The 57,671-nt window shown below is 53.8% G+C and carries 51 protein-coding genes (2 of these 51 cut by a window edge); 19 read left to right on the plus strand and 32 right to left on the minus strand.

Annotation, left to right across the window (positions count from 1 at the left end; all coding sequences use genetic code 11):
* A protein-coding gene (gene yegD / locus G516_RS0105840; protein WP_028292871.1) for a molecular chaperone crosses the window boundary here: on the plus strand, nt 1–705 show its 3' portion. It extends 687 nt beyond the left edge of the window; 705 of the gene's 1,392 nt are visible here — the last part of the coding sequence; the start codon falls outside the window, past its left edge; it ends in the stop codon at nt 703–705.
* A gap of 281 nt (nt 706–986) precedes the next feature.
* Entirely contained in the window at nt 987–1,613 is a 627-nt protein-coding gene (locus tag G516_RS0105845) for a YbhB/YbcL family Raf kinase inhibitor-like protein (RefSeq protein ID WP_028292872.1), read from the plus strand.
* 69 nt (nt 1,614–1,682) lie between these two features.
* On the opposite strand, the gene G516_RS0105850 is transcribed toward G516_RS0105845, so the two are convergent.
* Nucleotides 1,683–2,342 carry a pyridoxamine 5'-phosphate oxidase family protein gene (locus G516_RS0105850; protein ID WP_028292873.1) on the minus strand — a complete coding sequence of 220 codons (660 nt, stop codon included), beginning with the start codon at nt 2,340–2,342 and terminating at the stop codon, nt 1,683–1,685.
* A 155-nt stretch (nt 2,343–2,497) separates the two neighbouring features.
* On the opposite strand from G516_RS0105850, the gene G516_RS21230 reads away from it, so the two are divergent.
* On the plus strand, nt 2,498–4,234 hold the full coding sequence (locus G516_RS21230) for an aminotransferase-like domain-containing protein (RefSeq protein ID WP_051218989.1): 1,737 nt from the start codon (nt 2,498–2,500) through the stop codon (nt 4,232–4,234).
* Nucleotides 4,235–4,362: 128 nt separating this feature from the next.
* Here the strand turns inward: G516_RS21230 and cysB are convergent, their stop codons facing one another.
* Nucleotides 4,363–5,337 carry an HTH-type transcriptional regulator CysB gene (gene cysB / locus G516_RS0105860; protein WP_028292874.1) on the minus strand — a complete coding sequence of 325 codons (975 nt, stop codon included), beginning with the start codon at nt 5,335–5,337 and terminating at the stop codon, nt 4,363–4,365.
* A 132-nt stretch (nt 5,338–5,469) separates the two neighbouring features.
* Here cysB and G516_RS0105865 point away from each other — a divergent pair, with 132 nt between their 5' ends.
* Nucleotides 5,470–6,240 (plus strand): sulfite exporter TauE/SafE family protein, encoded by a 771-nt coding sequence (locus G516_RS0105865; RefSeq protein ID WP_028292875.1) that lies wholly within the window; start codon nt 5,470–5,472, stop codon nt 6,238–6,240.
* A 111-nt stretch (nt 6,241–6,351) separates the two neighbouring features.
* On the opposite strand, the gene G516_RS21235 is transcribed toward G516_RS0105865, so the two are convergent.
* Nucleotides 6,352–7,221, minus strand: a complete 870-nt coding sequence (locus G516_RS21235; protein WP_051218990.1) for a DUF72 domain-containing protein — start codon at nt 7,219–7,221, stop codon at nt 6,352–6,354.
* A 370-nt stretch (nt 7,222–7,591) separates the two neighbouring features.
* Here G516_RS21235 and G516_RS0105875 point away from each other — a divergent pair, with 370 nt between their 5' ends.
* The 3 genes from G516_RS0105875 (at nt 7,592) to mnmH (ending at nt 11,132) form a co-directional block, all read left to right on the plus strand.
* Nucleotides 7,592–8,665, plus strand: a complete 1,074-nt coding sequence (locus G516_RS0105875; RefSeq protein WP_028292876.1) for a 3-deoxy-7-phosphoheptulonate synthase — start codon at nt 7,592–7,594, stop codon at nt 8,663–8,665.
* A gap of 296 nt (nt 8,666–8,961) precedes the next feature.
* On the plus strand, nt 8,962–10,017 hold the full coding sequence (gene selD / locus G516_RS21240; protein ID WP_036534804.1) for a selenide, water dikinase SelD: 1,056 nt from the start codon (nt 8,962–8,964) through the stop codon (nt 10,015–10,017).
* A complete protein-coding gene (gene mnmH, locus G516_RS0105885) occupies nt 10,017–11,132 on the plus strand; it encodes a tRNA 2-selenouridine(34) synthase MnmH (protein ID WP_036534809.1) in 1,116 nt (371 codons plus the stop codon). The genes selD and mnmH overlap by 1 nt, the downstream gene beginning before the upstream one ends.
* A 58-nt stretch (nt 11,133–11,190) precedes the next feature.
* On the opposite strand, the gene G516_RS0105890 is transcribed toward mnmH, so the two are convergent.
* Both G516_RS0105890 and G516_RS0105895 read right to left on the minus strand, forming a co-directional pair.
* The gene (locus G516_RS0105890) at nt 11,191–11,460 is read right to left on the minus strand and encodes a hypothetical protein (RefSeq protein ID WP_169449498.1); all 270 of its coding nucleotides are present in this window, start codon (nt 11,458–11,460) and stop codon (nt 11,191–11,193) included.
* Nucleotides 11,461–11,520: 60 nt separating this feature from the next.
* Nucleotides 11,521–11,883, minus strand: a complete 363-nt coding sequence (locus G516_RS0105895) for a hypothetical protein (RefSeq protein ID WP_028292879.1) — start codon at nt 11,881–11,883, stop codon at nt 11,521–11,523.
* Nucleotides 11,884–12,116: 233 nt separating this feature from the next.
* On the opposite strand from G516_RS0105895, the gene G516_RS21245 reads away from it, so the two are divergent.
* The 5 genes from G516_RS21245 (at nt 12,117) to G516_RS21255 (ending at nt 16,950) form a co-directional block, all read left to right on the plus strand.
* Complete coding sequence (locus G516_RS21245) at nt 12,117–13,265, plus strand: alginate lyase family protein (RefSeq protein ID WP_051218991.1); 1,149 nt, start codon at nt 12,117–12,119, stop codon at nt 13,263–13,265.
* Nucleotides 13,266–13,767: 502 nt separating this feature from the next.
* A complete protein-coding gene (locus tag G516_RS0105905) occupies nt 13,768–14,637 on the plus strand; it encodes a putative selenate ABC transporter substrate-binding protein (RefSeq protein WP_028292880.1) in 870 nt (289 codons plus the stop codon).
* A gap of 28 nt (nt 14,638–14,665) precedes the next feature.
* On the plus strand, nt 14,666–15,415 hold the full coding sequence (locus tag G516_RS21250; protein WP_084644897.1) for an ATP-binding cassette domain-containing protein: 750 nt from the start codon (nt 14,666–14,668) through the stop codon (nt 15,413–15,415).
* Between the two features lie 3 nt (nt 15,416–15,418).
* Complete coding sequence (locus tag G516_RS24935) at nt 15,419–15,928, plus strand: PhnE/PtxC family ABC transporter permease (RefSeq protein WP_211225067.1); 510 nt, start codon at nt 15,419–15,421, stop codon at nt 15,926–15,928.
* Nucleotides 15,859–16,950 (plus strand): PhnE/PtxC family ABC transporter permease, encoded by a 1,092-nt coding sequence (locus G516_RS21255; RefSeq protein WP_211225068.1) that lies wholly within the window; start codon nt 15,859–15,861, stop codon nt 16,948–16,950. Before G516_RS24935 ends, G516_RS21255 begins: the two co-directional genes overlap by 70 nt.
* 81 nt (nt 16,951–17,031) lie before the next feature.
* Here G516_RS21255 and G516_RS0105920 read toward each other — a convergent pair whose 3' ends face one another.
* On the minus strand, nt 17,032–19,437 hold the full coding sequence (locus G516_RS0105920) for a methyl-accepting chemotaxis protein (RefSeq protein WP_028292881.1): 2,406 nt from the start codon (nt 19,435–19,437) through the stop codon (nt 17,032–17,034).
* Between the two features lie 422 nt (nt 19,438–19,859).
* On the opposite strand from G516_RS0105920, the gene G516_RS23745 reads away from it, so the two are divergent.
* Both G516_RS23745 and G516_RS0105930 read left to right on the plus strand, forming a co-directional pair.
* The gene (locus tag G516_RS23745; protein ID WP_169449499.1) at nt 19,860–22,583 is read left to right on the plus strand and encodes a sensor domain-containing protein; all 2,724 of its coding nucleotides are present in this window, start codon (nt 19,860–19,862) and stop codon (nt 22,581–22,583) included.
* Nucleotides 22,584–22,586: 3 nt separating this feature from the next.
* On the plus strand, nt 22,587–25,631 hold the full coding sequence (locus G516_RS0105930) for a CheR family methyltransferase (RefSeq protein ID WP_028292882.1): 3,045 nt from the start codon (nt 22,587–22,589) through the stop codon (nt 25,629–25,631).
* Here the strand turns inward: G516_RS0105930 and zapE are convergent, their stop codons facing one another.
* From zapE to G516_RS0105985, 11 genes are all read right to left on the minus strand, one after another.
* Nucleotides 25,632–26,741, minus strand: coding sequence for a cell division protein ZapE (gene zapE / locus G516_RS0105935; RefSeq protein ID WP_028292883.1), 1,110 nt, complete (start codon nt 26,739–26,741; stop codon nt 25,632–25,634).
* Between the two features lie 185 nt (nt 26,742–26,926).
* Nucleotides 26,927–27,652, minus strand: a complete 726-nt coding sequence (locus G516_RS21265; protein WP_051218993.1) for a type 1 glutamine amidotransferase — start codon at nt 27,650–27,652, stop codon at nt 26,927–26,929.
* Nucleotides 27,653–27,735: 83 nt separating this feature from the next.
* Nucleotides 27,736–28,590 (minus strand): phytanoyl-CoA dioxygenase family protein, encoded by an 855-nt coding sequence (locus G516_RS0105945; protein WP_028292884.1) that lies wholly within the window; start codon nt 28,588–28,590, stop codon nt 27,736–27,738.
* A 145-nt stretch (nt 28,591–28,735) separates the two neighbouring features.
* Nucleotides 28,736–30,106 (minus strand): type III glutamate--ammonia ligase, encoded by a 1,371-nt coding sequence (glnT, locus tag G516_RS0105950; protein ID WP_051218994.1) that lies wholly within the window; start codon nt 30,104–30,106, stop codon nt 28,736–28,738.
* Between the two features lie 139 nt (nt 30,107–30,245).
* Nucleotides 30,246–31,337 (minus strand): AraC-like transcriptional regulator QhpR, encoded by a 1,092-nt coding sequence (gene qhpR / locus G516_RS0105955; protein WP_084644899.1) that lies wholly within the window; start codon nt 31,335–31,337, stop codon nt 30,246–30,248.
* Nucleotides 31,338–31,422: 85 nt separating this feature from the next.
* Nucleotides 31,423–31,905 (minus strand): FKBP-type peptidyl-prolyl cis-trans isomerase, encoded by a 483-nt coding sequence (locus tag G516_RS0105960; protein ID WP_028292887.1) that lies wholly within the window; start codon nt 31,903–31,905, stop codon nt 31,423–31,425.
* An 11-nt stretch (nt 31,906–31,916) separates the two neighbouring features.
* A complete protein-coding gene (locus G516_RS0105965) occupies nt 31,917–32,672 on the minus strand; it encodes a DUF599 domain-containing protein (RefSeq protein ID WP_211225069.1) in 756 nt (251 codons plus the stop codon).
* Between the two features lie 134 nt (nt 32,673–32,806).
* A complete protein-coding gene (arsH, locus tag G516_RS0105970; protein ID WP_028292889.1) occupies nt 32,807–33,529 on the minus strand; it encodes an arsenical resistance protein ArsH in 723 nt (240 codons plus the stop codon).
* An 11-nt stretch (nt 33,530–33,540) separates the two neighbouring features.
* Nucleotides 33,541–34,560 carry an ACR3 family arsenite efflux transporter gene (gene arsB / locus G516_RS0105975; protein WP_028292890.1) on the minus strand — a complete coding sequence of 340 codons (1,020 nt, stop codon included), beginning with the start codon at nt 34,558–34,560 and terminating at the stop codon, nt 33,541–33,543.
* Between the two features lie 10 nt (nt 34,561–34,570).
* Nucleotides 34,571–35,038, minus strand: a complete 468-nt coding sequence (locus G516_RS0105980) for an arsenate reductase ArsC (protein ID WP_028292891.1) — start codon at nt 35,036–35,038, stop codon at nt 34,571–34,573.
* 46 nt (nt 35,039–35,084) lie between these two features.
* Nucleotides 35,085–35,450 (minus strand): metalloregulator ArsR/SmtB family transcription factor, encoded by a 366-nt coding sequence (locus tag G516_RS0105985; RefSeq protein ID WP_028292892.1) that lies wholly within the window; start codon nt 35,448–35,450, stop codon nt 35,085–35,087.
* A gap of 123 nt (nt 35,451–35,573) precedes the next feature.
* On the opposite strand from G516_RS0105985, the gene G516_RS0105990 reads away from it, so the two are divergent.
* Entirely contained in the window at nt 35,574–36,875 is a 1,302-nt protein-coding gene (locus G516_RS0105990) for a BaiN/RdsA family NAD(P)/FAD-dependent oxidoreductase (protein WP_028292893.1), read from the plus strand.
* 74 nt (nt 36,876–36,949) lie between these two features.
* Here the strand turns inward: G516_RS0105990 and G516_RS0105995 are convergent, their stop codons facing one another.
* The 11 genes from G516_RS0105995 to G516_RS0106045 all read right to left on the minus strand — a co-directional run bounded on the left by G516_RS0105995 (nt 36,950) and on the right by G516_RS0106045 (nt 47,586).
* On the minus strand, nt 36,950–37,345 hold the full coding sequence (locus G516_RS0105995; protein WP_169449500.1) for a hypothetical protein: 396 nt from the start codon (nt 37,343–37,345) through the stop codon (nt 36,950–36,952).
* On the minus strand, nt 37,305–37,679 hold the full coding sequence (locus tag G516_RS0106000; protein ID WP_028292895.1) for a hypothetical protein: 375 nt from the start codon (nt 37,677–37,679) through the stop codon (nt 37,305–37,307). Before G516_RS0106000 ends, G516_RS0105995 begins: the two co-directional genes overlap by 41 nt.
* 31 nt (nt 37,680–37,710) lie before the next feature.
* A complete protein-coding gene (locus tag G516_RS0106005) occupies nt 37,711–38,382 on the minus strand; it encodes an SDR family oxidoreductase (RefSeq protein WP_028292896.1) in 672 nt (223 codons plus the stop codon).
* A 127-nt stretch (nt 38,383–38,509) separates the two neighbouring features.
* Entirely contained in the window at nt 38,510–39,688 is a 1,179-nt protein-coding gene (locus G516_RS0106010) for an acyl-CoA desaturase (RefSeq protein WP_051218995.1), read from the minus strand.
* A gap of 201 nt (nt 39,689–39,889) precedes the next feature.
* Entirely contained in the window at nt 39,890–41,113 is a 1,224-nt protein-coding gene (nqrF, locus tag G516_RS0106015; RefSeq protein WP_028292898.1) for an NADH:ubiquinone reductase (Na(+)-transporting) subunit F, read from the minus strand.
* Between the two features lie 12 nt (nt 41,114–41,125).
* Nucleotides 41,126–41,743 carry an NADH:ubiquinone reductase (Na(+)-transporting) subunit E gene (gene nqrE / locus G516_RS0106020; protein WP_245582623.1) on the minus strand — a complete coding sequence of 206 codons (618 nt, stop codon included), beginning with the start codon at nt 41,741–41,743 and terminating at the stop codon, nt 41,126–41,128.
* The gene (locus G516_RS0106025; RefSeq protein WP_028292900.1) at nt 41,740–42,402 is read right to left on the minus strand and encodes an NADH:ubiquinone reductase (Na(+)-transporting) subunit D; all 663 of its coding nucleotides are present in this window, start codon (nt 42,400–42,402) and stop codon (nt 41,740–41,742) included. The genes nqrE and G516_RS0106025 overlap by 4 nt, the downstream gene beginning before the upstream one ends.
* Nucleotides 42,403–42,404: 2 nt before the next feature.
* Nucleotides 42,405–43,211 carry a Na(+)-translocating NADH-quinone reductase subunit C gene (locus tag G516_RS0106030; RefSeq protein WP_028292901.1) on the minus strand — a complete coding sequence of 269 codons (807 nt, stop codon included), beginning with the start codon at nt 43,209–43,211 and terminating at the stop codon, nt 42,405–42,407.
* Nucleotides 43,201–44,412, minus strand: coding sequence for an NADH:ubiquinone reductase (Na(+)-transporting) subunit B (locus G516_RS0106035; protein ID WP_028292902.1), 1,212 nt, complete (start codon nt 44,410–44,412; stop codon nt 43,201–43,203). Before G516_RS0106035 ends, G516_RS0106030 begins: the two co-directional genes overlap by 11 nt.
* 2 nt (nt 44,413–44,414) lie before the next feature.
* Nucleotides 44,415–45,749, minus strand: a complete 1,335-nt coding sequence (locus G516_RS0106040; protein WP_028292903.1) for a Na(+)-translocating NADH-quinone reductase subunit A — start codon at nt 45,747–45,749, stop codon at nt 44,415–44,417.
* Between the two features lie 388 nt (nt 45,750–46,137).
* Entirely contained in the window at nt 46,138–47,586 is a 1,449-nt protein-coding gene (locus G516_RS0106045) for a glyceraldehyde-3-phosphate dehydrogenase (protein ID WP_028292904.1), read from the minus strand.
* A gap of 810 nt (nt 47,587–48,396) precedes the next feature.
* Between G516_RS0106045 and mfd the strand changes: the two genes are divergently transcribed.
* Nucleotides 48,397–51,852 carry a transcription-repair coupling factor gene (mfd, locus tag G516_RS0106050; RefSeq protein WP_028292905.1) on the plus strand — a complete coding sequence of 1,152 codons (3,456 nt, stop codon included), beginning with the start codon at nt 48,397–48,399 and terminating at the stop codon, nt 51,850–51,852.
* Between the two features lie 3 nt (nt 51,853–51,855).
* Nucleotides 51,856–52,926 carry a CsiV family protein gene (locus G516_RS0106055; RefSeq protein ID WP_028292906.1) on the plus strand — a complete coding sequence of 357 codons (1,071 nt, stop codon included), beginning with the start codon at nt 51,856–51,858 and terminating at the stop codon, nt 52,924–52,926.
* A gap of 94 nt (nt 52,927–53,020) precedes the next feature.
* Here G516_RS0106055 and G516_RS0106060 read toward each other — a convergent pair whose 3' ends face one another.
* The 4 genes from G516_RS0106060 to G516_RS21275 are packed head-to-tail and all read right to left on the minus strand — an operon-like array spanning nt 53,021 to nt 56,051.
* On the minus strand, nt 53,021–53,767 hold the full coding sequence (locus tag G516_RS0106060; RefSeq protein ID WP_028292907.1) for an S-methyl-5'-thioinosine phosphorylase: 747 nt from the start codon (nt 53,765–53,767) through the stop codon (nt 53,021–53,023).
* A 7-nt stretch (nt 53,768–53,774) separates the two neighbouring features.
* Nucleotides 53,775–54,866: a beta-N-acetylhexosaminidase gene (gene nagZ / locus G516_RS21270; RefSeq protein WP_051218996.1), complete on the minus strand. Its 1,092-nt coding sequence runs from the start codon at nt 54,864–54,866 to the stop codon at nt 53,775–53,777.
* Complete coding sequence (locus tag G516_RS0106070) at nt 54,851–55,390, minus strand: L,D-transpeptidase (RefSeq protein ID WP_051218997.1); 540 nt, start codon at nt 55,388–55,390, stop codon at nt 54,851–54,853. Before G516_RS0106070 ends, nagZ begins: the two co-directional genes overlap by 16 nt.
* Before the next feature lie 19 nt (nt 55,391–55,409).
* On the minus strand, nt 55,410–56,051 hold the full coding sequence (locus G516_RS21275) for a TetR/AcrR family transcriptional regulator (protein ID WP_036534828.1): 642 nt from the start codon (nt 56,049–56,051) through the stop codon (nt 55,410–55,412).
* A gap of 649 nt (nt 56,052–56,700) precedes the next feature.
* Between G516_RS21275 and lexA the strand changes: the two genes are divergently transcribed.
* Together lexA and G516_RS0106085 are read left to right on the plus strand one after the other, a co-directional pair.
* Entirely contained in the window at nt 56,701–57,300 is a 600-nt protein-coding gene (lexA, locus tag G516_RS0106080) for a transcriptional repressor LexA (RefSeq protein ID WP_028292909.1), read from the plus strand.
* A gap of 32 nt (nt 57,301–57,332) precedes the next feature.
* Nucleotides 57,333–57,671: the 5' portion of a cell division inhibitor SulA gene (locus tag G516_RS0106085; protein WP_028292910.1), read on the plus strand. It continues 108 nt past the right edge of the window; the window shows 339 of its 447 coding nt (coding positions 1–339); the start codon lies at nt 57,333–57,335; the stop codon falls past the right edge of the window.

Raw genomic sequence — 57,671 nt, forward strand, 5'->3', positions numbered from 1 at the left:
GGCGGTGGTACCAGCGACTGCGCCATGGTACGCATGGGACCTCAACGTCGCGCCAACACCGACCGCAGCGCCGACTTTCTGAGTCATACCGGTGAGCGTATTGGCGGTAATGACCTCGACATCGCGCTGGCGGCCAAACAACTGATGCCTCTGTTTGGCCTCACTGCCGACCTGAAAAGCGGCAAGCCAATGCCAACCAAAACCTTTCTGGATGCCGTCAGCACCAATGACGTTGGTGCCCTGCAGCGATTCAACAGCCTTGAAACCCAACTCTACCTGGAACAATTACAGCGCGACTGTCTGCAACCGGAATTGATTGGCCGCCTGATCAAGCTGCAACAGTACAAGCAGAATCAGCAATTGGTGCGTGGTGCCGAGAACGCCAAGATTCATCTGTCGGAACAAGCCAGCGTCAGCGTGCCGCTGGAGTTTGTTGAAGCCGCCCTATCAGCCGAGATATCCCAGCAGCAACTGCAAGACGCCATCGACCGTCCATTGGAGCGCATCACTGAATTAATGGCAGAAGCCGTCGCCAATGCCGACACCAGGCCCGATCTGGTGTTTGTGACGGGTGGCAGCGCTCGTTCTCCTATTATTCGTGAAGCTGTGGCCAGAACGCTGGGGGATATTCCGTTGTTGGATGGTGACCACTTCGGCAGCGTGGTGTCCGGCCTGACCGAATGGGCACAGCGCATCTATCGATAACAGCCTATTTGAGAGCCTATTTAAGAGCTACGGAGAACCGTTGCTTACTGATAAGCAATTCAGCAACGGTTCAAATATTGATCAAAAGCAATACGGATCACAGTACCGATTGAACCTGCTTGAGTTGTTGCCTGTCCCAGCCGATGCTGCAAGAGCTTGTGGAATCATTCTGCCCCACCTTTCAAGCTTGTAACGAGGCTGTTCAGGGGCTTCGTATCGTTCTATCTGCAAGCCCCTGCACTGAGAATCTACATCAGACACACAACACAGGAGACATCACCATGAAACTGACAAGCCGAAGCCTGACCGATGGCCAGCCGGTGCCAGCACAGTACGCATTCGCCGTACCCGATGCCAAAAACCATGTCGCCCTGTCGTACAACCGCAACCCGGAACTGAGCTGGTCCGACGCTCCCGAAGGTACCCGCTCATTTGTGGTTATCTGCCATGACCCGGACGTGCCCTCCGTCGGTGACGATGTGAATCAGGAAGGAAAAACCGTTCCTGCCGATCTGCCCAGAGTCGATTTTTATCATTGGCTGCTGTGGAATATTCCAGCCTCTGTGTATTCCATTGCCAAAGCCAGCCATAGCAACGGCGTCACCGCCAAAGGCAAACCGGGACCGGACGCCGCCAACCAATGGCAGCACGGCCTGAACGATTACACCGGCTGGTTTGCTGGCGATGCCGACATGGGTGGCGAATACTACGGCTATGACGGCCCTTGCCCACCGTGGAACGACAGCATTGTGCACCGCTACATTTTCACCGTGTACGCGCTGGATGTAGAGTCCCTGCCATTGGGCGCAGGCGTAACGGGTGCCCAACTGCGTGAAGCCATCGCAGAGCATGTGCTGGGTGAGGCGTCTATCACCACTACTTACACACTCAACCCCGAGTTGCTTTGACCGCTTTTGAATGTCGTTTGAATACGGCTAAAGACGCGTAGCCGGGGGTATGTAACCCCGGCTCTATCATCAGAAGGCATCCGGACAGCGAGGCTCCCCAGCCACGGTGCAGTTTTCCGCTGCCACCGGCTCTCCCCACTGACGTTCCAGCGGCATCGTGCCCGCAAAAACCGGCCAGTCCAGATCATCCTTGTCGTCCAGCGGGTCACCGGTGCGCACTTTTGCGGATGCGTTATCAATGCGAATTCGCATCACTGCCGTTGCGTTCACTTCGTTAGCCGTCATCGGCCGCAAGCTATCCCAACGCCCCGGACTGATTTTATCGACCATCAGCTGCAGATGACGGGCTTTTTCTGACATTTCCTCCACCAACTCAGGCACCCCAAATAAAGTCACCGAGCGGTAGTTGATGGAGTGATTAAACGCACAACGGGCCAGTACCAGTCCGTCCAGCGCACAGACGTTGATGCACACCGACTCAGCAGCCGTACCGCTGGCGTTACGTGCCTTGCTGTGGCCGTGCCAGTAGAGGTATTCGCCCTCCCGCCAATGACAGTTGGGCGTGACAAACACCTGCCCTTCCTTTTGCTGGGCAATGTGACACACAAGGGTTGAATCAAGAATATCGTTAACCGTCTGACGGTCGTACAGCGCCCGCTTTGGTCCCCGCTTGACGGTAGATTGCGGGGATTTAAGGCTCTCGAGGGTCCGTTCGCTTTGCGGTTGCATGGTGCAGCTCCATTAATTACTTCTGTATTGTTCAACATACTCATCAATGAAGTTATTCTTTCGACATCTGGACTTTCCATAAATATCCAGTTCTTGAATTTATAACCAGTCCAGTTATTCACCCCCAAAAAAATACCGGTTGCGGAGAATCGTTGATGCCGTACACGCCCAAGCAAGCATCCGAGAAAACACCTGATCAAACACCCAGGCGTCCTCCGTCTTCCGGACAAAACTTTGCTGGCCTGACACTCAGTATTGATTCCGACAGTAGCCTTGCTGGCTACGCGCAACTGGTTGAGCAAATTCAACAGGCCATTCACAGCCAGCAGTTACCAGAAGGCACACGACTGCCGTCCAGTCGGGCGTTGGCACAGCAGTTGGGAGTTTCTCGCAGCATGGCCGTTCAGGCTTACGACGAGCTGATCAGTCAGGGATATTTGGTCAGCAAACCCAAACGCGGAATTGAAGTAGCCATCGACCTGCAGTCTGCGACTTTCAAGCAAACACGATCCTCGACAAGCTCAACCGATCACAGCCAGTCGCCACATAAGCCGACAAATCCGGAACGGCAAGAGTCAGTGCAACCACCCCCTCATATGCTGGATTCCGGTGCTGATAGTCGCGCATTTCCGAATAAACAGTGGGCCGCTGCCATGCGCAAGAGCTGGCTGTCGCCGGATAGCCGCATTCTGGAAGGACGATACCACGCAGGCTTTCCGCCACTGCGCCGTGCCATTGCCGATTATTTGTGCCAGGTGCGTCGACTGGAGGTTAAACCCGAGCAGGTATTTATTACCTCCGGCAACCGGGACAGCCTGAGCTTGTTGCAGCATTGCATCGAGGCTTATTCGAATCAGGCTGCCACGCAACAGCCTGCTCGGGACCACACTGACAATGCACCACACGCACAATCAGAACCTGTTCGCTGGTTTGTAGAGGACCCAACTTTCCCACCCATTCTCTCGGCACTGGCGCAACACCAGCCCGGAATACTTAGAGTCTTTTCTGAGGACGAGATCAATACGCTGGGGCCGGATTATGGAAGCAGTAGCAACGGCGAAGCGGGATTTACGGACTATGGCAATGGCACAGAGATTCCGACGGGTAAGCATTGGGCGGCGGTGGTAACACCCAATCGGCATTACCCATTGGGTATCAGTTGGCGCTCTGAACTTCGACAAAAGTGGCTGCAAGCTGCCGTAGACAACCGCGGCTGGATTCTTGAGGACGACTACGACACGGAGTTTGTATTTCAGGGCAAGCCTGGCCTACCGCTGATGCAAACCGCCATGCTGCGAGCCGATACGGCTGAACGGGTTTGCTTGCTGGGCAGTTTTTCGAAGATTCTGTTTCGCGGGTTGCGCATCGGTTATCTGGTGGTGCCGCAAACCATGACAGAACACATGCTTAATACCCAGCGTGACCTGGGGCTATCGGCCTCACTGGTCGCTCAGCCAGCCGTCGCTGAGTTTATCGAATCCGGCCAGTTGGCACGTCACCTCAACCGCATGCGCCGCCACTACCGTGACAAGCGGGATCAAACCCACCAGCTGTTGCAGCAGCATTTATCTGAGTTCTGCGACTGGCAGCTGCCAAACGCTGGCATGCACTTTCTTCTGCGCTTTAAACAGCAGTTGATTGAAGGCTTTGATGAGAGCGCAGACACTCAACGGGAGCAACGGCTGGACGCAGAACTGGCAGAAACCATGGCACAGGAAGGTTTACGACTGATGTTACTGGCCGACCACTTCGCCCAGCCACAACAGGTGCCCCCGCATCAGCAAGGGTTTCTGGTCGGCTTTACGGCCCAGCCGATTGAAACAACCGCCCATTGGATTGAACGAATAGCCGTAGCGTTGAAGAAGCTGACGGATCAAGAATACGGGGGCTAACCTACTCCCGCCACTGACCTGGATAATCTGAAGCTAGCTATTCCCACCAAAAACGTCCATCAAAAACACCCAACAAAAATGCCCGCATCGGCGGGCACTCAGGTTTCTTCTGCGTTAAATCTTGCAGATCAGTACTCGGGCAACCGGATGGCTTTGAAGATTTCTGCTACCTCGGCACGGTTGGAACAGGCAGATGCCTCTTCGATAACGGCTTTGGTCAAATGTGGCGCAAATTCGGCAATGAAGTCGTACATATAGCCGCGCAGGAAAGTCCCCTTACGGAAGCCAATACGTGTCACGCTCGGCGCAAACAAATGACTACCATCAATAGCCACCAGATCAGAATCGGCTTCTTCATCCACCGCCATGCTGGCGACAATGCCGACCCCAACGCCCAAGCGCACGTAGGTTTTGATGACATCGGCATCCGCTGCGGTAAAGGCAACTCGCGGCGTCAGGCCGCGGCTCTTGAAGGCGTCGTCCAATTTGCTACGGCCGGTAAAACCAAACACGTAGGTAACCAGCGGATAGGCAGCTACCTGCTCCAGTGATGGCCGTTTGAATTGCGCCAGCGGATGATTACGCGGCACCAGAATGCTGCGATTCCAGCGGTAGCACGGCATCATGATCAGGTCGTTGAAAAGCTCCATACCCTCGGTGGCGATGGCAAAGTCCACCGAGCCATTGGCGGCCATTTCAGAAATCTGGGTTGGTGTGCCCTGATTCATGTGCAAGCTGACGTCCGGGTATTTGCTCATAAAGCGCTGAATCACGCTCGGCAAGGCATATCGAGCCTGGGTGTGCGTCGTGGCAATGGTCAGCGAGCCTTTGGCTTCATCGCTGAACTCCTGCGCAACCTGTTTGATGCTGTCCACCTTACGGAGGATTTCACCGGCAATTTTCAGAATGGCCTCACCGGCTGGTGTCACACGAGTCAGGTGTTTGCCGCTGCGGGCAAAAATCTCAACACCAAGCTCGTCTTCCAGCAAGCGAATTTGCTTACTGATACCGGGCTGTGAGGTATAGAGCACCTGCGCGGTGGCAGATACATTCAGATCGTGGTGCGCCACTTCCCAAATGTACTTGAGCTGCTGAAGCTTCATGTTCCCTCCGGCTTAGCATTGAGTCAGTTATGGTTATAAAAATATAAGTAAATATTCTTTTTAAGTATAGATAACACCAACTAGAGTACTGCCGCAATACCCTCCAGCTTTTTGGCAGTTTTTTACCTACTTATGGACATTTTGCTCTATATCCTCGCAGGCGCAGGCGTCGGCTTTGTTGTTGGCCTGACAGGCATTGGCGGCGGCGCTCTGATGACCCCACTGCTGCTGCTGTTTGGTTTTCCTGCTCATACTGCCATCGGTACCGACCTGATGTATGCGGCGCTGACCAAAGCATCTGGCGCCATCACCCACCATCGCCAGGGTCACGTCGACTGGTCCATTCTGCGTCGACTGGCGCTGGGCAGTATAAGTGCCGCTCTGGTCACTGGTCTCGTACTGGATCTCTATTTTGACGACGCTGACCAATATGGCCACATATTAACCAATGTTCTTGGAGCAATGCTGCTAATTACAGCTTGCTCTATCGTGCTGCGCGGACAAATTCAACGTTGGTCGGGCAAATTGCTGGGCGGCCACCCGAACAGCATTGCGGTTTTGACCGTACTATCGGGTGTTCTGCTGGGCGTTCTGGTGACCTTGTCGTCCGTGGGTGCCGGTGCCATTGGTACCGCCATTTTGATGGTGCTGTACCCAGCGTTGCGTTCCACCCATGTGGTGGGAACCGACATCGCCCACGCCGTTCCACTGACGCTGGCAGCCGGTTTGATTCATATCTATCTGGGCAATGTGGACTTTATGCTGCTGGGCGCACTGCTGATTGGCTCTATCCCTGCCATTCAGGTATCCAGCCGTCTGGCCAAGCACATTCCGGACAACGTATTGCGCAGCCTGTTGGCCACCATGTTGTTTGGCCTTGGTCTAAAATACGCGCTGTTCTGATTCGACTCGGGGCTCGATTCCAGAGCCCCCACACCGTAAAGCCTAGCCCCAAACCCTAGCTCCAAACCCTAGCTCCAAACCCTAGCCCTAGCCCCAGCCTTAGCCCCAGCCTTAGCCCTGGCCCCACAGGTCGCCGGTAACGCCGGCGCTGTTTTCTCCCGGCCATTGAACCTCCTGCTGACACCACTGCTGCATGATCCAGCGGTGGAACTCCGGCACATCACGATTGCCGGCGGTGTGCCAGAACACATACGGCGTTTTCCCTTCCTGCAGCCACTGATGCAACTTGCTGAACCACTGATCCAGATACGTGCGATTGCGTTCAAACTGTCTGAAACCGATAAAACGCACAATCGGGTTCGGACCGGATGCCACAGCATGTACGGGCATTCGCGGTTTTTTGCGCTGGGCATCCAGCAGCTCTTCGTCATCACCCTGCTCCGCCATGATGCCACGGGTATCAAAGATCACCCGATCCATCTGACGACTGTGCAGCTCTCGCAACAGCGTGGCTTCGTTCGGCGATTTGTCGAAGAACGATAAATGACGGCACTCCAGCGCCAGCTGCAACGGCACACCATTGGAATACTGCCCGGATGCCAACGCATCCATGGTTGCCAGAATTTCGCCCATAGCACGGGCTTCTACCGAAGCCGGCAGTTGCAGCATCAAGACGCCCAGTTTGTTTGCATCGCGTCCTACCAGTGCATCCAGAAATGCACCGAACTCCCGGCCGGGCTGCCCTTGCAGAGCCACCTGCATGCTGCGGCTATGGCTGATATCGCGCGGCACCTTGAAGCAAAAGCGAAAGTCATCGTTCACCTGATCCAGCCACTGCGCCACACGCTCTTTGCCCGGCAAGGCATAAAACGTGGTGTTGCCTTCAACCGAACCAAATACCTGACTGTATTGCGACAGGGCGCCACTGCTTGTTTGTTCCAATGTCATCAATTTGCCACGCCATTCTGGCAAGAACCACATGGGCAGCCCCATTCGCAGACTATGCTGTAAAGAAGGTGGTAATAACGGCGATTGAGGGAATGAATGTGTTTTTTCAGTTGTATTTGTCATAATCAGCCGGATTATAACTATCCGTAATTCTCGAATGCGTTTTTGGCATGTAAAGTTCGGATGTTTTCTGGCCGCACAATCAATGATTGCCAGCAACATGCCTCAAAGGCCCGAGATTACGTAAAGAAAGGGACTCAGTCATCTGTCCCGCTGCCCAATGACCAACCGTCATGCAGTATGAATTAGCGCCGATGTTCAGAGCGACCTTCAAACAGGGTCGACTCAACACCGCCACAGAGCGGCACGGCAACCTTTAGAGAGTCAACAAATCAGGATCGTTATGTCAGACAATCGCGTCGATGACTTGAATATTGAGTCGATCAACCCACTGATCACCCCAGCAAAACTGAAGTCCGAGATGCCAATCTCCGACACCGCCGTCGCCAGCGTACGCGAAGGCCGTCAGGTGATCCGTGACATTCTGGACCGCAAGGACAAGCGTGTTTTTGTGGTTATTGGCCCATGCTCCATCCACGATGTAGAAGCCGCCAAAGACTACGCCCAGCGTCTGAAGACACTGGCCGAAAAAGTATCTGACACCCTGTATCTGGTGATGCGTGTTTACTTCGAGAAACCACGTACCACCGTGGGCTGGAAAGGCCTGATCAACGACCCATACATGAACGACACCTTCAAGATTGAAGACGGTCTGCACATTGGTCGTAAACTGCTGCTGGATCTGGCCGAAATGGGCCTGCCATTGTCTACCGAGGCACTGGACCCGATTTCCCCACAGTACATGCAGGATCTGATTTCCTGGTCGGCCATTGGCGCACGTACCACCGAATCCCAAACCCACCGCGAAATGGCCTCTGGCCTGTCCTGTGCGGTTGGTTTCAAGAACGGTACCGATGGCAGCCTGACCGTGGCTACCAACGCCTTGCAGTCAGTGGCCAACCCACACCGTTTCCTGGGTATTAACGAAGATGGCGCTGTGTCCATCGTTCGCACCAAGGGCAACCACTACGGTCACGTTGTGCTGCGCGGTGGTGGCGGCAAGCCAAACTACGATTCCGTCAACGTCGGCCTGGCCGAACAGGCGCTGGAAAAGGCCGGTTTGATCAAGAACATCATGATCGACTGCTCCCACGAAAACTCCAGCAAGAACCCGGCCCTGCAGCCAGCGGTACTTGACAACGTGACCTCCCAGATTCTGGAAGGCAACCAGTCCATTGTTGGTCTGATGGTTGAATCCAACCTCAAGCACGGCCGTCAGAACATTCCGGCTAACCTGAATGATCTGGAATACGGTTTGTCGGTGACCGATGGTTGCATCAGCTGGGACGAGACCGAAGAAGCCCTGCTGACCATGCACGAAAAACTGAAAGACGTACTGCCAACCCGCGCAGGCTAACGTCAGCTTCAGCAATAAAAAACGGCTCCGGCAGCAATGCCCGAGCCGTTTTTTGTCTGATCGTTCGCCTGAAAGCATAGTTTGGAAACAGAGCCAGAAAACAGAGCTTGGAAAAACGTCCTGAAACCAGAGCTGGCATCCTGAACCTCACACTCTGCCACCCACAAACCACTTTCTAACCACACTTTAGACGCACTCTAACCACACCTCAGATACACGGCAGGCATGCCGGCACTGACAAGTTCGCCACTTCACCGTATGATTTCGCGCTGAAAAATTCCGCTGGAGCACGTTTGATGTCTGAATCCCCTATCCGTCTGACCGAGTATTCCCACGGTGCCGGTTGTGGCTGCAAAATTTCTCCCAAAGTATTGGATAAGATTCTGGCATCCCAGCTGAACCTGCCGGATTCGCCCAACCTGCTGGTTGGCAATAGCTCCAAGGACGATGCCGCCGCCTACGACATTGGCAACGATCAGGTGGTCCTGAGCACCACAGACTTTTTCATGCCGATCGTTGATGATCCATTTGATTTCGGACGTATCGCTGCCACCAACGCCATCAGTGATATCTACGCCATGGGCGGCAAACCGCTGATGGCGATCGCCATTTTAGGCTGGCCAATCGACAAGCTGGCCCCGGAAGTGGCACAGCAAGTGGTAGACGGTGGCCGTCAGGCCTGTGCCGATGCAGGTATTCCGCTGGCGGGCGGGCATTCGATTGATGCACCGGAACCTATTTTTGGCCTCGCCGTCACCGGTCTGACTACCAAATCCGCGCTGAAACAGAATAATCAGGCCCAGGCAGGCGACCTGCTGTATCTGACCAAGCCACTCGGCATTGGCATTCTGACCACCGCCCAGAAGAAGAAAATTCTCAAGCCCGAGCATACCCATCTGGCCCGCGACATCATGTGCCAAATGAACACCATAGGCGCACAGGCATCCCAGCTGGATGGTGTAAACGCCATCACTGACGTCACCGGTTTTGGCCTGATGGGCCATCTGCTTGAAGTGTGTGAAGGCAGTGGCGTTAACGCCGACGTCACACTGGCCAATGTGCCAGTGATTCCGGAAGCGGCCGAGTACCTTGCTCAGGGTGCGATTCCTGGTGGCACCCTGCGCAATCAGGACAGCTATGGCCACAAACTGGCCGAGATGCCAGAGGGTGTTAAAAACCTGCTGTGTGATCCGCAAACCTCGGGCGGTTTGTTGATTGCCGTAAGCCCTGCTCAGGCGGCTGCGCTGGAAGCTTTGCTGGCAGACGCAGGCGCTCAAAACTCGGTCATCGGCCAACTGGTCGAACGCACGGACAGCAGCGCTCCGTTTGTGTCAGTCACTGGAGATTTCTGATGAGCGACCAGATTGCGCGTCCGGATACCAACGATTTTCTGAATATCTTTCTTAACGATATTCCGATGATCGACACCCGGGCGCCGATTGAATTCAAAAAAGGCGCTTTCCCTACCAGCGTCAGCCTGCCACTAATGACCGATCAGGAGCGCGCCAAGGTTGGCACCTGCTACAAGAAATTTGGTCAGGACGAGGCCATCAAGCTGGGCCACCAGCTGGTCAAAGGCGAGGTAAAGGAAGAGCGCCTAAACAAGTGGCTGCAATTTACCGAAGAAAACCCACAAGGCTATTTGTACTGCTGGCGCGGTGGTTTGCGCAGCCAGACGGTACAGCGCTGGATCAGCGAAGCCGGTGTCGACTACCCACGGATCACCGGCGGCTACAAGGCCATGCGGACCTGGATTCTGGGCGAATTTGAACGTCAATGCCGTGACATGCCCAAGGTCGTGCTGGCCGGCAAAACTGGCTGCAACAAAACCGGCTTGCTGAATTCACTGGCCAACAGCATTGATCTGGAAGGCCTGGCCAACCACTTTGGTTCCGCCTTTGGTAAACGCCCGGACGGCCAGCCCAGTCAGCTGGATTTCGAAAACGCCCTCGCCGTTGCCATGCTGAAAGCAGAACACAGCGATGCCGGCAAACAAGGCCTGCGCACGGTATTTGAAGACGAAAGCATGCTGATTGGCCGCTGCGCCTTGCCGCCGGTATTCCGTGAATCGCTTAACCACAGCCCGGTAGTACTGCTGGAAACATCGCTGGAAGAGCGCATTGAGCACAGCTTCAACAACTACATCCTGTCGAAGCTGCAAGATTGGCAAGCCCAGGTCGGCGAAGACGACGCCTTTACACGCTTCAGCCACGACCTGGTGGATTCTCTGCAACGTGTCAGCAAACGCCTTGGCGGTGTACGCTACAAGCAACTGTCCGAACAACTCGACAGCGCCCTGCAAGCGCATAAAAACGGCGATTCAGAACAGCACAAAAGCTGGATTACTGCCCTGCTGGTCGATTATTACGACCCCATGTACGAATACCAGCTTCAGAAAAAGCTCGACCGGGTGGTGTTCAAAGGCAATCGCGAGGAAGTTTCCGCGTTTCTGGCCGCTATGCGCTGAGCCGAACAACGGATGCTGGACCGCCAACCGGGCAGTCCAGCATCCGGTCTGCCACAGATTACTTCTTCAAGTCTTTCCGCAACTGCTTGGCGAAACCCTCAGCCAGTGGAATCAGAAACACATCAGCGTCCTCAATACGGTCTGTCGCTATACCCAGAACATAGTCAGTGCCAACGGTAAAACTCTTGCTGGAGCTATAGCGCACCGACTGATCCCAAAACAGGCGATCCTCATCCAGGTGTCCGCGAATATCCACCGTCATGGCAGGCTCAACCTTGTAGGTTTCGGAACGGGTGCCCAGGCCAAACCCCGTGGATGTGGTCTCCATGTACGGATAATCGACACTGGCGTGCAAGGTCAGGTAATCCTGATTGTACTCCGGGTACTCTCAGGTGATGTTAATCAGCTCGTTCTGGTCACCATGCTGCATGGTCACACTGATGGCCTCTTCCTTGACTAAAGGAATACCCGCTGCGTTGCGCACCCCATCAAACATGATTTGCTCAAACTGAGTCAGCTGCTCAATCAAACGCGCCGTTTCTTCCTCGTCCATCGCATCTTCGATGGCCTGCACCACGCGTTGAATCTCGCCCAGCTTGGCAAGCAGGCTCTTGTCTTCATCGTTCGCCCCCGTCAGTGGTTGTAAATCCACAACGATGCGCTGCAAGTGCACATCGCCAGAGTAATTGTGCGTCAACTGCTGACTGGCACAGCCCACCAGCAAGAGCGGCAGTAACCAAATGAATTTCATGATCCCGATTCCTGTTATGAAGAGTTATGTGTCATTGTCGGGCGATTCTCCAACGTCAAGCCCTAAAGCGCCAGAGAGATGGCTATTTATTGCAGTAAATGGCCGATTCGTGAATTACCTCACAGATCGTTTGATTGTCCGACCATCCTACGAAAAGGTCTGATCTGGATCACAGTTTCATAGTGACATCGTCCCTATTCTGAACGCTCCTTCATTTTCACAAGGAATAGATAATGAGACTGCCTGCATTGCACCAAGGCATCAGACGCACCCTGGCGATCACCGCCGCGCTGATGATCACGCCACTGGCGAGCGCCGCCACGGATCTGGACGACACCACGGCGTATCCGGGTGCCCCGACCTTTCCAACCGACTATTTGTGGATTGATGCTGACGAGCTGAACAGCCTGCCAACGTCTGGCACAGCGTGGGAAAACATGCTGGAAGCGGCAGAGGAAAAAACCCGCGGTGGCAACCTGGCCGATCAGGATGACCAGACCAACACCAACGTTCTGGCCAAGGCACTGATTTATGCCCGCACTGGCGACGAGGATATTCGCAAGGACGTGATCAAGTCGGTCATGAACATTCGAGGCAGCGAAGACAACGAAGACGGCACCACACTGGCGCTGGGCAAGGAGCTGATTGCCTATGTACTGGCAGCCGATCTGGTGAAACTGCCAGAAAAGAAAGACGCCAAATTCAAAGCCTGGCTGGAAGAAGTGATGGTGAAAGAATACCCATCCGGCAAGACTCTGGTATCGACCCATGAAGTGCGTCCGAACAACTGGGGCACGTTTGCCGGCGCCAGCCGCCTGGCTGCTGCGGCTTACCTGCAAGACGAAGCCGAAGTTGCTCGCGCTGCGAAAATTTTCAAAGCCTGGCTTGGCGACCGCGACCTTTACAGCGACTTCAAATTCAAGGAAGTCGACTGGTGGCAGTACGAACCGGACTACCCGGTAGCCATTAACCCGGTAGGCGCGACCAAGGAAGGCCATAACATCGATGGCGCACTGCCGGATGACATGCGCCGCGGTGGTGAATTCAGCTGGCCACCACCAAAGGAAAACTACGTTTACTCAGCCCTGCAAGGCGCTGTTGCTCAAGCCGTACTGCTGGACCGTCTGGGTTACGACGTATGGAACTGGGAAGACCAGGCATTACTGCGGGCCTTTACCTGGCTGAACGAAGTCGCCGACTACCCGGCCGAAGGTGACGACACCTGGCAGCCATACATCATCAACAAGGTTTACGGCACCGACTTCGAAACCACGTCACCAACCAAACCGGGTAAAAACGTTGGCTGGGCCGACTGGACACACCCGGGCGAAGAAGAGGCTGACGTCGAAATTCCTGCCGAGTGCATGGTCTACTTCGAGTAATCCCAATCACCCCGGGGTGTTCGACTGAACCCCCGGAAGAACTAACGGCCAGCGCCAGCATTTGTTGGCGCTAGCTGTTTTGTTTTATGGCCCTATTTATTTCAAGCAGGGCTCAAACCAACTCCTGGGGACACTCAGAATAACTCGGTGCCCGCTCTGGATGACAGGGCGAAGCTGAGTCACGAAGCTGGTTTGCAGGCCTGACGGGTCAAGTCAAAAATCAGCGACACAGAATCAGCAATGCCCTGTCATCCCCTTCGGGCGCGGCCTGCAGCTCGCCAGAACAGCGTTGGCGAACTTGAAAAGGACTCGTCATTTCGCTGCATTCGCCGCCTTGTTCTGACAACCTGCAGGACTCGCGCAGAGCTGTGCAGAGTTATTCAGAGGGTCCCTAGCATCGAAAGGCAAGCATTTGGTCCGCTAATTTCATATACTCCGCGCTCCATTTTACGCGCCCTATTGAACGGCGTGATCACATCCATCCCTGTGAGGAAGCCCGGAGATGACTCTCTTCAAACGTCTGGTAGCGTCTGCTGCCCTGATGGCCGCCGCGGCGGTTGCCCAAGCTGAAACTTTTGTATTTACCGCCATTCCGGATCAGGACGAAAGCCGCCTGATGGAACGTTTTGGCAAGGTCGCCAACTACCTGTCTGATGAGCTGGGCGTTGAAGTAAAGTACATTCCGGTTAAATCCTACGCTGCCGCTATCACTGCATTCCGCAACAACCAGGTACAACTGGCGTGGTTTGGTGGTTTGTCCGGTGTTCAGGCACGTCGTCTGGTGGACGGTTCTGAAGCTCTGGCCCAGGGCTACGAAGACCAGTTCTTCAAGTCTTACATCATCGCCAACACCGACACTGGCATTGAACAAACTGACGATCTGGCATCACTGCAAAAGCAATTCGAAGGCAAAACCTTCACCTTCGGTTCCAAAGGCTCTACCTCTGGCCGCCTGATGCCGGAATTCTACCTGCGTGAAACCTTCAATGAAGCTCCAGATGAGCTGTTCAGCCGCGTTGGTTTCTCTGGCGACCACTCCCGTACCGTGACTCAGGTTGAATCCGGTGCATACCAGATTGGTGCTGTAAACTTCAGCGTTTGGGACACCATGGTTGCCAGCGGTCGTGTTGACACTGACAAGGTTCGCGTCGTTTGGACCACGCCAACCTACCCGGATTACCAGTGGACCATTCGCGGTGACGTGAACGACCATTTCGGCAAAGGCTTCAAAGCCAAGGTGACGGAAGCACTGCTGAACATGAAAGACGAAGACCTGCTGGGCAGCTTCCCACGCAAGAGCTTTGTACCGGCCAGCAACGCCGACTACCAACCAATTGAAGACACCGCCAAGGCCATTGGCCTGATCGACTGATACGCTGACGGCACAGAGCATCAACACCGTGAGCTTGTATCAACTGCAAGACCTGACGCTGGGATATGCGGGACAACCGGTATTGCAAAACCTGTCGCTGACCATTGAGTCGGGCGAAAAGGTGGCACTGGTTGGCCCGTCCGGCGCGGGCAAGTCGACCTTGTTGAACCATTTGTATGGCATCGACCCGGATCGGGCTGCCCTGTGCCCTCAGTCTGATGGCCTGGTCGATGTTCTAAGCAGTTACCACAACATTTTCATGGGCGGTTTACACCGTCATGGCCGTCTGACTTCGTTGTGGAATCTGATCAAACCGCTGCAGCAAGCCAAAGCCGAAGTATCGATGCTGGCGGAGCGACTTGGCCTCAGCGACCAGCTGTGGAAATCCGTCGATCGTTTATCCGGCGGCCAACGTCAGCGAGTGGCTTTGGGACGGGCCTTGTATCGTCAGCAGCCCATTCTGTTTGGCGACGAGCCGGTCTCTGCCCTCGACCCGCAGCAGGCTCATGATTTGCTGAAGTGGGTTCTGGAGCGCCATCAAACAGCCGTGGTGTGCATGCACAACCCGCAGCTCACTAGCGCCTTGTTTGATCGCGTTGTGGCACTCAAACAGGGCCAGTTGGTTTACGATGGTCCGGCCCAGTCTCTCACCGAGCAGGATTACCAAACCCTGTACAGCGACTCGCCTGATACTCCCGCCCCCGTTTTTAGCACATCAACCAGCCATTCAGGCTCCCTGCCGCTCAGCTGCGTCAGTCCCGGCAAACCGGCGGACTGAGTCATGTCGGAAACACTCCCAACAGACGCCCGTTACTTTCGCTCAGCATCCAGCGCCAGACGTCTGACCGCCATTATTGCGTTATTGGCCATCGCCGCCGCCATGGCGTTGCCTTTTGCCGACATCGAGGTCCACGCCACTTCCCCCTGGCAGGAACTGGGTCGTATTGGCCTGGGAATGATCACACCGCAGGTGGAAGACATCGGTAGTTTGTTGTCTGCCTTGATGCACACCGTCGCCTTTGCCTTGCTGGCCGTTGTGATCGCAGCCCCCTTGGGGTTGCTTACCGCACTGATGTTTCATTGGTGGCCGGTGCGGGCTTTCTGTGCCGTCATTCGCTCGGTTCATGAAATTTTCTGGGCACTGATCTTCATGCAGGTGTGGGGCTTAAGCCCAACCACCGGGCTGCTGGCCATTCGCCCTATACCGGCGTCTTTGCCAAGGTGTTTGCAGAAACCCTGGCGTTGCAGAACGACACGCCGGAACGCAGCCTGCCACAGGCACCTCGCCTGATTCGCTGGGTCTACACCCGCATCCCACAGGCCTGGCCAGCACTAAGCCAGTACACCCGTTATCGCTTTGAATGTGCGTTGCGCTCCAGCGCGATTCTGGGGTTTATCGGGTTGCCCACGCTTGGGTTCCATCTTGAAACTGCCTTCAAACAAGGCCAGTACAGCGAAGCCGCCGCTCTGCTCTGGAGCTTTATGCTGCTGATTGCGACCATTCGCTACTGGCTACGGCCTCGTGCGCTGCCCTTGTATGTCATCGGTGCTTTTTTCGCCTTACCCGACACCGTTGGATTCACTAACAGCGGCTATTTGTGGCAGTTCATCAGCTGGGATATATGGCCTGCGCCACTGCGACAGGGTGACTGGACCGGTACAATTGACTGGTATTGGCAAATGCTGTCGGGCCAGGCATGGCAAGGGCTTTGGCAAACCCTGCTAATTTCGCAATTGGCGCTGTTCCTGACGCTATTACTGGTGTTGCTGGTCTACCCACTGGGCACCGCCAAACTGGCTCCAGCCGCTGCCCGCTGGCCCGGCAAACTGCTGCTTTTGCTGATGCGTTCGACGCCTGAAATGATTCTGGCGTACCTGTTCTTGCTGCTGTTCGGACCTTCCGGGTTACCCGCGGTATTGGCATTGGCCATCCATAATGGCGGTCTGATTGGTTTTCTGGTGGCTGGTAAAAGTCAGGCCGAGCATCTGCGCGCTCAATCAAGCTCGACTCAAACTGCGGCCATCGAATCTCCGCTGCTTCGCTATGCCTATCAGGAAACACCCAACCAATTACCCGCCATGCTTGCGTGGCTGTTTTATCGCTGGGAAGTGATTCTGCGCGAGAGCGCGATTTTGGGGATTCTGGGAATTGCCACTCTGGGCTTTTACATCGATTCCGGCTTTGAAGAGATTCGCTACGACCGGGCGTTCTTTCTGATTATGGTAGCCGCCAGCCTCAATATGCTGGTCGACGCCCTGTCGCGCCGACTGCGCAAACTGGCTGAAGCAGGGCCAGCCGGACGCGAAGCCTGAAATTGGCTTCGTGCCCGATCACTCTCTATCAAAAGCCCATCAAAAGCCCATCAAAAGCCCATCAAAAACCTGAAGACAGGATCACACGTTAAACGCTGTGGTCAGGTGCTTCAGGCCACTGGCCTGCTCCGACATCACCTTACAGGATGCCGCCGATTCCTCGGCCACGGCCGCGGTTGCCTGAATGTTGGTTTCGATGGTTTTCATGGCGCTGGCCACTTCACCAATGCTTCCCGACTGATCGCGGATGACATTGGCAATTCGCTCAACCCCCTGATTAACCTGATTGAACGACTCAACCACCCGGCGCAATACATCGCCAGAGCCTTCAGCGACTTCGGTACCAATGGCCACGCGCTCGATGATCTCGTTGACCAACTCCTTGATCTCCCGCGCTGCATCGGTCGAGCGCCGGGCCAACGTACGCACTTCACCCGCCACTACTGCAAAGCCACGGCCCGATTCTCCAGCCCGTGCGGCCTCTACCGCGGCATTCAATGCCAACAAGTTGGTTTGGAAGGCAATGCCATCGATGGCCTGAATGATGGAGCCAATCTTGTTGCTGGAATCACTGATATCCTGCACCGAGCCCACCACTTTCTGCATGGTCGCCTGGCCTTCCAGTGCCGCGCTTTCGGTGGCTTTTGATACCCGTACAACCTGGCCCACTTCTTCAATGTTTTTCACACCGGCTTCGCGAATATGCTCCAGCGACGCCATGGTTTCCTCAACCGCAGCCGCCTGTTGCTCGGTACGATTACTGATGTCCGAGCTGCCCTGGTCGAGTTGCTGGGAGGCCATCAAGACTTCGCCGGACGAATCCTGAATCTGACCAATCATGCTGGTCAGGTTGGCAACGGTGGCATCGATATCCGAACGCAGCGATGCGAAGTCGCCCGGAAAATCCCCTTCCACCCGCATCGCCAGATTACCTTCCGCCAATTGCGACAGGCTTGCACTGATCAGATGATTGATTCGACGAATCTGATCCAGTGAGCTGTTGATGTTCACCTTCAAGCGATCCAGATCGCCCTTCATGGTGGATTCCACCCGCGATGACAGCTGGCCCTCTGCAACTTTCGACATCACACCGGCAATGTCCTGAATCGCACTATCGAGCTGTGCCATGGCGGCTTCAACGCTTTCGATGATAAGCCCATAACGCCCTGGTAGCTTGCCACCAGCCAGCATTTGGTCGGCATGAGAAAAATCGCCATCCGCCAAGCAGCCCATCATGGCCTCAATGGCTTTGAAGACGTCATTCAGCGCCACCAGCGTCTGGTTAACACCGGTTTTCAACCCTTGCAACTCACCCGGAAAGTTCGCCTCGATGGGCTCGGTGACTTCACCGGCAGCGACTTTTTTCAGCGCCACGTCGGTTGAACGAATCACACCTCGAATCGCCTGCTTGGCACGATTGGCATTGGTCACCGTGGCGCCAAACTCACCTTTCAGGGAGTCTTCTGAGGTTCTTTCCAGCACCTCAAAATTGCCGTCCGCCAACTCATTGGTGATGCAATTAATGTCTTTCATCGCCGCCGACACCGAGTGGCTGGTGCTATTGATCGATACCGCGAGATTTTTCAGATGGCCACGATAGCGCTCGGCCGACATGGTCTGAAATTCACCTTCAGCCAAATGTTCGACCACATTGGTGCAGTCGCGAATGGATTCTTCCACCGACGTCATCAAACGATTGAAGTGCTCGGCCAGTGCGCCAATTTCGTCCTTGGTAGTCACCGGTGCCCGACGAGAAAAGTCAGAGCTTTCGGTAACCCCTTTAATAGCTTCCAGCATGGCAACAATCGGCGCGGTGATGACTGGCGGGAAATGACGCATCACCAGATAACAAACCACCAAACCCAGTGCCAACGTCAACAACTGCTGGCCGCGAGCCAGCCAGGAAATCAGGTCTGACGCCTCTGTGTTCTCATAGGCTTGCTTGATCACAGGGCCGGTAATTTCATCAAGAATCACCCGCACGTTTTCAAAACTCTTCAACCCAGAGCCAAAACTCAATGCCATGGCAGCCTGACGATCGGATTCATAGCCACTGCTGTACAGGGTTTTGATTTGCTCGGCTTCAACCTTCCATTGATCAATCAAGCGCAGAAACTCGTCACCTTGCGCCTTGATTTCAGGAATCTCCATCAAGTCACGGAACTGTACGATTCGGCTTTGCGCCTGATCGATGTTTTCCAGGTAATAGCTGGCCATGTCGTTAAACGCCGCCGTTCCTGGCTCCATGGTCGCCAAACTGCGTTCCGCCATTTGTGCCTGGTACAAGTCACGGTCGGCCTGCAAAACGTAATCGAGGCCCGGTAAATCCTCATAAGCCAATGTATGTGTATTGGACGACAACAAGGACACAAACAGAAAGCTGGCGGCAAAGCTGATAACCAGCACCACCGCAAGCACCATTAGGGGAAGCTGCAATTTTGATTCAAAGCTGCGGCCATCCAGCATTTGTTTGAGAGAGTCTGGCATCCTGTACTCCACGAATCCGACGTATAAATAGAGTGGTAACGGAACGTCACGCGGTTGCGACATTTGGACACCTGACCGCACCAAACACTACACTCGCGCCATTCACACAAAGAGCCTAGTCGGTTTTTGGAGGATTGCTTTACATATCTAATAATAAGTTCGATTACCATCAAATGCGCCAACCCCATAAACCCGGCATTTTGACGAGATTGCTAATAACCACAGGTGATTATTGAACCTTTAGCCAGAATCTTACGTTACATGATCAGATTGTCTTACAAATTGTTGTTGACGGAGTTATACAGACGTATACATTCGTAGGTCACGGAAGACACAAGACCTGGTGCGGCATGCGGAACCTGAAACACACGCAAGATGGGGACACATTACAAAGCTCGGATATTGGCGCACCCAGCGGCTCAATGCCGGCCCTGCAGGACCGTCGTTCGGACCATGGGCTCAGAACTGCCATTTCTGCCGTTGAACGACACCTGATCCGCTTTGAGGGCATTGACCGTTTTCTATCCTGCTGCATTGAACAGCTGATGGTTTTGCTCGATGCAGAAGTCGGTTACGCCTACCTCAGAACCGGCTACAACGCCGACCAGCGCCGGGTTAATAAAGAAGAGCAAGAAGATGGCGATGCACTGGTTTATTGGGATTTTCGCATTTTTCTGCAAACCATCGACGGCAAACCCACCGAGCTACCCAACACCTCCAACAGCACCTACATCCCCGAATCTTTAACCACCCCCATGATTCTCGGCCACTGCCTTAATGAGCACGCGCCGTTTAACCATGAGATCCCAATCCCCAAAGACTGCCCGGAACTGCACAATTACAGTTTGGTACCCGTGTGCGACCAGACCGGTCTGTATGCCGTTCTGATTATCTGCAACGCTCATTCAGATTGCTCAGCCAAGCTGGAAGGCCGCATCAAGCCCTTTATCAAAGCAGCATCGGCCGTGATGCGTTTTATTGACAGTTCCAAACGTAAGGGGCTGCCTGCACAAACCCTTCAAGGCGAACGGGATTTTTTGCTGGATGTCGATGACCTGCTGAACAATACCTTTGACGGTTTGGTCATCATCAATGACGACAACCGGGTGGTATTCTGCAATGCGGCAGCCGCCAGCATGGTTGGCATTGGTCAAGACGTTATCAATGGCAGTAGCATTGAATTCTATCTACCCGCAGGCTCTCCGCCACTGACTCGCGAATTACGGCCAAGAAAATCCACATTGGATACCTGGCACGGCCTGACCCTGCAACACACCAACGGAACCCTCTCAAGTGTGGATGTGCGCTATTTCGACATTTACCGGGGTGCCGTATCGCTGCGAGTGCTGGTGCTTCGGGGAGACGCAGACAACTCCCTCAGCAAAGAAAGCAGCAGCGCCATTCACTACAGTTTCCGGGTGCTCACCAATGTTGCACCGGTTGGCATTATCCAGTTAAACCGCGACTGGGAATGTACTTATGTTAACGACACCTGGTGTGAATATTCCAAGTTATCGCCTTCTGAATCGTTGGGTATTGGCTGGATAAACGCGCTCCATGAACTCGATCGTCAAACTGTTCTGGAGTCGATCCGTTCAACGTTGATCAGTCAGGATAAATACGAAGGTGAATTTCGCCTGCAAACGCCCTATGGCTCCACCCGTTGGGTGAAAGCCAACGCCTGCAATCTGTATACAGATACGGGCAGTGTCAGTGGCTTGATCATGACCTTCAGTGATATCACTGATCACCTTAAAACCGAACAGGCACTGCGCAACCTGGCGGAACGGGACCAGCTTACGGGCCTGACCAATCGTGCGTTTTTCAGCAACCGGATGGAGGAGTCGCTAAAAAATATTCAGCGCCTGGAAGACGTTTCCCTGATGTTCCTGGACCTTGATGACTTCAAACACATTAACGACACCCTGGGACATGATGCTGGAGACGAGCTGCTAAAAGCCGTGGCGACCCGACTGCAAGAAAACCTTCGTAAAGTCGACACCATTGCCCGTCTGGGGGGCGACGAATTTGTGGTACTGGTGTGCTCGCTAACCAATCAGAACCACTTGCACTTGATTGCTGACAAAATCATCGAAATATTCAAACAGCCGTTCAGGATACTCGAGCGTAGCCTCTATATTACCTGTTCCATGGGTATTGCCAGCGCCAGTGGCCTGAGTACCAGCAGCACTCAATTAATGAAACAAGCCGACGTTGCGCTCTACAAAGCCAAAGCCGCCGGCCGTAACCAATACCGGTTTTACACTCGCGAGATGGACAAATACGCCGACCTTCATATTCATCTGCGACAGTCATTAAAAGAAGTAGGCCGCAACGATTTCTCGGTGGTGTATCAACCACAAGTGGACATCCGCACGGGCCGCATTGTTGGCATGGAAGCCCTGACACGCTGGAACTGCGAGGCTGCCCCGCACATCGGCCCGGATATTTTCATGAAAATGATTGAGCAGTCCGGCTTGATTGAATACTTCTCCAGATGGCTACTGGACAACGTGCTGGCCACTGCGGCCCGCCTGCAAAAATACCTGGGTAAAAACCTGCGTTTGTCGATGAACCTGTCTGGCCGGCAGTTTCACAATGAGTTTCTGGCCGATGAACTGATTGGTGAGTGCAAAAACCGTGGTATCGAGCCGTCAGTGATTGAACTGGAAGTCACTGAAACAGCCCTGATCGATGACACCGAGCTGGCCCAGAGAACCCTGGGGCAGCTGCGCAGCGCCGGTTTTCATATCGCACTGGACGACTTCGGTACCGGCTATTCTTCGCTTGCTTACCTTCGAAAAATGCCTATCGACACCCTCAAAATCGACAGCTCGTTTGTACAGGATGTATTGGAAGATCAGGAAGATGCTCAAATCGTCGAGGCCATTCTGGCGTTGGCGAAAACCCTGCGGCTCAACATTATTGCCGAAGGTGTCGAAGATACCCGCACAAGTCACTGGCTAAAGGTAAGAAATTGTTACATCCATCAAGGTTTCTTATATCATCGGCCCATGACAGAAGCCGAGCTGACCCAAAAGCTCAAGCACCAACACTCTTTACCCAATCTGGTATCGGATTCACATCCCGGTACCCAGTTGTCCATTTTGCAGGACGACCATTGGGAACCTGGCCAGGAGGCTTGATTCGTGAACGACGAAAACGGTAACGCACCGTCCCACTACATTGGCATAGGTGCATCTGCCGGCGGCTTGGAGGCGTTGCAGGAGTTCTTCAAGCACGTCCCGTCTGACACCGGCGCGGCATACATCATTGCCCAGCATCTGTCCCCCGACTTCAAAAGCATGATGCCCGAGCTATTGGCCAAACACACTGATATGCCAATCCATCAGGTGTCCGATGGCATCACCGTCGAAGCGAACAGCATTTACCTGATGCCGCCGCGTACCAACATGCTGATGGCCGAAGGCTGCTTGCTGTTGTCCGAACAGATGAAAGACGCCAATGTCCACCACCCTATAGACATTTTCTTACGCTCGTTAGCCAAAGATCAGCATCACAACGCCATTGCGATTGTGCTGTCGGGCACCGGTAGTGACGGCACCAAAGGCATTCAGGCCATGAAAGAGTCGGATGGCATGGTGATCATCCAGGAACCCGGCTCGGCCAAATTCGACGGCATGCCCACCAGCGCCTATCGCACAGGCCTCGCCGACCTCGTTCTGACCCCACAGGAAATGGGTCCGAACCTGGTCAACTACATCAACATGGCACGCAGCACCGATCAGGGTAAATCCATCCGCTTCCATTTGAATGAGGCGGAAGAAACCATGTCGGAAATATTCCGACTGCTGAAAGATCAGTCCTCGATCAACTTCAGCCAGTACAAGGCTTCTACCGTTGCCCGCCGTATTGAGCGCCGCCTGACCATCAATCAGCTGTCATCACTGGATGCGTACCTGCGCTTCCTGTTGGAGTCGCCGAAGGAAATCCAGATCCTTAACAAGGAACTGCTGATTGGTGTTACCCGCTTCTTCCGCGACAAGGAAGCCTACGACCTGATTGAACGGGACGTAGTACCCAAAATTGTTGAACGGGCGGTAAAAGACAAGGACAACGTCCGTTTGTGGATTGCAGGCTGTTCCACTGGCGAAGAAGCCTACTCGTTAGCCATGCTGGTCGACGAACACATTCGTAACAAGGGTTACACTTGTGATGTGAAGGTGTTCGCCACCGACGTCGACGAGCAAGCCATCGTCGAAGCCAGTGCTGGCCGCTACCATCAGGACATCGTTCAGGACATCCCGGAAGAACGCCTGCACTATTATTTTGAACCCAAAGGCGACACCTGGGTGGTCAGCTCGCGCTTGCGCCAGATGGTGATCTTTGCGGCTCACAATATGATTGAGGACCCCCCGTTCTCAAACATCGACCTGATTTCGTGCCGCAATGTGCTGATCTATTTCCAGCATGCGGCACAGAAGAAGGTTCTGGCGTCGTTGTATTTCTCGCTGAAGAAAGACGGCTATCTGTTCCTGGGGTCATCGGAGTCGCTGGGCGAACTCAGCACACACTTTGATACCCTGAACGAACGCGCCAAGATTTTCGCCAAGGTCAGCAACAAGCGCGTGCCTATTGGCAGTGCACCGCCGCGGCGTGCCGATGGCATTGCCTACACTCAGGCCAATCAGGCCATGGCTCCGGTATCGACCATTTTCCGGCCCAATCGCAGCAACGGAAAAAATCAGATGTCAGCCATTCTTGAGCGTATTCTCGAGCAATATGCGCCAAACTGCGTGGTATTGAACGACCTGTTTGAAGCCATTCATTTGTACGGTGATGTATCTCCGTACCTAAAAGGCATTCGTCCGGGCCGAGTGAGCCATAACATCAAGGAAATGGTGAACGACGAGCTGAGTATTGCCATCTCAACCGCACTATATCGCTGCGAAAAAGACGGCGAAGACGTGTTTTACAAAGACGTTGTGATGGGTGCTGACACCGAACACCAGCACAGCATCGATATTTCCGTGCTCAACGTACGCGATCCCGAGCACAGCAACAGCCCTACGTTCTACGTATTGCAGTTCTTGCCTCAAAGCGCCGACATGACCGCCAACACCAATCAGGTGAAGGTGTCGTTTGACGCTACCGAGCAGAGCCGTCAGCGTATTCGTGACCTTGAGCAGGAATTGGTCAAGAAGCAGGAGCACCTGCAAGTCACCATTGAAGAGTTGGAAACCACCAACGAAGAACTGCAATCGGCCAACGAAGAATTGATGTCGGCCAACGAGGAGCTGCAAAGCACCAACGAAGAATTGCAGTCAGTGAACGAAGAACTGTACACGGTTAACAGCGAATATCAGGAAAAGATTTCCGAACTGACCGAGGTGAACAGCGACCTCGACAGCGTCATGAACGCCACTGACATCGGCATTGCCTTCCTCGATGAGCATCTGACCATCCGTAAGTTCACGCCGCCAACCGCTCGTTACATTCACCTGCGCGGTACCGATATTGGTCGTCCGTTCCACCACATTTCCCATGAACTGGATTACCCGGACTTCCTCAACGACATTGCCAAGGTCAGCAAGGGTGAAGGCGCTATTGTCAAAAGCACCAGCGCCCACAACGGCCACGCTGTACTGGTTCGTATCCTGCCGTACTACAAAGGGCACCCTCAGGTTGTTTCCGGCGTATTGGTAACCATCACCAACATTTCCCGTCAGCAGTTCATCGAGTCAGAATTGCGGCGCACTCAGGAAACCCTGCGCAAGGCCATGGGTGACCGCATGATCGCCGCTGGTAAAGAACCGGCATCGCCGATTCGGGTGAAGGTATTGTTGGTGGATGACGACCTGGTCGACCGCAAACTGGTACGTCGTTTACTGAACGAAACGGACAATCGTGAGTTCATTATTGATGACTTCGAAACCGCCGAGGACGCGCTGGACGCCGCCAAGCGCGAAGACTTTGACGTCTTCCTGCTCGACTATCGTTTGGCAGACACCACCGCCGCCGACTTTGCTGCACAGCTGCGCAATCAGGGCATTCGCACACCGATCATTGTGCTGTCTGGCTTATCTGACGTATGGCAGGACTTCGATTTTGGCGTCGGAGGTATTTACGATTTCCTCAGCAAGGATCAGTTATCTGCCCCACTGCTGGTGCGCAGTATCGACTATGTGATTGAGCGTCATCGTATGACCGAAGTGATCGAGGGACTGAGCTAGTCACCACCCCGGTGACTTCATTTCCACCAGCCGACTGATCAGTCGGCTGGTGTCTTCCTCAAGCGCCGGGTTCTCCAGCAGTTCCAGGATCGGCACCTCTGAACTGATAAACAGCCGGCGCCGGTATTCATAAGCCACATCCACCAGCCAGATAAACCGACGCAGTGCATTCGGGTTTTCCAGCTGTTTATGAAAGATGCCCGTCAGCACCAGCGTATCGAAAGCTTCTACAAGCTGCAGGTAATCAAGGTGACTTCTTGGCCCTACGCAGGTTTCTTCAAAATCGAGCCAAACCAGCCCTTCGTTGTTACTGATTTCTTCCGTCTCGTTTGCGCCAGACTCAACCGATTGATATTCATCCGTTCTTGGGCGACACAAGCGAACAGGCATAGTGCGATTACGAAGCGGTATTTCCTGGGATGTTGACTCATCTGGCAACGAGCAGCCCAGTGTATTGGCAATGGCTTGATCGGCCGTCAGGGAGACTGGCGCCAAATGAAATTCCGGCCAATCGTCAATCGCGCATCCCAAATTACGGTAACGGTAATCGCGTTCTCCGTTCAGCGTCATCACTTCAAAGTGGTGGTGAATCATGGCGATGCAATTCAGTGCTCGATGGTGCACATCCGGGTCTGGCAGCAAGTCATCGGGGGTGTAATTTGACGTCAGAACCACAAACACCTGGCGCTCAAGCAATACTTTCAGGAATCGCTCGAACAGAATTACATCGGCAACGTCGTGCAGGTGAAATTCATCCAGGCAAAACACCTCGCAGCTGTCTGCCAGCTCATACGCCATCATGGTCAGATAGTCGGTTTGACCGATGTTGGCGTTCATGCCCTCGTGCAAATCACGCAGAAAATTATGATAGTGAACACGACGTGCCTGCGGACCCGATGTGGCCACCAAGGCATCCATCAGCATGGTTTTTCCGCGCCCGGGGCGCCCCCACACATAGGCGCTTTTCATGCGTTTCGACAGCAGACGTCCGATGCCGCCAGCGCGCTGGCTGGACGCCCGTTTCATCAACATGGACAAGCTGTCGCAGACCTGCTGCTGAGCAGAATCGGGCTGGATATTGTGGCGTTGGAAATATTCGGTGATTGGCATCAGGCAGAAAACAAAATCAGCAACAAACAGATAATAAAAAGCCCCGCAATCAGAAGATGACGGGGAAAACAGGCGGGATTGTAGAACACCAAAAAAACACTGACAGCCAAAGCAGCGGGAAAAAGATTATCCCGCCCACAAATCGAATACGATCGTTTGACTCCAAACCAACACCCAGCCGGATCTCAATCAGACCCAATCAGGTCCAGCCAGCGCCCAACGACGGTTTTGGCGAACTCGGTTTGAGCGCGCTGATACATGCTGAAATCACCGTCCAGCTGTTGAATCAAGCGGGCAATGACCGATTGTGGCTGGTTCGGATTGCCAATTAACTCGCGTCGATTCCAGGCATCGACAATGGCAGGCGTCACTTCAAAATGGCACTGAAAGCCCCACACCTGCTCACCAATCCGAAATGCCTGATTCTGCACCCGACTTCCGGTCATCAAGCTGACTGCTGCTGGCGGCAGATCGAAGGTATCCGAGTGCATTTCAAACAGCATCTGCTGCTGTTCCAAACCTGCCAACAGCGGATCATTCGCTGCGGCCTTGGTCAATTCGAGCGCCGTAAAGCCGTATTCCAGAAACCCCTGCGGCCGCACTTTGCCACCGTAGGCATAAGCAATCGACTGGCATCCAAGACACGAACCCAGCACCGGCTTCTGTGCCTGGTCAAACGCACGTATGCACTCAGCCAACTCGTCGAAATAGGGTTTCAGCATTGGGTCATGCACACTGTGCTCACCGCCAAAGACGATCATGGCGTCGAAATCGCTTACTATCGGTAATCCATGATGACGGCGTCGGTAAAACCAATGCAGTTCACCGCCACGAGATTCAATCACCTCACCATACCGGCCACACTCAACAGGGCCGTCCATACCACCGGCCATAATGGCTGCAATTTTCACAAGCCAGCTCCTTAACGTATAAAAAGGCCTTCCAAGGGGGCAGATTCAGAATGAATCAGGAAGGCCGTAAACCGGATTGGGCCTCAGCCCTTCAGAAATTTGTCCAAACCCGGGCTGCGGTAGCCGGATTTGGTCCAGGTAATCGGGAAATAGGATTCATCCACCTCGTTGGAATCGAGCTTTTTGTACTTGCCATAGATTGGCCCGTTGCCCACGTCCATCTTGTCCGGGTTGAACTGGATGTCGTGCTGGAAGAAATGCATCGCCATGGCTCGGCGTGGCACATCCGCACGATTCACTCGCGAGCCGTGCCAGGTCCAGCCGTCATGGAAAGCACAGCCACCTTTCGGCACAACCACAGGCACCAGCTCCAATTCCAGATCATTGGCCTCGGCCCATTCCCGTGCCTCTTTAAGGTCATCCTCCGGGCCGTGGAACTGCATGATGGGTTTGGCCTCACCCCACTTGTGGGAGCCTTTGATATATACCAGCGTGCCACCTTCAGCAGTGGTGTCGTCGAGCGCCAGCCAGCAACTGACCAGCTCCGGCTTGTCGATCCAGAGGCTGTACATGCTGTCCTGATGAAAACCAATCGAACGGCCAGCCGGTGGCTTCCACAACAGGTTATCGACCATCAGCCGACTGCCTTCCCAACCGCCCAGCTGTGCGCACAAACGGCCGATATTTTCAGACAAGCCGGTGCGGGCAACGGTTAAATCCGACTTCCAGGCATTACAAATCTGCTTGGTATACGGCGGGTTACCTTCCGGTAGGTTGACTTCATCTGGCTTGATACCAGTTTCAAATTCGCCATTCACAAACAGTGGTTCAAAGCGTTCGCGAATGGCATCGGCCACATCCGCCTCAACCAGCTTTTCGACGATCAGAAAACCGTCGCGGCGAAATTGTTCGACCTGTTGTTGACTGAGTTCAATCATGGGATCTCCTCGCTCGTCCTCTTCCTTTCTTCGATAGGCACGACGAGCCGTACTCTGAATTGGGTTAAATACGTCCTGGTTTTGAAGCTGATACGTCGGTGACGCGGTTGTCGTCGGCACAAGGTCGTATCAGTAAAAAGTCGTATCAGTAAAAAGTCAGATAGCGTTCGATTTCCCACTCGGAAACCGCCCGGTGGTATTCATGCCATTCGTGACGCTTGAGTTTGATAAAGCTGTTGACGAGATCAGGCCCCAGCGCATCTTTTAATACGCTGTCGGCATCCAGCTCATCGAGGGCGTCGTTGAGGTTTTCTGGCAGGCGTTCGACGCCCATGTCAGCGATGGCCTGCAATGACAAATCGTAGAAATTGAGAGACTGGGGCTCTGGCGCTGCCAGTTCACGGTCTACCCCATCCAGCCCGGCGGCGATGATTGCCGCGGTGGCGAGGTACGGATTCATGGCGCTGTCGCCAATACGAACTTCCAAACGTCCATAAGGAATACGAACCATGGCTGAGCGGTTGTTATCGCCATAGGCAATAAACACCGGCGCCCAGCTTGGCCGCTCAGCCGTACCGACCATCAAACGCTTGTAGGAATTAACCGACGGACACAGCAAAGCGCACAGTGCCTTGGCGTGCTGCATCACACCGGCAATAAAGTGATAGGCCAATTTTGACAGCCCCATACCGGACGGGTCTGAGTCGTCCTGAAACAGGTTGGTACCGCTGCCATCAACCATCGAGCAGTGAACATGCATGCCATTACCGGTGGTGTCGGCATTAAGCTTTGGCAGGAAGCTGGCAATGGCGCCCATGTTATTGGCTATTTCACGGGCCGCCATTTTGAAGAACAGTATGTTGTCGGCCGACTGCATCGCTTCGTCATATTTGAAATTCATTTCAAACTGACCGTTAGCGTCTTCGTGGTCGATCTGATAGACCTCCAGCCCGACTTTTTTCAAAGACTGGTGCATACCTTCCAGAAACTCAGTGTTGCGGGTGATGCCACGGTAGTCGTATGCAGGGTGCTTCATAACGTCTGTGCTATCGAACGGCACGACCGCCCCGTTTTCATCACGGCGCAGCAAATACAACTCAGGCTCCAGACCAGTCATCATGCGCCAGCCTCGACGCTGCAAACGCTCGGTCTGTGCCGCAAGTACATTGCGCGAATCCATATGGCAAATTTCACCGGCCACAGTGCCTTCGCCTCGCAGGGATGCATACCCTGGCATCCACGGGAGCAATCGCAGTGTTTTCAGGTCCGCAATCAACATGTATTCAGGGTCCTGCGGTGACATATCAAAGCCCTGCACCGCCGCTCCCGCGAAACCAGCTCCTTCGATGGTCAGGCCCTCAAGGCACTCAACGGGTACCGATTTGCTTTTGACACTGCCGTGCATGTCCACAAACTGCACCAGCAAGTAAGACACCTGGTGCGCAGTCAGAAAGTTTTGTGCCGCCTCAAGGGCGTTGTTTTCCGGGCAAACCCAGATACCGGATACTTCAGACATGATTCCATCCTCTCTTGTCGGGATGGATTCAGTGTCGTGGAAAGTGAGGGAAAAGCCTTTGACCGCAGAAACCACATAGTTGGCATCTGGTGCCAACAGCTGTTTAAAACGCCAAAGGCTGCTTAAGAAATGAAAAATGCTACTGCAACCGTCTCCAATCCGACGGATTAAGTTTCTTCCAGCGCACAAAGGCACGGGTAAAAGCGCTGATTTCGGAATAGCCCAACCGGAATGCCACCTCTGAAATACTCAGCTGATCGTATTGCAGATAATACTCCGCCAGGGCCTCACGCACTTCCTCAACCAGCGACGAAAAGGAATAACCTTCCAGGGCCAACTGGCGCTGCAACGAGCGTCGTGACAGCAGCACCCTACCCGCCACTTCATCAATTGTGGCGCCACCGTCTGCCAACAGCTCAATCACTTCACTTTTGACTCGCTGACTCAGCGACAAGATTTGCGGCTGTTTTGAGGCCAATTCGAGCATCGATCCGAGAGCAATGTTGTGCAGCATACTGTTGGCATTGGGCATCGGCTGTTCAAGGCACTGGCGTTTAAAGACGATCACATTGCGCTGTTCGTTAAAGCGGATATCGCACTGAAACGCATCCCGGTGCGGTGATCTTTGCACCAGCGCCGGATGCTGAAAATGCACTTCCAGCGGGTTCCAGTGTTGCCCCATGCCCCGTTTCAGCACATTGGCGAACATGCCGACCGTCAGCTCAGCATCCTGACGTCGATCCATGATTTCGCCGTCCAGCAGCTTGTATTCAAGAAAACAAAGATCATCCTGCTGATCGAATGTCAGCAAGCTATTGCGCTGGAAGACATGAAAATTCTGCACCATGCCAGCAATGGCATCCTTAAGGGTTGGTGCACTGATGGCGTGATAGCCATACAAGCCCAGCCCTTCCGGTTGAAACTGGTTACCGAACCAGAGGCCGAAATGCTCATTGCCCGTCGCCCGCGCCGCTTCGTGAATAGAACCACAGTAGTGTTTCAGGGATATATGCCGATTGGGCTGGTTGTACAAACCACTGTCCAGACCTGCACGACTTAATACGCTGGCACTGCTGGCACCCTGCGAGTCAATAAAATCTTCAAGCCCCACCGTGACCGATGCCAGCACACCAGAACCGACCAGTGAAGAGGAGCCAGAACGTGCGCGACAGACTTTTTCCGCCAGACCATGGGAGTTGTTGTTTTGGAGATTGGAAGACGATAGCGACATGGCTTCACCAAAGGGAATCTTTATTTACCCTTGGTGAAGCAATATTCAAACCAGCGACTGGGTTTGAACAGGAGGTTTGAGTGTATCAGGATTCAAAATCGAGCAGTTCAACATCAAAAACCAGCGTACTGCCCGGCTTAATCTTGCCCGCACGCTGTTTGCCGTACGCCAGTTGCGCCGGGATGAAGAGTCGGTTCTTCTGGCCTTTGGTCATCAGCTGAACGCCCTCAGTCCAACCAGGAATCACCTGATTCAAACGAAAGCTGATTGGCTCGTTGCGCTCTACTGAGCTATCGAACACGGTGCCATCAATCAGTGTGCCGTGGTAATGCACGGTAACCTTGTTTTTTGCACCTGGGCGCTCACCTTCTCCACCCGTGCCTTCGTTCAAGACTTCGTATTGCAAACCCGATTCGGTGGTCACCACACCGTCCCGCTGTCCGTTTTCTGCCAGAAAGGCATTGCCGGCTTCCATGTTTTCTTCTGCGCCCTTGCTGCCAACGCCGGCTTTTCTCAGCGCGTAGCCAAACAGTACGGCGATGATGGCGACTGCAATAATTTCAACCATAGGGGTTCCGTTCAGTATTTGGAGAGTTCTTTGTCGTCACGGGTGAGTTTATCACCGACGTTTTCGATCATTTTGAGAGATTTCAGCGACCGGGACAAAAACTCCCGCTCATACAATACGCCAACGACCACAGCGGTTCCGACCATAAAGAACCAGGTGTTCACAAACCACATCAGCAATGCCAATGAAAAGTAGAAAGTTCGAAGTCCGTTGTTGTAACTGTGGCTGGCCTGATCGATCACTTTGGCGCCGTAGATCGCATAACTGCGGCGGTCGCTGGCCGTGGCATCCTTATCGTCCGGCATCGGGGCCGCACCCAGAATCACCGAAGCAAAGCCAAACTGACGCATTGACCAGGTGAAGGTAAAAAAGGCGTAGATGAACACACAAATCATCACTACGATTTTTAACTCCATCGCCAGAATGGAGTCGATGGTGGCAAACGACACCTTGGCCAGCAGGTCTCGCACTTCGTGTACCGCCGTCAGGGCCGTCAGCAAACCCGCCAGCACCAGCACGCAGGAGGATGCAAAGAAGTTGGCGTTACGCTCGACGTTGGCCATCAGGGTGGCATCAGCCACACGGATCTCACGGGTAAGCACCCGTCGCATCCAGTTGATTCGATGCACATGCATCACAGACGACAGCGACGCCGTTTTGCGCGCCATGTATTTGGCAAAGGTGCTGTAAGCAATCCAACAAAACAAGAACCAGCCAAGGCTGGCCCAGTTAAGCAGACCAATGACTTCTTCGTTGGTGGTTTCCAAGGTCCGTATCTCGCAATCAGACGGTTCAATTTACAATCATTGAAGCAAAGAAGACGCCAGCCCACCAGTGCCCGGAGGTGCCAATTATCCCCTCCGGGATGTCTCTTTTAGGAGAGATAGGCCAGCATAAAGTATCAGCTGTCGTCCGAACGTACGTTGACACGCTTCATCAGTTCTTCCGCAGTTTCCTTGCGCTCAGAATAACGGTCGACCAGAAAATCACTTCTGTCACGGGTCAGATAGGTGAACTTGACCAGTTCTTCCATCACATCGACGATACGGTCGTAGTAGCCAGACGGCTTCATGCGGTCGTTGTCGTCGAACTCCGCCCAGGCCTTGGCCACAGACGATTGATTCGGAATGGTGACCATGCGCATCCAGCGCCCTAATACGCGAAGTTGGTTCACCACGTTGAACGACTGCGAGCCACCGCACACCTGCATCACCGCCAGCGTTTTGCCCTGAGTGGGCCGCACCGCACCAAGGCTCAGTGGAATCCAGTCGATCTGGGCTTTCATAACACCCGTCATGGCGCCGTGTCGCTCCGGCGAGCACCACACCATGCCTTCTGACCACTGCACCAGATCCCGCAGCTCCTGCACTTTCGGGTGCTCAGCATCGGCATCGTCTGGCAGCGGTAAGCCGGACGGATTAAAGGTTCTGGTTTCACACCCCATGGCTTCCAACAAACGCGCACATTCCTCGGTCACCAGACGGCTGAATGAACGCTGACGCAATGATCCATACAGCAGCAGAATGCGTGGTTTATGGGTCGACGCCGGGTTCTGGAACAACACCTCTGGCGTGGGTACATGAAACAGGTTGTCTTCAATGTTTGGCATTTCGTGTTCAGACATACTCTACTCCCTTATCCGTTGAACCAATGACGGGTACGATTAGCAAAGGCCACCAGCGACAACATAACAGGCACTTCCACTAGCACACCCACAACGGTTGCCAACGCTGCACCGGATTGCAGGCCAAACAACGCAATGGCGACGGCAACGGCCAATTCAAAAAAGTTACTGGTGCCAATCATGCAGGCTGGCGCGGCCACGTCGTGGCTAAGCTTCAGGCGCTTGGCGGCCCAATACGCGATGGCAAAAATGCCGTAGGTTTGCAGCATCAGCGGAATGGCGATCAACAGAATATCGAACGGTTTTTCTACAATGACAGGCGCTTGCAAGCCAAACAGAATCACTACGGTGGCGATCAGGCCAATGATGGAAAAGGGTTTAATGGTCGCAATCAGGCTATCCAGCTTGCTGGTATCCTGACCTTTCACCAACGCTTTGCGCGTGAAATAACCGGCGACCAGTGGCAATACCACGTACAGGACGGTCGACAGCAACAGGGTTTCCCACGGCACAGTGACGTCGGATATTCCCAGTAGCAGCGCCGCAATCGGCGCGAAGGCAAACACCATGATGATGTCATTGATGGAAACCTGCACCAGAGTGTAGTTAGGGTCGCCTTTGGTCAGCTGACTCCAGACAAACACCATGGCGGTACACGGAGCAACGCCCAGCAAAATCATACCGGCGATGTATTCTGACGCCGTCTCGGGATCGACCCAGCCAGCAAAGAACACTTTGAAGAACAGCCAACCCAAAGCGGCCATGGTGAAGGGCTTGATCAACCAGTTGATTACCAGCGTCAGCAACAAACCCTTGGGCTTTTTACCCACATCCTTGATGGAGGCGAAGTCGACCTGCACCATCATGGGGTAAATCATTAGCCAGATAAGAACTGCCACCACCAGATTGACACTGGCCACTTCCAGCGCGGCAATGGCTTCAAACAGTCCCGGTAACATCAGACCGAGGCCGATGCCCGCGAGAATACCGGCACCGACCCAAACGGTAAGAAAACGCTCAAAAATACCCATTCGCCAGCCCTCAGTAGACGTCAGCCAGAGATTGCAGCTGCGCGCGAATCTCATCAGCAGTCAGCGACGTATCCAACGTTTTAACGGCTTCCAGGCGCTTGGTCAGAGTCTGGATCAGCTCGGCAAACGCCGCATCCTGGGCTTCGCCCTCTGGCATTTTGGAAGGGTCTTTCAGGCCCCAATGCACTTTCTTGCCTTCACCAATCCACAGCGGACAGGCTTCATTGGCCGCGCTGTCGCATACCGTCACCACATAATCCGGGGCGAATTCTTCAAACTCATCCCAGGACTGACTTTGCAGATTGGCAGTATCAATGCCGTGCTGTTGCAACGCGGCAATGGAGCCCGGATAGACAACACCGGCAGGCTGGCTACCCGCACTGCGCACTTCAAAGCCGCCACCCAGCACATGGCGGGCAACGGCCTCAGCGCAAATACTGCGACAACGGTTATGGGTACATACAAACAGGAATTTCATGGGCATGTTCCTATAAGAAAGAGATGGAAATAGCGAATTGTCTGAATTAAAAGTTGGCGCTTTCACGCGGCTGACAGCAGCCGGGGGCCTTGGCTTTCGGGGCACAATCACCCAGCCGCTCTACCGCTGACTGAATGTAGCTGCCATAGGCCGATGCCAGGCTGGCAAGCACCGCATTAGCCGCAGCATCCAGCGTCGGGCTAACCCGGTAGTACACCCATTGGCCACGCTTTTCACCGGTAAGCAGTTCTGCCGTTCGCAATTGCGCCAAATGACGGGACACCTTCGGCTGGCTAAGGTCCAGCGCTTCGGTCAGTTCACAAACGCACAGCTCGCCGTAGCGTTTCACCAGCAAGACGGTTGCCAGACGCGTTTCGTCGGCAAGCAGCTTGAGTAATTCAACAGGTTGCATCGTGGCTCCGGAGCAGTTCTATATACGGGCAACCATATATTCGTTTTTCCATATATACAAGTCCCGACCCAGCCCGCCGAAATCGGGTACAATCCGCGTTTTCGCAACGACTGATTAACCGCCATGCCTGCCCCGACTTCTTCTGTTTCCCCTACCCGCATTGCTGTAATTGGCGCAGGCCCCGCCGGCTTGATGGCCGCCGAGCAAATCGCAAACGCCGGGCTGGCGGTGGAAGTGTTCGACGCCATGCCTTCGGTGGCCCGCAAATTTCTGCTGGCCGGTATTGGTGGCATGAACATCACTCACTCTGAAGGCTACGAGCAATTTGTTACCCGCTACGGGGCGGAGCAAGCGCAGCTGAAACCCCTGCTTGATCGTTTTACGCCAGACCAATTGCGCAATTGGATTCATGAGCTTGGCATCGAAACCTTTGTCGGCACCTCTGGCCGGGTATTTCCCACCGACATGAAAGCGGCTCCCCTGCTGCGCGCCTGGCTAACTCGCCTAAAGCAACATGGGGTGGTTTTTCACCAGCGCCACCGTTGGACTGGCTGGGCTGACTGCAGCAACTCACAACCTGATGCGCAACCACCCGCAGATTGCAGTGATTTGACCTGGCAGTTTGAGACCCGCGACGGCAGCCTGCAACGCCAGTTCGATGCCGTGGTGCTGGCACTTGGTGGCGCCAGCTGGAAACGTTTGGGCTCAGACGGCGCCTGGCGGCCCTGGTTGGATGCCAGCGGCATCAACAGCAAGCCTCTGGTCGCTGCCAACTGTGGTTTCGAGGTTAACTGGAGTGATTATCTGAAGAAGAATTTTGCCGGCGCACCACTGAAACAAGTAGCGTTAAGCGTGCGCGGCCCTGATGGTAAGACCGTCAAACGCACCGGCGAATTTATCATTAGCGAATACGGCATTGAGGGCAGCCTGGTCTACGCGCTGAGCCGTCCGATACGGGAACAACTGATGGCGGGCAATGACCCACACCTGTGTCTCGACTGGCTACCGAATCTGTCGATGGATGAACTGCAAAAGAAACTTAGCCAACCACGGGGCAAGCTATCGTTCAGCAACTGGCTGCGAAAAAAACTCAAACTGCCAGCCATTGCCAACACCCTGTTGCGCGACTGTGTTGAAAAATTCGATCCCAACAACTTCCAGCAGCTGGCCCAAGCACTCAAAGCCATGCCAATACAGCCGACCTCAACCCGCCCGGTAGACGAAGCCATTTCTTCAGCCGGAGGTTTGTGCTGGGATGAAGTGAACGAACAACTGATGCTCAAGCAGCTGCCAGGTGTATTTGTCGCTGGGGAAATGATCGACTGGGAAGCGCCCACCGGAGGCTATTTGCTGACAGCCTGCTTCGCCACCGGCAAAGCCGCTGGACTGGGCGTTGTTGAACAAAGCAAAGCGACTTTGGGTTGATTTATACGGTTTTAGCAGGCACAAAAAAGCCGTCCACTTGGACGGCTATTTCGGCAAACTGATAACTGACTGAATCAGACCGTCGCGCCGCAATACAGGCAGCGAACGTGGCGCATGGCGAGAACCCTGGAGCAATCCTGACACGTCTTTGTTTGCTCCAGCTTGCCATCCAATTTGCCATCACGAAGATCAATTTCACGAATTTTAGCTTCCAGCATCGATTGGTCAAAACCGATTTCCGCCAACAACTCACACATCGCCTTGGACACCAGAGACAGATGGTCAATCTGGTCTCTCATTGCCCTGATATCGATCTCGTTATTAACGGCCTTTCCCTTTGCCTCGCCGCTCAGCCTTTCAGATTCACTGATACGGAAGTTCTGGAAAATATCAAAAACGTCCATTAGCGGCAGTTCCTTCTTTGAAAAATCAGTGATCGTGGCCACAGCCTTCGTGGTGATCACAGTCATCAAAGTCGATGGCCATGAACAGCTGGCTGTTCGGGTAGTCTGCCGGATAGGCCATGAAGTACGCGGTGTTCTCTTCCACTGGCCACCAGCAAGAAGCGCTGCGTGGCACATCGGCGTATTCGATACGTTCGATGCAATAGTGCAGATTCAGGCCTTCCGCTTCCGGAAACGCCTTGAAGAAATCGGCCGGGAAACCGTCAACAGCGGTGTCGACCTTGTTTTCTTCAGCCAGTGATTTCAGTTTGCCTTCCCATTCTTTGTCCTGAATACACTCGACAAAGAAATCAGCGATAAAACGAGTGTGGTGCTTTTTGGTGATACGGGCGTTAGCCATTATGTATTCCTGTAATTTTCAAAGATTGGGATTACCACGGCAGTTGCTGGCCATTGGAGTGCCAGAAACCACCGGTGTTTTCCAATGTCAGCTCATCAATTCGAGCGATCAAGCCACTGGCTGCCTGCTGCGGTGAAATATCACCCGCGAAGTTAACCATACGGGTTTGCACAAACCCCGGATGTAACTGCGCCACTGCGATACCGCGTGGCTTGAGGTCTACCGCCAGGCTTTTGCCAATGGCGTTGAGAGCAGCCTTGGAAGCACGATAGCCATAGTAACTGCCAGAGCCGTTATCTTCCATCGATCCCATACGACTGGTGATGTTAGCGACCTTGCCGCCTTCCGCCATCAAAGGCAGCAGCGCATGAGTCACACACAAGGGCGCCAGAGCGTTAACTTCAAACTGCTCACGAATCTGGTCGAAGTCCATGTCGTCGAGGGTTTCGTTTTTGAAGATACCAGCGTTGTTGATCAGGATGTCCAATGGTGCATCCAACAGCTGGGCTGCAATCGCCTGCAAGGCAGCAACAGACTCTTCGCTGGTCACATCAATGCCTGAAATGGTGGCATCTGCCAGTTCGTCCAGCTCATCAGAAGATTCCCGACAAGCCGCAAACACCTGATAACCCCGTTCGCTGTAGGCCCGGGCCAGCTCCAAACCGATGCCGCGATTGGCACCCGTAATCAGTACGGTAGGCATAATATGCTCCATTGCAAATTCGCTGGCCATACTAGCGGAGTCAATGACTCCCCTGCAACGCCAGGGCCCATCCACATGAGGCCTAGAAACGAATAAACCGCCCGAAGGCGGTTTATTGCGAGATAAATCAGGCCGGTGCCAGCTCTGAAGCCAGCATGCTCAGGCGCTTGTGTTGCATTTGCAGCTTGTACTCAATTTCTTTAAATCGGGTACGAATGGCCGCAGCCTCCCACTTGTCGGCCAGGCTTTGCTTGGTCGCAACATAGCGTTCAGCCTGCAAGTGTTTCCAATCGTTGAGCATGGTCTTGTAGTGCTCATACTCTTGTTCCAGCACGTCACTCCAGCGCTGGTGCTCTTCTTCCTGCAATTGACGAGCGGCCAGATTTTCCTTGGCCCGTTTGAATTGCATCTGAACTTTGGCACGCTGAATTTTGAAGTCTGACACGGTGCGCAGATTCGACGCCAAACCTACCCATGAACACGCCTTGATAAACCACTTGGTCGGGTCCCAGTGATACCAGCGAATGCCGTTACGGTAGTCAGTCTGAAAAATGTGGTGGTAGTTATGGTAACCCTCACCATGAGTCAGAATGGAAAAGAACCAATTGTCACGAGCAGTGTTTTCGTCCGTGTACGGCTGGGAGCCCCATTTGTGCGCAATGGAGTTAATAAAGAAAGTCACGTGATGGGTACTCACCATGCGCAGCAAGCCGGCCAACAGCAGCATGCCCCACACATCACCGAAGATCAGACCCAGCACCACTGGCAAACCAATGTTCATGGCAGCAACAATCCAGATGTAATATTTGGCTTGCCACATCACCACCGGATCTCTCATCAGGTTTTTGACGTTCTTGTGGTTCGTTTTGCCCGATGGATACTGGCGCAGCATCCAGCCAATATGGGAAAACCACAAACCGCGTTTGGCCGAGTACGGGTCCTTGTCGACATCATCCACATGCTTGTGATGCACGCGGTGGCCGGAAGACCATTCCAGAATGGTGTTTTGCAACGCCGATGCACCCCACAAGGCGTACCAGACACGCAGCAACCAATGGGCTTCGTAGGCGCTGTGGGCCCACAAACGGTGGTAGCCACCGGTAATGGCCATGCCCGTCAACCAGGTGATCACCAGATAAGCGACCCAGGCGGACGTCTCGTAACCATAGGTAAAGCCATACCAGGGCACCAGCGTCAAAACGCCCAGCGTACTGGCAGAAAACATAATGGCCGGCACCCAATGAATGGGCGGCTTTTCAGATTTTGCGGCACTCTCGCCAGCGTCAGGGTTTGTGTGCTCTTTCATAAATCGTCACTGTTTTTGTTTATTATCGGTTGATGGCCGTTTTACCAGCATTACTTATAAAACGATAGCAGAACCAATGATCAGCCGAGCCATCAGGCGCTAACAATACGTGGGACAGTCAGACACTTCCATGATTTTTAGCAGGCACAAAAAAGCCGCGCATTGCGCGGCTCTTTCACTTCATATTGAAGACTTCAGGGATTAACCGCCGAAGTCATCCAGCATGATGTTTTCCGGTTCAACACCCAGGCTCAGCAGCATGTTGATCACGGATTGGTTCATGATTGGAGGCCCACACATGTAGTACTCACAATCTTCCGGCGCTTCGTGATCACGCAGGTACTGCTCGTACAGTACGTTGTGAATGAAGCCGGTCAAACCGTCCCAGTTATCTTCTGGCTGAGGGTCCGACATGGCAACGTGCCACTCGAAGTTCTCGTTTTCAGCCGCCAGTTTATCGTACTCATCCTGGTAGAACAGCTCACGCAGGGAACGTGCGCCGTACCAGAAGCTGATCTTACGGGTGGAGTTCAAACGCTTCAGCTGGTCGAAGATGTGAGAGCGCATAGGCGCCATACCCGCACCACCACCGATGAATACCATTTCGGCATCGGTGTCGCGTGCGAAGAACTCACCAAACGGACCGTATACAGTCACCTTGTCGCCCGGCTTCAGATTGAAGACGTAGGAAGACATGATGCCTGGCGGAATGTCCTTGGCACCTGGAGGCGGAGTCGCGATACGGATGTTGAACTTAACAACACCCTTCTCTTCCGGGTAGTTGGCCATGGAATACGCACGAATGGTGGTTTCCTTGTTAATGGCCTTCAGGTCGAAGAAGCCAAAGCGCTCCCAGTCACCACGGTACTCTTCCTCGATATCGAAATCAGAGTAGTTGATTTCGTATGGAGGACATTCCAGCTGCACGTAACCACCAGCACGGAAGTCTACGTTTTCGCCTTCTGGCAGAGCCAGAGTCAGCTCTTTAATGAAGGTTGCCATGTTCGGGTTGGAAACAACGGTGGTTTCCCACTTCTTAACACCAAACACTTCTTCTGGCACTTCTACTACCATGTCCTGCTTAACAGGAGTCTGGCAGGACAGACGCCAGCCTTCACGAGCTTCACCCTTGGTGAAGTGAGAAGCTTCTGTTGGCAGCATTTCACCGCCACCATCAGTTACCTTGCACTTACACTGAGCACAGGTACCACCACCACCGCAAGCGGAGGACAGGAAGATACCGTTGGCTGCCATGGTTTGCAGCAGCTTGCCGCCAGCTTCAGTTTCAACGGTACGCTCACCGTTGATCAGGATTTTTACGTTACCAGAGCTAACCAGCTTGGCACGGGCGCCCAGAATGATGAATACCAGTGACAGTACGATCACGGTAAACATCACAACGCCGAGAATAATTTCTACGTTCATAATCCGCTCTCCTTACAGTGATACGCCAGAGAAGGACATGAAGCCCAGAGACATCAAGCCAACGGTCATAAAGGTAATACCCAGACCTTGCAGACCCGCTGGAACATCGCTGTACTTCAGCTTTTCACGAATACCGGCCAGAGCAGCAATCGCCAGGGCCCAGCCCAGACCAGCGCCCACACCGAATACCGCACTTTCACCGAAATTGTAGTCACGCTCTACCATGAACAGGGAAGCACCCATGATGGCGCAGTTCACGGTAATCAGAGGCAGGAATACACCCAACGCGTTGTACAGAGCCGGTACGTACTTATCCAGAACCATTTCCAGAATCTGAACCATCGCCGCAATAACGCCGATGTAGGTCAGCAGACCCAGGAAGCTCAGGTCAACGGTAGCGTAGTCCGGGCTGATCCAGGTCAGCGCGCCTTCTTTCAGTAGGCCGGTGTAGATCAGGTTGTTTACCGGAGTGGTAATACCCAGTACTACGATTACCGCAACACCCAGACCAATAGCAGTCTCGATCTTCTTGGAAATCGCCAGGAAGGTACACATCCCCAGGAAGAATGCGAGGGCCATGTTTTCAACGAACACGGCCTTAATGAACAGGCTGATATAGTGTTCCATCAGTGGCCTCCAGAGTGTTCAGTGTTCGGCAGAATCTTGAAGTCTGGTGCTTCAACCTGTTCTTTTTTCCAGGTACGCAGCAGCCAGATGAAACCACCAATAATGAAGAATGCAGACGGCGGCAGCAGCAGCAGACCGTTAGCCTGATACCAGCCACCATCGGTAACCAGCGGCAGGATCTCGATACCGAACAGCTTGCCTGCACCGAACAGCTCACGGAAGAAAGCAACAAAGATCAGCAACACAGAGTAGCCCAGACCGTTACCAATACCGTCGAAGAAGCTCAGTACCGGACCGTTCTTCATCGCAAACGCTTCCGCACGGCCCATTACGATACAGTTGGTAATAATCAGACCAACGAATACCGACAGCTGCTTGGAAATGTCATAGGCATAGGCTTTCAGGATCTGGTCAACCACGATCACCAACGAGGCAATAATGATCATCTGTACGATGATTCGAATATTGTTCGGGATGTGGTTACGGATCAGCGCAACACCAAAGTTGGAGAACGCAGTTACCGAGGTCAGTGCCAGACACATAACCAGGGTTACGTTCATGCTGGTTGTTACCGCCAGAGCAGAACAAATACCCAGGATCTGTACAGCAATCGGGTTTTTGCTGAAAAGCGGTTCAGTTAAAACTTGCTTGATAGATGACATGATCAGGCCCCCTGTCCTTTCAGATTATCCAGCAGGCCGCCAAAGCCCTTGCTGCCAACCCAGAAACGAACCAGGTTGTCAACACCACGGCTGGTCAGTGTTGCACCAGACAGGCCGTCTACCTGATATGGGTTACCAGGCTGAGCACCGCCCTTCACTACAGTAATGGCAATGTCGCCGTCTTTATCGAAGACTTCCTTGCCAACCCACTGTGCTTTCCACTTAGGATTGTCTACTTCACCACCCAGTCCTGGTGTTTCTGCATGAGAGTAGAAACCCAGACCAACGATGGTATCCATGTCGCCTTCCAGAGCCAGGAAGCCGTACAGGGTAGACCACAGACCGTAGCCGTGAACCGGCAGGATGATCTTGTCGATGTTGTTTTCGTCACCAACGATGTAAACCGCAGCGAAATCTTCCAGACGCTTGATGCTGGCGATGTCTTCATCACCTGGCAGCGCGTTGGAGAATTCCGGCATTTTGGCCGACTTCTGCTGGTTGAAAACGCCGTACTGGTCAATCAGACCCGCAGTTTTCAGTTCCGCCATCTCGGCGTCAGTGGCAAAGCGGTTCTCTTTGACATTAACGATACGAGTGGTGATTTTGTCTTCAAACTGGGAAGCGATGGACTGTGACGCATCGTACAAGCCAGCAGCTTGCAGAACAGCGGCACGTTTGTCGTTCGCCTTGTTTTCATTCTGCTGAGGACGCAGACCTACCGCGGCGCCGGCTACGATAACCGAACACACCAGACACAGCAGTACAGCGACCAGCAGGGTTTTTTGAATGCTGTCGTTATTAGCTGACACGTGCGATCCTCCGCTTGATGTTTGCCTGTACTACGAAGTGGTCGATCAGCGGCGAGAACAGGTTGGCGAACAGAATTGCCAGCATCATGCCCTCTGGGAATGCCGGGTTGATCACACGAATCATGATCACCATAAAGCCGATCAGAGCACCGAATACGAACTTGCCCTTGTTGGTCATGGAAGCAGATACCGGATCGGTCGCCATGAAGATCATGCCGAACGCGAAACCGCCTACGACCAGGTGCCAGTACCAAGGCATCGCAAACATCGGGTTAGTGTCAGAGCCAACGGCGTTCAACAGCAGACTGGTAGCAACCATACCGCCGAAAACACCAGCAACAATGCGCCAGGAAGCAATGTTCATGGTCATCAGTACAGCACCACCAATCAGGATTGCCAGCGTGCTGGTTTCACCCATGGAGCCTTGTACAGTACCCAGGAACGCATCCATCCACTGAACACCGCCGTCGATGATGGCTTGTACGCCACCTTCGGCTGCGTTACCCAGAGCGGTAGCACCAGTGTAACCATCAGCTGCAGTCCATACTGCGTTACCAGACATGTTGGCCGGGTAAGCGAAGAACAGGAAGGCACGACCAGTCAGAGCCGGGTTAAGGAAGTTCTTACCGGTACCACCGAAGATTTCCTTACCAACAACCACACCGAAGGAAATACCCAGAGCAACCTGCCACAGCGGGATGCTTGGCGGCAGCGTCAGTGAGAACAGGATCGAGGTAACGAAGAAGCCTTCGTTCACTTCGTGGCGACGAATGGTGGCAAACAGCACTTCCCAGAAACCACCCACAATAAAGGTAGTGGCATACACAGGCAGGAAGTAGGCAGCACCAAAGACAAAGTTATCCCATAGACTGGAAGCATCGTGGCCAGCACCACCCAACAGGGCGATCAGCCATTCACGCCAGCCTTCAATCGCCGTACCAGCACCGGCTGCAATGGCTTCGTTCGCCTGCAGACCAATGTTGTACATACCGAAGAACATGGCCGGGAAAGTACACAACCACACAGTGATCATGATGCGTTTCAGGTCGATGCCGTCACGCACGTGAGCTGTGTTGTTGGTTACGCTTGGCGGGGAATACAAGCCGGTATCAATGGCTTCGTACAGTGGGTACATTTTTTCCCACTTACCGCCTTTCACAAAATGTGGTTCGAGATTATCAAGAACAGTACGCAAACCCATGATTAACCCTCCGCCTCAATTCGAGTGAGATTCTTGCGCAGGATCGGACCGTACTCATACTTGCCAGGGCAGACAAAGCTGCACAGGGCCAGATCTTCCTCGTCCAGTTCCAACGCGCCAAGGTTGATTGCTGACTCCATGTCTTCCACGATCAGTGCACGCAGCAGCTGAGTTGGCAGAATGTCCAGCGGCATCACCTTTTCATAGGCGCCAACCGGCACCATGGCACGCTCACTACCGTTGGTAGAAGTGCTGAAAGGGAAAGCCTTGCTCATCAATTTGGAGATGTAAATCGGCATCACAGAGAAGCGACTTGCACCCGGCGTCAGGTAGTGCAGCATTGGACGCTCACGACCTTCACGCAGAACACTGACCTGGTTATGGAAACGACCCAGGAAAGCTTCAGCATCTGCCGCCGTACGACCACCGAATACAGAACCGGAAATCAGACGGTTATCACCATCCGCCAGCTCGCCGACAGTCAGGTCGGTCAGGGATGCACCTTGCAGGGTACGAACCAGACGAGGTTCCTTAACCTGAGGACCTGCCAAAGCAACAACGCGCTCGTTGTACAACGTGCCCGTCGTAAACAGAACACCAATGGCGATCACGTCCTGATAGTTTACGGTCCATACAGTACGATTTTCACTGACTGGATGCAGATAATGGATGTGAGTACCTGCCAGACCTGCCGGATGAGTACCTTCGAACTCTTCAGTCGTTTCGACACCTGCAGTCGGAACATTGGCACCGTTTGCCTTACAAACATACAGCTTGCCTTCGGTCAGACGCTTCAGCACCTGCAGACCGTTTTTGAAGGCTTCTGCCTGTTCGGCAATGATTACTTCCGGGTTGGCCGCCAATGGATTGGTATCCATGGCATTAACGAAAATGGCTGCCGGAGTGGAACCCAGAGCGGGAACCTTGGAGTAAGGACGGGTGCGCAGTGTGGTCCACAAGCCGGAGTTAACCAGGTTGTCCTGAACCTCTGCAGCAGAGAGAGAAGACAGTTTGTCAGCACTGTAGCTGGCGAACGTTTCTTCTTCGGTGCCATCAAGCTCGATCACGATAGACAGGAACTTACGCTTTTCACCACGATTCACCGCTTTCACGATGCCCGCAGCTGGCGCGGTGTATTGAACACCTTCTGTCTTCTTGTCAGTAAATAGGACTTGCCCCTTCTTAACCCGATCACCTTCCCGAACAACCATTGTTGGCTTCATACCAACGTAGTCTTCGCCCAACAGTGCTACGCACTTTACCGCTTGGCCAGACGTAATGGTTTGCTCAGGAGTTCCAGTGATGGGTAAGTCGAGACCTTTTTTAATTTTGATCATATGCCTCGCCTAATCACATGGGTACCAGAGTACAGCTCCCATAAAACGGACGCACAATTGCCCCGGAAGTCGCTTACGCGATCCGGACGTTGCTATGCGTTAAAACTGTTTTTATATGGGAAACAAGCACTTGGATACTCGTTTGCTAAGTTTACTAAGTTTGGAATCGGCGCTAAGTATAGTGGCGAGTGTCGCAATAATCCAGTTGTGTAACAGCTCGAAAGCCCATACTTATGGGGCAATTAACCATGCCAGGACGGCATACAAGGAGGGTGAAAACAGAGTTGTTCAAGAAGAGTACAATCCGGCCACCTTGGTCAAAGGGACCGGATTGTTGAGTTGATTTCACCAGCCACTGCCAGTGAAACCAACCCGATTGGCTGGCGGATTAACCGCGAGCCGGATAAGTCGGGTACTCAACGCCACAAAGCTGGTGTGCAATGCGGACTACCTGACGGCTGTAGCCGTACTCGTTGTCGTACCAGACATACAGGTTGACGTGCTCGCCATTTACAATTGTTGCCTTGGCATCAACGATACCCGCATGGCTGTTGCCAACGAAATCGGTAGATACCACTTCCGGGCTGTTAACCCAGTCGATCTGACGCTGAACATCCGAGTTCAGGGACATGTTGCGCAGATAGTCGTTAACTTCTTCAACAGAAACGTCACGGGACAGATTCAGAGACAGAATCGCCATGGAAACGTTTGGAGTTGGAACACGGATGGCGTTACCGGTCAGCTTGCCTTTCAGTTCTGGCAGAGCCTTGGCTACTGCTTTGGCAGCACCAGTCTCGGTAATAACCATGTTCAGCGGCGCAGAACGGCCACGACGGTCACCATTGTGGTAGTTGTCGATCAGGTTCTGGTCGTTGGTGTAAGAGTGAACAGTCTCAACATGACCATTCTTGATACCGTACTCATCGTTCATCACTTTCAGAACTGGAGTGATGGCGTTGGTAGTACAGGACGCCGCAGACAGGATAGTGTCAGCCGCATCGATATCGTTGTGGTTGATGCCGTATACGATGTTCTTGATGTCGCCCTTGCCAGGTGCAGTCAGCAACACCTTGGAAACACCCTTGCTCTTCAGGTGCTGGCCCAGGCCATCTTCGTCACGCCATACGCCGGTGTTGTCAATCACCAGAGCGTTGTTAATGCCGTACTGGCTGTAGTCAATCTCGGCCGGGTTGTTGGCGTAGATGATCTTGATGTAGTTACCGTTAGCGATCAGCGCTTCGTTTTCTTCATCAATGGTCACGGTGCCACGGAAAGTGCCGTGAATGGAATCACGACGCAGCAGGCTGGCACGCTTCTCCAGATCGTTGCCTTTACCACGACGAACCACAATGGCGCGCAGGTTCAGGGCTTTACCAGCACCGGATTTTTCAACCAGGATACGAGCCAGCAGACGACCGATACGACCGAAGCCGTACAGAACTACGTCGCGGTTCTCGCCAAAGTTTTCTGGCTGGCCAACTGCATCACCCAGTTCGTCAATAACGAACTGACGCAGCTCACGGCCTTCGCCTTGCTTGCGGAATTTAACAGCCAGACGGCCGATATCCACGTGAATGCTGTTAACGTCCAGTTCAGACAGCACCTGCAGGATCGGGAACGTATCCTGTACAGAGATTTCTTCGTTCTCGATATGACGAACAAAACGGTGCGCTTTCATGATCTCGATAACAGAGCGATTGATAATCGCACGGCCATACAGAGAAGTGATCACGTTACGGTTACGGTACAAACCGCCAATAACAGGGATCATGGATTCAGCAATCGCTTCGCGTTCTGTCCAATCGTGCAAACAGGTGTCACGCATATCTTGGGTCACGGGCAAACCTTCCTAAAATTTTCGCTCTTGGTCACGAGGCGTGGATTATGCACGGATGACCCTCTAATCACAAACAGCATAAATTGCAAGCCTGAAAGGTAAGAAAATCACGACTTTCTCAGCCATAAATATGAAACATTACGTACATTTGTCACATCTTGTGCATTCGATCCGTTATGCCAAAACCACATTCACAAGCAGAAAAACCGAACAAGTCCGAAGCAACCAATACCCTCAAAAACGCAACAATAAAAACCAGGACGGTAGAACAATCGATCAAAGCACAGCCAGCACTGTTTGGTAATCACCCAAATACAACGAGAAAAAAGAAACATATGCTCAGCGAATCCGCTTGAATCGTGCTGTTTTATCCACACCACAGAGCAATCACAAAAAATCAATCCGAGCCCATTAATACCCAACGCCACAACAAACAATCCATCGCCGCAAAAGCCTCGCTATTTACGATTTCCACCTCAACGCCCCACTGTCTTGAATTGTTGTAAATTTCCAACCTCGAAATCAGTGAGTTTCAAAAACTTACCCAGTTGTCACATCATTTCCTGACCGACTTTCAGTTGTCCTTCGACGAAAGTCAGCAAAAAACCAATAAAAGTGGCAAGAATCCCATGCAAAACCGGAATACGTGTCCACTCAAGCAACCGCAATTTCGAGCAACCTCTGAAAATCTTCACGAAAACCAAACACCAGCTATTAACTGCGCGCTTTAACTACCCCCTGCCCTTGTGACAGTTGCGCTGGCATTGATTACACTGCTCGCCCTACGGATTTATCCAATACGGAGCATGAATGATCAGTCCCATCACCCCGGAACTCCCTGTTAAAGCCGCTGAACGACGCTTTTGGGGAAACCTCAACGGCAGCAGTCTGGCGATGGCCATTGCCGCGGCAGCGCAAACCCACTCCGGCCTGACCCTGATCATCACCACCGACACCAGCGCGGCATTGCAACTGGAAGAAGAGCTCGGCTTTTTTGCCGAACAAACGCAGGTAATGTTATTCCCTGACTGGGAAACACTGCCCTACGATGTGTTCTCTCCCCACCAGGACATCATCTCCCAGCGCATTGCGACCCTTAACCAGCTACAGGAAAGCCGCGACGGCATTCTGATTATTCCGATCGCCACCCTGCTGCAAAAACTGCCACCAGACAGCTTTTTTGATGGTCAGAGCTTCGCACTGGATATCGGCCAAAACTTCGACGTTGATAAAACCCGTTTGAAGCTCGAAGCAGCCGGCTACCACTGTGTCGATACTGTGTATGAACACGGTGAATTTGCCGTACGCGGCGCGATTGTCGATATTTTCCCGATGGGCCAGGAGCAACCGTTTCGTATTGACCTGTTCGACGACGAAATCGAAACCCTACGTACCTTTGATCCCGATACTCAGCGCACATTGGAAAAGACCGACAGCATTCGGATCTTGCCCGCCCGGGAATTCCCGCTGAATACCACCGCCATCAAGCTGTTTAAAAACCGCTGGTTTGACTTCTTCGAGCAAAACCCGAACGACTGCTCCATTTATATGGATATATCCCAGGGCATCGCACCTGCGGGTATCGAATATTACCTGCCGCTGTTCTTTGCCGAAGAGCTGGGCAACTTCTTTGATCACCTGCCAGCCAACACACTCATCTTTAACGACGAACGCATGGAGCTGGCGGCTAAACAATTCCGCAAGGACGTCGAAGAGCGGTATGAAAGTCGTCGTTACGACCGCACCCGGCCCATCTTGGCGCCCGGCGAATTGTTTCTGGCCAACGAGCAGCTGTTCAGTAAGTTAAATGAATACCCTCGCGTACAGTGGCACAGCAATGAACTGCCCGACCGCGCTGGCGCCATGGCATTTGATACCGAAGCCTTGCCAGATATCAGCACCGACTCCCGTCTGGAACAGCCACTGCAACGACTGAAAACCTGGCTCGACCAGAACCCGAACACCCGTACGGTATTCTGCGCCGAGTCTGCCGGTCGCCGTGAAGCCCTGCGCGAGTTGCTTGGTCGCATCAAGGTTATTCCGCAAGAAGTCGCAGGCTGGAGCGAAGCCCAAACCGCCCAAAAGACCTTGCTACTGACCATTGCGCCACTGTCGCAAGGCGTACAGATTAACGGCGACCAGCCACTGGCACTGATCACCGAAAACGAGTTGTTTGGCCAGCGCATCCGACAGACCCGTCGTCGCGCCAAACAAAAGACTGACGCCGATAACGTCATTCGTGACCTGACCGAATTAAAAGAAGGCGCACCGGTGGTCCACCTCGACCACGGCATCGGCCGTTACATGGGCTTGCAAGCGCTGGACGCTGGCGGTCAAACCAACGAATTCCTGGTGCTGGAATACGCCAGCGCCAGCAAACTTTACGTGCCAGTATCGTCGCTGCACCTGATTTCCCGTTACGGCGGTGCCGAGGACGGCGCAGTCCCCATCAGCAAACTCGGTACCGACAAGTGGGAACAGGCGAAACGCAAAGCCGCTGAGAAAATCCGCGACACCGCCGCTGAGTTGCTCGACATCTATGCCCGCCGCGAGGCCCGCAAAGGCTTTGCCTTCAATGGCCCGGACGAAGAATACGAGCGTTTTGCGGCGGGATTCCCGTACGAAGAAACTCCGGATCAGCAGGCCGCCATTGACGCTGTCATTGAGGATATGACCTCACCGCGGCCGATGGACCGTCTGGTATGTGGTGATGTGGGCTTTGGCAAAACCGAAGTGGCCATGCGTGCAGCCTTTATGGCCGTACAAAGCGGCAAGCAAGTGGCCGTGCTGGTGCCAACCACCCTGTTGGCTCAACAGCATTACCAGAACTTTGCCGACCGCTTCGCTGAATGGCCGGTAAAAGTGGATGTCCTATCGCGCTTTAAATCCGCCAAGGAAACCCAGCAAGCCCTTGATCGAATGATCGAAGGCAAAACCGATATCGTGGTCGGCACCCACAAGCTGCTGCAGAAAGACGTCAAGTTTGAGCACCTGGGATTACTGATCATCGACGAAGAACACCGCTTTGGTGTGCAACAGAAAGAACGTATCAAGTCACTGCGTGCCGAGGTCGACATCCTTACCCTCACCGCCACGCCAATTCCACGTACGCTCAACATGGCCATGGCCAGCATTCGCGACCTGTCGATCATTGCCACGCCGCCAGCAAAACGCCTGAGCGTGAAAACCTTCGTACGCCAATACGACGATGCCGCCATCAAGGAAGCCATGCTGCGGGAAATTCTTCGTGGCGGTCAGTTGTACTACCTGCACAACGAAGTCAAAACCATCGAGAAAGTTGCTCGTGATCTGGATGAACTGGTGCCAGAGGCCCGTGTGGTTGTCGCCCACGGCCAGATGTCTGAACGCGAGCTGGAAAGCGTGATGAGCGATTTCTACCACAAGCGTTTTAATGTACTGGTATGTACCACCATCATTGAGACCGGCATCGACATTCCATCAGCCAACACCATCATCATTAACCGCGCTGATAAATTTGGCCTGGCTCAGCTGCACCAGCTGCGTGGCCGTGTTGGTCGATCCCACCACCAGGCCTACGCCTACCTTCTGACACCACCGCCGAAGACCATGACCAAAGACGCCGAAAAGCGTCTGGAAGCCATTTCAGCCTCTCAAGACCTGGGTGCCGGATTTATGCTGGCCACCCACGATCTGGAAATTCGAGGTGCCGGTGAACTGCTTGGCGACGAGCAAAGCGGTCAGATTGAGACCATTGGCTTTACCCTGTATATGGAAATGCTGGACCAGGCGGTGAAAGCCATGCGTTCGGGTAAAATGCCATCCGACAATCTGACACCAAGGCAAACCGCAGACGTCAACCTGCACATGCCCGCGTTGATTCCGGACGACTATCTGCCAGATGTAAACAGCCGCCTGACGCTCTACAAGCGCATGGCCAACTGTGAAACCGACAACGAACTGCGCGAGCTGCAAGTCGAAATGATCGACCGCTTCGGGCTGCTGCCGGATCAGGTCAAGAACCTGTTCCGACAAACCTCACTGAAATTGAAACTCACGCCAATGGGCATTGCCAAACTCGACGCCGGTACCGAGTCTGGCAAGCTGGATTTCAGCGCCGACACCAACATCAACCCATTCACACTGGTGAAACTGGTACAAACCAAACCGGCCAGCTACAAACTGGAAGGCGGACACACCTTGCGTTTCTACTTCAATATGGACACCATCGACCGCCGATTTACTGTTATCGAACAGGTTTTGACCGAACTGCAAAAGGAACTCTAATCCGTGAAGCCCCTTTCCCGCCTGCTCAGCCGTGGCTGCCTGACTTTGGCCGCCGGAGTGCTCGGTAATCAACTGCTGATGAATCAGGCAGAGGCCCAAAACGCCTTGTTCGGCGACCATTGGTACGAAGTCGAAATGATGTTGGTTGCCTACAAGAACACCACATCCATTGACGGCGAACACTGGGAGCAATGGATTGACCCTGCTTCCACGCCCATGCATTTGATCAGTCAGCCATCCCGTCAGCCCGATGCATTACAACAGCTGTACCGACAGCAGCAGTGGCTCGACGCCTGGCTAGGCAGCTTGCCGCTTGGCTATCAAGCCGCCGAGAGCCACTACCTGCCCTACGGCGTACTGAGTGAACGCATGCTGGAACGCGAAGCCAGCCGTATCGACCCGCAAGGCGATATGAGTGTTATCTGGCATCAGCGCTGGATCGAAGCCGTGCAACCGGAAGCTGGAGAAATCCGCCACCCTGTCAGCATCTCTCTGCCGGGCGAGACGGAAATCAAGGTTGAAGGTACTTTTAGCCTGTACCTGAGCCGCTACCTGCACATCACCACCGACCTGTATGTACAACACCTCAGCGAGCAAATGCCTGAAGAGCCGGTGTTGCAGCAAATCGAATCCGCCAATGGTGACGTCATCCCACTCAGCAGCGAAAACAGTCTTATTGCCAACGCCGCCGGTGAATTGCCAACGCAAAACACCACCACGCAAGCACTGGGCATCAATGCCACGACGGTTCCGCAGCCGTCCGCCAACCCCACTCAGCAGCCCAGCGAGCTGGAATTGTCCCTGTTAGCCAACCAACCGACACTGCAACAGGCGCTAAAAATTGATGGCCGCTATCCGGTTCGCGCAGCACACGTCAAACTGGCGCGCCGTATGCGATCCAACGAGCTGCACTACCTCGATCATCCAATGCTGGGCGTCGTGATTCAGCTGACGCCAATCGACGTGCCGGAGGTAGAAATGCCTGAACCAGCAACCGAGTCTCTGTCTACATCAGCCACCTCAACAACTACCATTACGACGGCTAATACAGCGACAGCAAAGCAGACGAACTGATTCGCGCCGATTACGACCCGGAAACGAAAAAGCCCCGGTTATTCACTTGAATAACCGGGGCTTTTTGTTCAGAGCTCTTGAGCGCCTGGTCAGATCAAAGACGCGGCAACACCGCCGCAATCAGGTCACGCACTTGCCCCATTCCACCATCCAGCACACGCTGAATGTCTTCCATGGTGATCTCTGCATCACTGCGACCGGCAGCTGGGTTAACCACCAAACAAATACTCGCATATGGAATACCCAGCTCTCTGGCCAGCACTGCTTCAGGCATACTGGTCATACCCACCAGATCACACCCGATGCGCTCCATGTGGTTGATTTCCGCCGTGGTTTCCAAACGAGGCCCCTGAGTGACACCCACCACACCAAAATCCAGTACATCGAGCGCAATATCCTTGGCCGCTGCAAGCAAGGCTTTGCGCAGTGTGCCATCGAAAGGATCGGTAAAATCGATGTGTTCCAGCGGCTTGTAGGCACCGTCAAAGAAGGTGCTTTCTCGGCCCCAGGTCAGATCAACCAACTGGTCCGGAATCACAATGGCACCCGCCCCCATGTCCGCGTGAATACCGCCCACCGCGTTCACAGCAATAATGGCCTCCGCACCGGTTTCCTGCAGTGCCAGCAGATTGGCCCGGTAGTTAACCTTGTGGGGCGGCACCGCATGCGGGTGCCCATGGCGAGCCATAAACAACACCGGCTTGCCTTGCCAGGTGCCTTCCTGCACCGCGCTGGAAGGCGTGCCGAGAACGGTATTGATGTCATGGGATTGGGTGATGTGCGGGCCTTCCAAACGAGTCAGACCAGTACCACCAATAATGCCAATGCGATTAAACGCCATGCTTGTGTTACTCAAAATCGTGTTGAATCAGACCGGCTTTCACCAGCCATTGAATATGTTGTTGCAGATCGGCTTCTATCTGCTGTCGCTGCTCTCCGGTATAGCGAATACGCCAATCAGAGAGATCGAGCTTGCGATAAGGCGAATCCGCGGATGCCGTTGCATCAACGACAGCTTGCAGCACCGCCTCAGCGCCTTCCGGCACATTACACACCACCAATGCGTTACATCCCGCTGCCATCGCCAACTCAGCCCGCTTGCGGTAGTCACCGTATTTGGCCGCCCCTTCCATGGTCAGATCATCACTGAAAACCACGCCGTCAAAACCCACCCGCTGACGCAGCAACTGCATCCAACGCTGAGAAAAACCAGCGGTTGATACCGGGTCGACCGCCGGGTAAACCACATGGGCAGGCATGACGCCGTCCAACAGCCCACTTGCCGACAACTGCTTGAAAGGACGCATATCGTACATCAGTTGGGCGTAACTGCGATCATCCAGCGGCAACTCCTTGTGGGAATCGGCTTCAACAGCGCCATGTCCGGGGAAATGCTTACCTACGGCTTTCATACCCGCCGCTCGCATACCCTGAATAAACGCCGACGCCAGCTGGGCAACCACCACAGCACTGGTACCAAAAGCGCGATCACCGATGACCCGGGAGCACCCTCGCTCAATATCCAGTACTGGCGCGAAACTGGTATCAACACCCATCAAACCCAGTTCAGCGGCCATTACAAAGCCCAGCTTTTCAGCCGCCTCGACAGCCTGCTCCGGGCCAGCCTGTTCCGTGTCAGCCGCAAAACATTCACCCAACCGCATCATGGCTGGCAGACGAATAAAACCGTCTCGAAAACGCTGTACCCGACCGCCTTCCTGATCAACAAACACCGGCAACTCCGGGCGTTCGCGGCGTACCGCATCCAGCAATTGGGTTAGCTGGCTGCGACTCTGGTAATTACGAGCAAACAATATCAACCCGCTCAATGCGGGTGAGTCCAGTACAACACGGTCTTGCGGAACCAGTTCGGTACCGATCAAATCGGCAATCACACCCACCGACAGGCGGGATTCAGAGGAGATCAGATCAAACGACATGGGATTCTCGAAAAGCTGTGTTCCTGTATCCAGACCCGGGTGCCAGCAGGCACCAAATCAAATAACCTCAGCAGGTCTTCATTGCGCATTCGCACACAGCCATGAGACTCCGGTCGCCCCATAGGTTCCGTATCCGGAGTGCCATGGATATAAATATATCGTCGCATCGAGTCGACATTGCCCATGCGATTGCGGCCAATCTCCAACCCTTGCAGCCATAGGATACGGCTCAGAATCCAATCCCGGCTGGGGTGCTGTTCGGCCAACGCTGGGGAATATATTTCGCCGGTAAAACGACGTCCAACAAACACGGCATTGATCGGCAGGCCGTCGCCAATACGGGCGACGACACGATGCCAACCGCGTGGCGTGCAGCCACTACCATTGCGCTCACCAACGCCATTCAGCGCGGTAGACACATCAAACAGATAGCAACGATCTTCAGCGCTGAAACGCAGCGCCTGATCAGCAATGGAAATTTCAATCGTGGGCGCATCCTGCAGCCCAATGGTGTCGACAATCATACGTTCTCTGTATCGAAGGTCAGTCTTGGTGTGGAGCCTGAAAGCCCGACGACAGGAACGGCACCAGGTGGTCAATCACCTGCTCGATACCGCTGCTGACGCCGAGGTCGTGTTCTGCCATGGCGGTTAATGACTCAACCCCGGACAGGGTAAACACCGTCGCCCCCAACATAAAGTGAATACGCCAGAATCGCTCCTGATCGTCCAGCCCGGGCGACGCAGCGGTTACCAGTGTCATAAAGCGGCTGAATACCTGGCCGTATTCATTGCGCAGGAATTTTCTCAAATGGCCCTGCTCTTGTGAGTAGGCCAGGCCCAGCAAGCGCATGAAAATCCCCACCCGACGGGTGCTGCCTTTGCCTGCAGCCAGCGCGGTGCCCGACAGCAAACGCAGCAACTTGCCAAAATCCGGAGTATCGCCATTCAGCTCGGCTTCGTACTGCGCCAGCGCCTCGTCCAGACTGGCGCAAAATGGCGTCAGGAAGCGGGCGAATACTGCTTGAATCAGTTCTTTCTTGGAACCGAAATGGTAATTCACCGCAGCCAGATTCACATTGGCTTTGCTGGTAATGTTACGCAGCGAGGTTTCGGCAAACCCGCGCTCGGAAAACAATTCTTCAGCGGCATTAAGAATACTTTTGGCGGTGTCTTTCTGGGCCATGGGGCTGAGGTTCCATGCATTATTGTTGTTTGAAACATACGTTTGAAACGCAACTGAATCAAACCTATTTAATAAAAACGGCGCTAAAGTACTGGAAACACTGTCGTTACCGCGTAGAAAAGCGTCAACCCGGTTACGTATTCAAACAAACTGGCAAATAAAATTAGGGACCCTCTGAATAACTCGGTGCCCGCTCTGGATGACAGGGCGAAGCTGAATCACGAAGCTGATTTGCAGGCCTGACGGGTCAAGTCAAAAATCAGCGACATAGAGTCAGCAATGCCCTGCCATCCCCGCAGGGCGCCGCGTGCAGCCCGCCAGAACGGTGTTGGCGAATTTGGAAAGGACTCGTCATTCCGCTGCATTCGCCGCGGGGTTGTTGTAGAGAGCCAATGACAACCTGCAGGACTCGCGCAGAGCTGTGCAGAGTTATTCAGAGGGTCCCTGTAGCCCCTTAAACCGCTCCCACAGATAACAGTCAGGCAAATCCGTAACTTATCCCCCAGCCCTACGATTTCTCCCCAACCAGTCCAGCCCAACAAATCCAATGGGCAATAAACCAACAAAAATAAACACTGTGGGTTTACACAGTATTTTTTACTGTATATATTTCCAACCACTGTACAGATAAACAGATATGGAAAGACACATGATCAAGCTCACCGCAAGACAACAGCAGGTGTTGAATCTGATTCGTAGCCGAATCGAGGAAACCGGATTTCCGCCAACCCGTGCGGAGATTGCCAAAGAGCTTGGGTTTAAGTCTCCCAATGCCGCCGAAGAACATTTGAAAGCACTGGCGCGCAAAGGGGCCATTGAGATCATGCCAGGTGCCTCACGCGGAATTCGTGTGATTGAAACCCAACAGCCAGGTTTGCCTATCGTCGGCCGTGTGGCCGCTGGTGAACCCATTCTGGCGCAAGAACACATTGAAGATTACTGCAACCTGCCGACCGGTTTTTTCAAACCAGATGCCAACTACCTGTTGGAAGTACACGGCGACAGTATGAAGAACATCGGCATTATGGACGGCGACCTGATTGCAGTTCACAAGTGCGATACCGCTCGTAATGGTCAGGTGGTGGTTGCCCGGGTTGAAAACGAAGTGACCGTCAAACGCCTGGAAAAGAACCGCAACAAGGTTCTGTTGCACGCCGAAAACGAAGCATACGCGCCGATCGAAGTCGATCTGCGCGAACAGGAATTTAACATCGAAGGACTGTACGTCGGCGTCATTCGCCGTCACTAAGTTCTCAGCCAGTTATCACGAGGTCAGCCGCCATGCGCCAGATGAGTTTGCAAGTCGATCACCAGCCTGATTTGTCTCTCAGCAGCCGGATTCAGGATCGCAAGACCCTGAATATCCAGCCAGCCAAAGGCAGTCTGACCGAAATGATTCTGAGTGACGACAGCGCTATCCAGCCGATGCAGCTGTTACCGATGCTGGCGCAGTGTAATTCCAGCAACCGCTGGCTGATGTGGCTTAGCCCGAATCGGACCCTGAACAAGCAGTGGTTGGAGAGCATTGGCCTGGGCACCGCTCCGGTAGTTCATATTGATCTTTGCCAGGACACCCAGTTGGCGCTGTGCGAGCGTATTATGGCAAGTGCCAACAGCCAT

It is taken from the genome of Oceanobacter kriegii DSM 6294, from assembly GCF_000422845.1.
GTDB lineage: Bacteria > Pseudomonadota > Gammaproteobacteria > Pseudomonadales > Oceanobacteraceae > Oceanobacter > Oceanobacter kriegii.

Bases quoted from the DNA above. Each gene is read 5' to 3' on its own strand.
- G516_RS0106070 (WP_051218997.1), bottom strand. From the start codon at position 55,390: ATGATTGTCGACACCATTGGGCTGCAGGATGCGCCCACGATTGAAATT.
- G516_RS23745 (WP_169449499.1), top strand. From the start codon at position 19,860: ATGCCGGCCCTGCAGGACCGTCGTTCGGACCATGGGCTCAGAACTGCC.
- G516_RS0105960 (WP_028292887.1), bottom strand. From the start codon at position 31,905: ATGGTTGAAATTATTGCAGTCGCCATCATCGCCGTACTGTTTGGCTAC.
- G516_RS21245 (WP_051218991.1), top strand. From the start codon at position 12,117: ATGAGACTGCCTGCATTGCACCAAGGCATCAGACGCACCCTGGCGATC.
- arsH (WP_028292889.1), bottom strand. From the start codon at position 33,529: ATGTCTGAACACGAAATGCCAAACATTGAAGACAACCTGTTTCATGTA.
- G516_RS21235 (WP_051218990.1), bottom strand. From the start codon at position 7,221: ATGTGGTTCTTGCCAGAATGGCGTGGCAAATTGATGACATTGGAACAA.
- G516_RS0105890 (WP_169449498.1), bottom strand. From the start codon at position 11,460: ATGGAGACCACATCCACGGGGTTTGGCCTGGGCACCCGTTCCGAAACC.
- mfd (WP_028292905.1), top strand. From the start codon at position 48,397: ATGATCAGTCCCATCACCCCGGAACTCCCTGTTAAAGCCGCTGAACGA.
- cysB (WP_028292874.1), bottom strand. From the start codon at position 5,337: ATGAAGCTTCAGCAGCTCAAGTACATTTGGGAAGTGGCGCACCACGAT.
- qhpR (WP_084644899.1), bottom strand. From the start codon at position 31,337: ATGTCGCTATCGTCTTCCAATCTCCAAAACAACAACTCCCATGGTCTG.
- G516_RS0105865 (WP_028292875.1), top strand. From the start codon at position 5,470: ATGGACATTTTGCTCTATATCCTCGCAGGCGCAGGCGTCGGCTTTGTT.
- G516_RS0106060 (WP_028292907.1), bottom strand. From the start codon at position 53,767: ATGGCGTTTAATCGCATTGGCATTATTGGTGGTACTGGTCTGACTCGT.
- G516_RS0106000 (WP_028292895.1), bottom strand. From the start codon at position 37,679: ATGGCTAACGCCCGTATCACCAAAAAGCACCACACTCGTTTTATCGCT.
- nagZ (WP_051218996.1), bottom strand. From the start codon at position 54,866: ATGTCGTTTGATCTGATCTCCTCTGAATCCCGCCTGTCGGTGGGTGTG.
- G516_RS0106025 (WP_028292900.1), bottom strand. From the start codon at position 42,402: ATGTCATCTATCAAGCAAGTTTTAACTGAACCGCTTTTCAGCAAAAAC.
- G516_RS0105995 (WP_169449500.1), bottom strand. From the start codon at position 37,345: ATGACTGTGATCACCACGAAGGCTGTGGCCACGATCACTGATTTTTCA.
- G516_RS0105845 (WP_028292872.1), top strand. From the start codon at position 987: ATGAAACTGACAAGCCGAAGCCTGACCGATGGCCAGCCGGTGCCAGCA.
- G516_RS0105990 (WP_028292893.1), top strand. From the start codon at position 35,574: ATGCCTGCCCCGACTTCTTCTGTTTCCCCTACCCGCATTGCTGTAATT.
- G516_RS0105980 (WP_028292891.1), bottom strand. From the start codon at position 35,038: ATGAAATTCCTGTTTGTATGTACCCATAACCGTTGTCGCAGTATTTGC.
- G516_RS0106035 (WP_028292902.1), bottom strand. From the start codon at position 44,412: ATGGGTTTGCGTACTGTTCTTGATAATCTCGAACCACATTTTGTGAAA.
- G516_RS0106040 (WP_028292903.1), bottom strand. From the start codon at position 45,749: ATGATCAAAATTAAAAAAGGTCTCGACTTACCCATCACTGGAACTCCT.
- G516_RS0105850 (WP_028292873.1), bottom strand. From the start codon at position 2,342: ATGCAACCGCAAAGCGAACGGACCCTCGAGAGCCTTAAATCCCCGCAA.
- G516_RS0105895 (WP_028292879.1), bottom strand. From the start codon at position 11,883: ATGAAATTCATTTGGTTACTGCCGCTCTTGCTGGTGGGCTGTGCCAGT.
- G516_RS21275 (WP_036534828.1), bottom strand. From the start codon at position 56,051: ATGGCCCAGAAAGACACCGCCAAAAGTATTCTTAATGCCGCTGAAGAA.
- glnT (WP_051218994.1), bottom strand. From the start codon at position 30,106: ATGTCTGAAGTATCCGGTATCTGGGTTTGCCCGGAAAACAACGCCCTT.
- G516_RS0105905 (WP_028292880.1), top strand. From the start codon at position 13,768: ATGACTCTCTTCAAACGTCTGGTAGCGTCTGCTGCCCTGATGGCCGCC.
- G516_RS0105945 (WP_028292884.1), bottom strand. From the start codon at position 28,590: ATGATTGAACTCAGTCAACAACAGGTCGAACAATTTCGCCGCGACGGT.
- G516_RS0106010 (WP_051218995.1), bottom strand. From the start codon at position 39,688: ATGAAAGAGCACACAAACCCTGACGCTGGCGAGAGTGCCGCAAAATCT.
- G516_RS0106005 (WP_028292896.1), bottom strand. From the start codon at position 38,382: ATGCCTACCGTACTGATTACGGGTGCCAATCGCGGCATCGGTTTGGAG.
- G516_RS0105985 (WP_028292892.1), bottom strand. From the start codon at position 35,450: ATGCAACCTGTTGAATTACTCAAGCTGCTTGCCGACGAAACGCGTCTG.
- G516_RS21230 (WP_051218989.1), top strand. From the start codon at position 2,498: ATGCCGTACACGCCCAAGCAAGCATCCGAGAAAACACCTGATCAAACA.
- nqrF (WP_028292898.1), bottom strand. From the start codon at position 41,113: ATGAACGTAGAAATTATTCTCGGCGTTGTGATGTTTACCGTGATCGTA.
- lexA (WP_028292909.1), top strand. From the start codon at position 56,701: ATGATCAAGCTCACCGCAAGACAACAGCAGGTGTTGAATCTGATTCGT.
- G516_RS0105920 (WP_028292881.1), bottom strand. From the start codon at position 19,437: ATGCCAGACTCTCTCAAACAAATGCTGGATGGCCGCAGCTTTGAATCA.
- selD (WP_036534804.1), top strand. From the start codon at position 8,962: ATGTCTGAATCCCCTATCCGTCTGACCGAGTATTCCCACGGTGCCGGT.
- G516_RS0105875 (WP_028292876.1), top strand. From the start codon at position 7,592: ATGTCAGACAATCGCGTCGATGACTTGAATATTGAGTCGATCAACCCA.
- G516_RS24935 (WP_211225067.1), top strand. From the start codon at position 15,419: ATGTCGGAAACACTCCCAACAGACGCCCGTTACTTTCGCTCAGCATCC.
- mnmH (WP_036534809.1), top strand. From the start codon at position 10,017: ATGAGCGACCAGATTGCGCGTCCGGATACCAACGATTTTCTGAATATC.
- zapE (WP_028292883.1), bottom strand. From the start codon at position 26,741: ATGCCAATCACCGAATATTTCCAACGCCACAATATCCAGCCCGATTCT.
- arsB (WP_028292890.1), bottom strand. From the start codon at position 34,560: ATGGGTATTTTTGAGCGTTTTCTTACCGTTTGGGTCGGTGCCGGTATT.